Origin of the sequence: Pseudomonas putida (assembly GCF_028682635.1) — a bacterium.
Lineage (GTDB): Bacteria > Pseudomonadota > Gammaproteobacteria > Pseudomonadales > Pseudomonadaceae > Aquipseudomonas > Aquipseudomonas putida_AE.
In genome coordinates this window covers 1-57,055 of record NZ_JANHLK010000032.1, presented here as the reverse complement: position 1 = coordinate 57,055, position 57,055 = coordinate 1, and the positions used below count along the sequence as shown (strand labels likewise).

The following is a 57,055-nucleotide window of genomic DNA, read 5'->3' as shown; positions in this document are numbered from 1 at the left end:
GATGCAGCGCAATTCGCCGACGCCGATGTACAGGTTCAAGTCGTTCAGTGCCTTGAAACCATCGAAGCTGACGCTGATGTCTTCGAGGGTCAGGATGGTGCCGTGGCGGGTGTTCAGGCCCGGACCGGCGCGTTGGCCGAGGCCGATGACATCGCGGCTGGTGCCGGCGTCCTTGTTCGGCTCCACGGGGAAAAACGCCGGTTCGAGCATGAATTCAGCGGTCGCAGTGACTCTCATTGTTCACCTCTTTTCTTCAGCAAGCCGATCACGCCCTTGGGCAGGTACAGGGTCACGACGATGAACAGCGCACCGAGGAAGAACAGCCAGTATTCCGGGAAGGCCACGGTGAACCAGCTCTTCATGCCATTGACCACGCCGGCGCCGAGCAACGGACCAATCAAGGTGCCGCGACCGCCGAGGGCGACCCATACAGCTGCTTCAATAGAGTTGGTCGGCGACATTTCACTTGGGTTGATGATGCCCACCTGCGGCACGTACAACGCACCGGCCAGGCCGCACAGCACCGCGCTCAACACCCACACGAACAGCTTGAATCCACGCGGGTCGTAGCCGCAGAACATCAGGCGGTTCTCCGCGTCGCGCAGGGCGGTCAGCACTCGGCCGAACTTGCTCTGCGCCAGGCGCCAACCGATGTACAGGCTGGCCACCAGCAGCAGCACCGTGGCGAAAAACAGCACCGCGCGGGTGCCAGGTTCAGTGATGCCAAAGCCGAGGATGGTGCGGAAGTTGGTGAAGCCGTTGTTGCCGCCAAACCCGGTTTCGTTGCGGAAGAACAGGAGCATGCCGGCGAAGGTCAGGGCCTGGGTCATGATCGAGAAATACACGCCCTTGATCCGCGAGCGGAAGGCGAAGAAGCCGAACACCAGCGCGAGCAATCCTGGCGCCAATACCACCAGACACATGGCCCAGAGAAAGCTGCTGGTGCCGGTCCAATACCAGGGCAATTCGCTCCACGACAGGAACGTCATGAAGGCCGGCAAGCCATCGCCGGAGGCCTGGCGCATCAGGTACATGCCCATGGCATAACCGCCGAGGGCGAAAAACAGGCCGTGACCCAGGGACAGCAGGCCGGCGTAACCCCAGACCAGGTCCAGCGCCAGGGCCACGATGGCGTAGCACAGGATCTTGCCCACCAGGGTCAGCGTGTAGGCGGAGACGTGCAGCGCACTGTCGGCCGGCAACAGCGAGAGCAGCGGTAACGCCAGCAGTAGAACGAGGATTACCGCGCCAACGGCCATCGTGACTTTCGGGCCGGCTTTTTGTGTCGCGGTAACGAGCAGGGGCTGGTTCATCAGTCGATCACCCGTCCTTTCAGTGCGAAGAGGCCTTGCGGACGTTTCTGGATGAACAGAATGATCAGCGCGAGGATGAGGATCTTGCCGAGCACGGCACCGATTTGCGGTTCGAGAATCTTGTTGGCGATCCCAAGGCCGAACGCGGCCAGCACGCTACCGGCCAGTTGCCCGACACCGCCTAATACCACCACCAGGAACGAGTCGATGATGTAGCTCTGGCCGAGGTCCGGGCCGACGTTGCCGATCTGGCTGAGCGCCACGCCGCCGAGGCCGGCAATGCCCGAGCCGAGGCCGAAGGCGAGCATGTCGACGCGCCCGGTGGGCACGCCGCAGCAGGCCGCCATGTTGCGATTCTGGGTGACGGCGCGCACGTTCAGGCCCAGGCGCGTCCTGTTCAGCAGCAGCCAGGTCAGCACCACCACGAACAGCGCGAATGCGATGATCACGATGCGGTTGTACGGCAGCACCAGGTTGGGCAGCACCTGAATTCCGCCTGACAACCACGCCGGGTTGGCCACCTCGACGTTCTGCGCGCCGAACACCAGGCGCACCAGCTGGATCAGCATCAGGCTGATGCCCCAGGTGGCGAGCAGGGTTTCCAGCGGACGACCGTAGAGGTGGCGAATCACCGTGCGCTCCAACGCCATGCCGATCGCTGCGGTGACGAAAAACGCCACCGGCAACGCAATCAGCGGATAGAACTCGATGGCCTGCGGGGCGAAGCGCTGGAACATCAACTGCACCACGTAGGTCGAGTAGGCGCCGAGCATCAGCATCTCGCCATGGGCCATGTTGATCACGCCGAGCAGGCCGAAGGTGATCGCCAGCCCCAGGGCGGCGAGCAGCAGGATCGAGCCCAGGGACATGCCGCTGAAGGCCTGGCCAAGGAGTTCGCCAACGAGCAATTTGCGTTTGACCTGGGCGAGGCTGGTTTCGGCGGCGGTGCGCACATTCGCGTCGGTTTCAACGCCAGGCTCCAGCAGATTTTCCAGGCGGGTGCGGGCCAGCGGATCGCCGGTTTCGCCGAGTAAACGGATGGCGGCGAGTCGCACGGCCGGATCGGCGTCTACCAGTTGCAGATTGGCCAGGGCCAGGCTGAGGGCGGCGTGAACGCTCTCGTCCTTCTCGCCCGCCAATTGCTGGTCAAGGAATTTCAGCTGCGCGGGTTTGGCGCTTTTCTGCAATTGCTGCGCGGCGGCCAGACGGATTTTGGCGTCGGCGGCGAGCAATTGGTGGCTGGCCAATGCGGTGTCGATCAGACCTCGCAGGCGGTTGTTCAGGCGCAAGGTTCTCGGTTGGCCGTCGATGGCCAATTCGCCTTGTTGCAGGGCGTTGATCAGCTCGATTCGGGCCGGATCGGGCTGCGCAGCCCAGGTTTCCAGCAGTTTGGCTTGCTGCACGGGATTGGCGGCGACGAAGTCTTCGGCGTCATCGGCGTGGGAGGCCATCGGCAGCAAAAGTGCAATGGCAAGGATGAAGCGGTAAAGGGCGGTGGGCATATGTATGGCCTTGCGCGGACTAAATGTGGGAGCGGGCTTGCTCGCGAAAACGGTGTGTCAGTCACATTGATGTTGGATGTGCCGCCGTCTTCGCGAGCAAGCCCGCTCCCACAGGGATTTGTGCTGGCCTCAGGTACAGAAGCCAGCATCCAGCGATCAGTTGCTCTTCACCGCATACTCCGGCTTCTTGTCGTTGCCCGGAATGAACGGGCTCCACGGCTGGGCGCGGATCGGCCCTTCGGTCTGCCACACCACGTTGAACTGACCGTCGGCCTGGATCTCGCCGATCATCACCGGCTTGTGCAGGTGGTGGTTGGTCTTGTCCATGGTCAGGGTGTAGCCCGACGGCGCGGCAAAGGTCTGGCCGCCCAGGGCTTCGCGGACCTTGTCGACGTCGGTGGACTTGGCTTTTTCAGCGGCCTGCGCCCACATGTGGATGCCGACGTAAGTGGCTTCCATCGGGTCGTTGGTCACGGCTTTGTCGGCACCCGGCAGGTTGTGTTTCTTCGCGTAGGCTTTCCAGTCGGCGACGAATTTCTTGTTCGCCGGGTTCTCCACCGACTCGAAGTAGTTCCACGCCGCCAGGTTGCCCACCAGTGGCTTGGTGTCGATGCCGCGCAGTTCTTCTTCGCCCACCGAGAACGCCACGACCGGCACGTCGGTGGCTTTCAGGCCCTGGTTCGCCAGTTCCTTGTAGAACGGCACGTTGGAGTCGCCATTGACGGTCGAGATGACCGCCGTCTTGCCGCCGGCCGAGAACTTCTTGATGTTGGCGACGATGGTCTGGTAATCGCTGTGGCCGAACGGTGTGTAGACCTCTTCGATGTCCTTGTCGGCGACGCCTTTGGAGTGCAGGAACGAACGCAGGATCTTGTTGGTGGTGCGCGGGTAGACGTAGTCGGTGCCCAGCAGGAAGTAGCGCTTGGCGCCGCCACCTTCTTCGCTCATCAGGTATTCAACCGCCGGGATCGCCTGCTGGTTTGGCGCGGCACCGGTGTAGAACACGTTCGGCGACATCTCTTCGCCTTCGTACTGCACCGGGTAGAACAACAGGCCGTTGAGTTCTTCGAACACCGGCAACACCGATTTGCGCGAGACCGAAGTCCAGCATCCGAACACCACGGCGACCTTGTCCTGGGTCAGCAGCTGCCGGCCTTTCTCGGCGAACAATGGCCAGTTCGACGCCGGGTCCACCACCACCGCTTCGAGCATCTTGCCGTTCACACCACCCTTGGCGTTGATCTCGTCGATGGTCATCAGCGCCATGTCCTTGAGCGACGTCTCGGAGATCGCCATGGTGCCGGACAACGAATGCAGGATACCGACCTTGATGGTCTCGGCGGCCTGGACTGTCCAGGTCATGCCCATCGCGGCAATGCTTGCCGTGAGTGTGAAAGCCTTGATCAAGCTGCGACGCTTCATTGTGCGATCTCCATGAACTTATGAATTTTTTGATTGGCAGATGCGGACTACTGAAGAGGCTTTAGCAAAGGCTGTGCCCGGTCGGAAAAAGACAGGGAAATGTCGTGTTAGAGCGGTTGTGCGGATATTTTGCGCACCATCAAGGCACGCGGCGGACGTGCTGGTGCGTTGAGATGCGCCAGATTGGGGCGTGATGAGGAGGGAGGACGGGCAAGCACGGTTCGTTGCTTGCCCAGGTATCGCTCAGGCTGCCGAATCGGGTTCAGCTTGCCGGTTGAGGCGTCCCAACAGGAGCTTGTCCAGCACCCACACCACCACCAGTGAAGCTCCCACCAAGGGGAAAGCTACGGCCAAGGCGAACATGATCACCATCGCGGTTTTCCATTTCGGCAGGTCGTGACGCAGCGGCGGGACACCGAACTTGCCTTGCGGACGACGCTTCCACCAGATCACCACGCCGCTGACCGCACTGAGCAAGATCATCAGGCAGATCAGCAGGACGATGATCTGGTTGAGCGTGCCGAACATCTTGCCTTCGTGCAGCATCACGCCGATTTCCGTGGCGCGGGCGACGGCGCCGTAGTGCTCGTAACGTACGTCGGCGAGGACGTTGCCGGTGTATTGATCGACATGCAGGGTGGCGTCGTTGCGTGGGTCATCGGCGAACACGGCAATGGTGAACACGCCGGTGGCCGTGGTCGGGAACGTGATGCTGTAGCCGGGCTCGACCTTGCGTTGCACGGCGATGTTCTGCACGTCCTGCAGGCTGATGGTCGGCGCGGCCGGACCGGATGGCGCTGCACCGTGGGCCATGTGTTCGGCGTGATCGCCGGACATGGGCATCGGTGTATTTTCCATGGCCCACGGCACGGTCTGGCGGGTGGCGCTGTTTAGACTGCGCGCTTCGACGTCGGACTTGGGCACGTTATCCCACATCGCTGCCGGAAAGACGTTCCAGACGGCGGCGTACTGTTGGCCCCAGAAGCCGGTCCAGGTCATGCCGCTTAGCAGCATTACCAGCAGCAATGAGGCGCCCCAGAAACCGGTGACGGCGTGCAGGTCACGCCACAACACCCTGCCTCGACTGCTCAGGCGTGGCCAGAGAATGCCCGCGGCCTGACCACGTGGCCACCACAGGAATACCCCGGACACCACCAGTACCACCCCCCAACCCGCGGCCAGTTCCACCAGTCGGTCACCGACGGTGCCGATCATCAGCTCGCCATGAATCGCCCGCGCGACCGCCTGCAGGTTCTTCTTGGCGTCTTGTTCGCCGAGGATGTCGCCGTGGTAAGGGTCGACGAACACGTTCAGCTCGGTACCTTCGTTGAGCACGACAAACTGGGCACTGCGCTCGGCGTTGATCGGCGGCAGGTACTGTTTGATCGTGCCTTGTGGATACGCGTCTTTCACCCGCTTGAGCAGGTCGTCGGCTGGAACGGTGTGGTGGCCGGCCGGGACGTTGAGCAGGCTGCTGTACATCAATGAATCGAGCTGCGGCTTGAACAGGTAGATGGTGCCGGTCAGGGCCAGCATCACCATGAATGGCGCAACGAATAATCCGGCATAGAAATGCCAGCGCCAGGCCAGGTTGTAGAAATTCACTTTGGGCTGTTTCATCACGTGTGCTCCGCTTGGCTTGGATCTTTTAGTTGTTTGTTTGCGGTTGCTGCGCAACCGATCGCGAGCAAGCTCGCTCCTACAGGGGAGCGGGCTTGCCTGCGGGGCTCTTAAAAGCTCATATCCACCTTCGTCCAGAGCGTGCGCCCCGGTTCCTTGATGGCTTGCGGGTCATTGGCCGGGTAGCCGAACCCGGCGTTGCCGGCCAGGTTCAAGTGTTCGGCGTAGGCCTTGCCGAACAGGTTGTCGATGCCGCTGCTGACCTTCCAGTGCTGGTTGATCCGATAGGCACCGTTGAGCGAGAACACGCCAAAACCCGGGGTCTTGTCGAAGTCCTTGCCGACCACGTTGCCTTTGTTCTGGTCGATGCGGTTTTGCGCGGCAACCACTCTCCACAGTGCGCCGGCGCTCCAGTTGTCTTCGCTGTAGGTCAGGCCGAAACGGGCATCCAGCGGCGGCATTTGCGGCAATGCACTGCCATCGCTGCTGTTCTTGCCCCAGGCGTAGGCCAGGGTCGCGTCGGCTTTCCAGTGCTCGGTAAGTTTATAAGCGGCTCCCAGTTCGCCACCCATGATTCGCGCGTCGATGTTCTCGGCTTGCGAAGTCATCCCCATCATCCCGGGCGTGTAGTTGAACAGGATGTAATCGCGCACCTGGCCGACGTAAGCCGAGGCCCAGGCATCGAGGTCTTCGGTCTTGTACTGCAGGCCGAAGTCGAGCTGGGTGGTTTTCTCCGGCTTGATCGAATCGAAGGCATTCACCGATCCGGCGGGGCCTGAGTTGGGCGAAAACAGCTCCCAGTAATCCGGGAAGCGTTGGGTGTGACCGAGGCCCGCGTACAAAGTAGTCGGGCTGTCGGCGAGGTCGTGTTCGTAGCGAATGAAACCGCTGGGCAGCGTGTCGGCACGTGTGTCGTCAGCGGTTGGATTCGGGCGGGTCATCATCCCCGAACCGAGGGTTTGCCGATAATCCTTGGCCGAAGCGCGGTCCAGTCGTGCGCCGGTGATGAGTCGGTCGCGATCGGCGGCGTACCAGGTCAGTTCGCTGAACACCCCGTAGTTGTGGAAGTCGGCGTCCTTGGTGTACGGCTGGTCCTTGTAGGTGTCGATACCCATGGCGCTGCGTTGGCGGTGTTCGTTGGTCTGCGCATCGATGCCGCTGATCAACTGTCCATCGGCCCAGCGCCAGGTGGCCTTGATTCGCGCGCCGAGGGTACGACGGTCGACGTTGGACGCCATGGGGCCGGCCATCATCCCGGTGCCAGACGGCGTGCGCAGGGTGTAGTTGTCCATCACATGGTCGGCGTAGTTGTAATAGACCTGCGCCTCGAGCTTTTCCAGCACGTCGCTGATGTTGGACTTCTCGAAGCGCAGCCCGAGGCTCTCGCGCTTGAACTGCGAACCGTCCATGCCGCGTCCGGCGTAACGCGCCTCGCCATCACCCTTGCCGGCGGTCAGCTCCAGCAAGGTATCGGCGTCCGGGGTCCAGCCGAGCGCGACGTCGCCGTTCCATTTGTCATAACGCGATGCCACGGTGTCGTTGTTGCCGTCCTTGTAGTCGTCGGCCTGGGCGGTGTTGCCGATCACCCGCACGTAGCCCAATGGGCCGCCGGCAGCGGCGTCCACCAGTTTGTCGAATCGACCGTTGGAGCCGGCCAGCACACTGGCGTTCACCCGCGTGCCGAGTTCGCCGAAACTTTCCGGTTCGCGATCGAAGAGGATGGTACCGGCCGAAGCCCCCGGTCCCCAGAGCACGGTTTGCGGGCCTTTGATGACGGTCAGCTTGTCGTAGGTTTCCGGGGAGATATATGAAGTCGGTGCATCCATCCGCCCAGGACAGGCGCCGAGCATCATGCCGCCGTTGGTGAGGATGTTCAGGCGCGAGCCAAACATGCCGCGCAACACCGGGTCGCCGTTGGTGCCGCCATTGCGCACCTGGGCGAAGCCCGGAATGGTTTTCAGGTAATCGGAACCGTCGCTGGCCGGCACAGGCTGGCGCGGGTCCTTGGGGTTGGTGACGATGGTCAGAGGCGAGCTCGGGGCAATGGCGGTAATGACCGTCGGGCTCAGTTCTTCACTATGACCTGCGTGTTCATCGGCCAGCGCGGAGGGCGCCAGCAAGGCACCGCACAGGATGGCGGTGGCGTGCCTGAAGCGAATGCTGGATTCGTTCAGGACAAGGGAGGCCTGGGCAACGCTCAGGCATGGGACAGCAGAAAACCTGGACATGACAATTTCCATCGAACAGTCGTAAACGACACGGCCGACAACCTGAAGCTGTTCGCTAAACCGTGTGAAATCAGAGGTGATTGTTTACGCGACGACGGGCGGGGCGCGGGTGCGGGCGCCGGGGAAGAAGGTTTGCCGGGCATGGCCCAGGCGCGGGGATGGGGTGGTGAAAGTGTTGGCGGGCGGGGTGTCGAACGCGGTGAACGAGCCGCCACCGGTGAGCGCCGGGCAGTTGAACAGCAGGCTGCAATAGCCGCATTTTTCCCAGAGTGCATGGTGCCCCGACGCAGGCGGGCAATGCTCTGCAGCCGCTGGTGCGCCGTGATCGGCGTGCTCCATCGCCGACATGTCCATGCTCATGTCCATCGACATGTTCATGGAGGTCGAGGCGTGCTGATCCATCGGCATCGACTGAGAAATCAGCGGACCGATAAAGATCATCAACATGGCGAACAGGCTGATCCAGCTGCCGCGCGTCAGGCTCAATGGCTGACGACGGTGGGCGGATGTCCTGGTGCCTGGCGGGCGCATGGGCGGCCTGAGCTCAGTGGGTTACTGAACGTGTGCGTGCTTTTGCGTGGCCTCGGGCGCCTGCTTCTGCACCGCCACTTCGACAGTCACGTCACCGGACTTCTCGAAATGCAGGGTCAGAGGGAAGCGCTTGCCATCGCTGAGCAGGCTGCGGTCTTTCAACCCCAGCAACATGACGTGGTAGGCCATCGGTGCAAAGGTGACGTCGCCGCCGGCGGGGATCTCCACGCTGGGCACCTGCTGCATTTTCATCAGGTCGTTTTGCATCAAGTGCTCATGCAGTTGTGCTTCGCCCGAGATCGGTGAGTCGACACTGAGCAGGCGGTCGGCTGTGTTACCCGCGTTATGGATCACGAAATACGCGGCGACGTTGGGTGCATTGGGCGGCAGCTCCTGCGACCACGGGTGAGCGATTTCCAGTGCGCCGACCTTGTATTCGTGGGCATTGGCAAAGCAGGCAGGCAGCAGCAACGCGGCCAGGACGATGAGTCTGTTCAACATGGCAGTTCTCCAGGTGATTCAAAACGCAGGTCAATTGCGAGAAGTCATCACACCAGAGGGGAGGCGCGGGGGTTGAGGCTGGGCCATTGCTGGCGGGGTGTCGGGGTGTCGAGGGATGGGGGCGGCAGGCTTCGATTTGACTCGAAGTGCGCGAAATACAGCTGCGGCTCATGCCCGGGCAACGCCACCAGTGGCGCGGAGCCAGAGCAGCACCAGCAATGCTGCATGTTGGAATGGTCGTCGCTTTGCGGAGTTTTCTGCTCGATGTCGCCCAGGGAAATCGCCACCATCCTGGTGCCGCTGGACGAGCAGAAACTGCCCCACAACAATTGTTCGGCTGGCGACTTCGCCGTCTGCGCCATCGCTCCGGTCATCGGCATGGCGAGCATGTTGAACAGCACTGCAAAGCAGGCGATCCAGGCAATTGCAAGCCGTTGTCGGGACATGGGACAAATCCGGTGGGTGGGCGATCAGGCGCGGCTATTTAGCCTGATCAGGGCCGATAAGTAAAAAGACTGCGTGCGGTGTGGTGTCGCAGCCCAATCAGACAGCGATGGCATGCAAACGCAGGCCCAAGGCTTTCATAACCTTCATGATAGTCGCGAATTCGGGATTGCCACTGCTGCTCAGCGCTTTGTAAAGGCTCTCTCGTCCAAGGCCGGCATCACGGGCAATTTGTGTCATACCCTTCGCTCGGGCTATATCGTTCAGCGCTGCACGTATCAACACACCGTCGCCAGCATCCTCTTCAAAGCAGGCGTCCAGATAAGCCGCCATTTCTTCCGGTGTTTTGAGAAACTCGGCGGCGTCAAAACGGGTGAATCGTTCGGCCATGATTTACTCCTCACTACCGATATTTTGTGCCATTTGAATAGCACGTTTGATATCTCGTTTTTGAGTCGATTTGTCGCCCCCGATCAACAGTAAGTAAATCACTTCATCTTTGCGAGTGAAGTACAGCCTGTAGCCAGGGCCGTAATGAACGCGCATTTCATGAACGCCAGCGCCTACGGATTCACAATCACCAAAATTTCCATGCTCGGAGGCTCGAAGTCTGGCGATTATCCGAGCTTTGCCGATGGTGTCCCTCAGTGAGTTGAGCCAATCGGCAAATATTCGGGATCGTTCAAACTCGAACATAGTGGATCGTATTCCTTGGGATACATTGTGGCAAGCAACTCTTTTCTCGAGGCGAAGCCATTCATCCCTGTAAATGGTGGGTGCGCTTGATGGGATCAGGTGGAAAAGGACTATAGGGTTAGAGCCCTGATGTGGAAAGTCAGATCTGTCCGAGAGTTTTGCCGGCAAAATCGCAGGGTTCAGTAGCGCTCAGGAATTGTCTGACGTCGACAGGGCAACCAGCATATCTGGCACCGACCCAAACTCCCGCTCTACCACCGGCAACTCCGGCCGCTTCAATATCAGTACCGGCAAGCCACGCTCGCGCGCCACATCCAGTTTCGGTTCAGTAGCGCTACTGCCGCTGTTTTTGCTGATCAACACGTCGATGTTGCGACGTTCGAACAGCTCGCGTTCATCGTCGATCAGGAACGGTCCGCGTGCGCCGATCACTTCGCAGCGTTCATTGCCGGGATAAACGTCCAGCGCGCGCAGGGTCCAGAATTGCTCCGGTGGAATCTCGTCCAGATGTTGCAACGGCTCGCGGCCCAATGTGAACAGCGGTCGCCGGAAGGGCTTCAGCGCTTCGATCAGTCCGGCCCAATCGCTGACCTCACGCCAGTCATCACCGGCCTGTGGTTGCCAGGCCGGACGGCGTAGCGCCCAGCAGGCGATGCCGCTCAAACGGGCGGCCGTCGCGGCGTTTTGACTGATTTGGGCGGCGTAGGGATGAGTAGCATCGAGCAACAGATCAATCCGTTCATCGCGGACGAACTGAGCCAGGCCTTCGGCGCCGCCATAGCCACCCACGCGCACCTGGCAGTGCAAATCGGTCGGCACCCGACCGATACCGGCCAGGCTATAGATGTGTTGCGGCCCCAGGGTTCGGGCAATCGCCAGGGCCTCGGTCACGCCGCCGAGCAACAGAATGCGTTTCATTGAAAAGCTCCCGCATGGCCGACGATCCCGCCTTGGCGATCGATGGCAAACACTTCGACCTGAACCTGCGCCGGCACCACGCTGCGGGCAAAGTCCAGGGCGTGTTGGCACACGGCATCGCCGAGGGCGATACCTGCGGAGCTGGCCATGGCCAGGGCCTGTTGACTGGTGTTGGCTTCGCGGATGCCTTGCTGCAAGGCGGCATCGGCGCCGATTGCGGCGGCCCATTCGGCCAGTTGTGGCAGATCGATGCTCGAATGCCGACTGTGCAGGTCCATATGCCCCGCCGCCAGTTTGCTGATCTTGCCGAAGCCGCCGCAAATGCTCAGTTTATCCACGGGCACCTTGCGCAGATGCTTGAGCACTGCACCGACGAAATCGCCCATTTCGATCAGGGCGATTTCCGGCAGGTGGTAGACCCGGCGCATGGTGTCTTCGCTGGCGTTGCCGGTACAGGCGGCGATGTGCAGATAGCCGTTGGTCTTGGCGACATCGATGCCCTGGTGGATCGAGGCGATGTAGGCCGCGCAGGAAAACGGCCGGACGATGCCGCTGGTGCCGAGGATAGACAGGCCGCCGAGAATGCCCAGGCGCGGGTTCATGGTTTTCAACGCCAGGGCCTCGCCGTCCTCGACGTTCACCGTGACCTCGAAACCGCCGCTGTAGCCCAGCTCAACGGCGAGCAGCGTCAGGTGATCGCTGATCATCTTGCGCGGGACCGGATTGATTGCCGGCTCGCCGACGCCCAACACCAGTCCCGGGCGGGTGACCGTTCCGACACCTCGCCCGGCACTGAAGCGAACACCTGGCTCGTCCAGTAGACGCACCTGGCTATAGAGCAGTGCACCGTGGGTCACGTCTGGATCGTCCCCGGCATCCTTGATCGTCCCGGCCTCTGCGCCGTCATCGATCAAGCGGCAGAACTCCAGGCGCATCTGCACCTGCTTGCCTTTGGGCAGGACGATTTGCACGGCGTCCGAGCTTCCACCACCGAGCAACAGGCGAGCCGCCGCCAGGCTGGTCGCGGTGGCGCAGCTGCCGGTGGTCAGTCCGCTGCGCAGCGGGGCAGGTTGTTCGGCGGTTTCGTCACGCATCGAAAGGCTTCGTCACATCCAGCAAGGTAATGGGCAACGCCTGGCGCCAGGTATCGAAGTCTCCCAGTGGTTGCGCCTGGGCGATATGGATACGCGTCAGTTCGCCACCGTGTTGTTCGCGCCACGCCATCAGGGTCATTTCACTTTGCAGCGTGACCGCGTTGGCGATCAGCCGGCCGCCGGGTTTGAGCGCTGCCCAGCAAGTGTCGAGCACGCCTTCGCGGGTGACCCCGCCACCGATGAAAATCGCATCCGGGCTTTCGAGGCCCGCCAGTGCTTGCGGCGCACTGCCGCGAATCAGTTGCAGGCCGGGCACGCCCAGAGCGTCTCTGTTGTGCTCGATCAGTTGTTGGCGCCCGGCGTCGGCCTCGATCGCCAGCGCACGGCAACCCGGATGGGTGCGCATCCATTCGATGCCGATCGAACCGCTGCCGGCGCCGACATCCCACAACAATTCACCGGGGACCGGTGCCAGGCGGGCGAGAGTGATGGCGCGTACGTCGCGCTTGGTCAGCTGGCCGTCATGCTTGAATGCCGAGTCGGGCAAGCCGGCCAGGCGTGACAGGCGCGCAGTGGCGGGATCGGCAACGCAGTCGATGGCGATCAGGTTCAAGTCGGCGATCACCGGGTCGAGCCAGTCGTTGGCGACGCCGTCAATGCGGCGTTCGGCTTCGCCGCCCAGATGCTCGAGGACGGTGATACGACTCGCGCCGAAACCGCGTTCACACAGCAACCTGCAGATTTCGCCCGGGCTGCGGCCATCGTTGCTCAGTACCAGCAGGCGAACACCGCTAGCCCAGTGTGCGTTCAGCGCGGCGGCAGGGCGGGCGACGACAGAAAGCGTGACCACGTCCTGCAGGGCCCAGCCCATCCGCGCGGCGGCCAGCGAGCAAGACGAGGGGGCCGGCAGGATCAGCATCTCATCGACAGGCAGTTGTCGGGCGAGGCTGGCGCCGACGCCAAAGAACATCGGATCGCCACTGGCCAGAACGCAGGCGGGCTCGCCGCGTCTGGTCAGTACCGGGTCGAGGGAAAACGGGCTGGGCCATGACTGCCGTTCACCCCGGATGCAAGCCGGCAACAGATCCAGCTGCCGTTGACCGCCAATGATCCGCGAAGCGCCCAATAGAGCATGTCGGGCGTTTTTACCCAGGCCCTTGAAGCCGTCTTCACCGATACCTACCACTGTCAGCCAGGGGGTCATGCTGTTCCTCATTTGCAAAGCGAAGCTGTCATCACCGCGCTCAGGCCTGTGTCGACCTGCACGGGTGCGCATCATAGCGCGGTGTTGATTGCCGTGGCCTGCGGTCAGTCGGTGAAATCGCTGCGCGGGGCGTCATCCTCTATTCCTTCGCAAGTCGAACTTGCTCATGAGGATTTCGCGACGTTTCTTGTCGATGAGTGCTCTTTTAGCGTCGAGTTTGTTTCTGTCCAGTTTCAGGTAAGCCCGTTGTTGAATGATTTTTGAAGCCTGCCCCTCCCAATCGAAGAACAGAAAAGCGCTTTTTTTTGCATAACTCACCAACTCCAGATTGAACACGGCAATTTCCAGGAAACCCTTGGCGTCGTAACGTGCAGGCATGACCTGAAATCGCTTTCCCATCAGGCTTTCCGTATCCAGGGAGTAGAGTGCCGGTTTATCCGGTTTCAATGCGTCGAGCGTGTCGATCATGGCGTTGCCCTGGCGGCTGTCCGGCATGGCCTGGGCGCTTTGTACCAGGAAGTCCGCGACACTATTGGAGACGTCGTGACGAATGCGGGTGGAAATGCTGTCCTCGAAGATCCACCAGCCGAGGAAATTCAGCGTTTTGACATATTCATCGAGCCATTGTGTCGAGTCGGTAAAACGACTGCAGATCATATCGGCGGATCGAGTGGCGATCTGTGTGCAATGGGTCATGTCGTCAAAGTCTTGCAGCGAGAGTTCTCCAATGCACGAAATCAAATTGGGGCCGGTTAACAGGCCCGCTGGGGTTTTATTATCCATATGCAACTCCTGACAAACATCCTTGTTGGTCACTGCAAAGTACAAGAGCCCCCGGGCAGTTGAAAATTTCTCGGCGTGTTAATTTGATTCTTTCTGTAAGTACTTGCGTTTCGTCGTCAATCCACTCGGTCTTTTCATCCGGCTGGATAAAGCAGGCATAATGCCGCTCTTCGTCCCGTTACCGGTCATCCCGTGAATTCACCTCAAGCCTCCAGTCCTTTGCGCCCTTCGGCCTGTCCCGGGTTGTTGCGTGTCGTCCAGGCGCTGGATGGCGGAATTTGCCGGATCAAACTCGACGGTGGCTCCCTGCGCGCGGACCAGGCCGTGGCTGTCGCTGATGCTGCCCGGCGGTATGCCGGTGGCGTCATCGAAGCGACCAACCGGGCGAACCTGCAAATTCGCGGGATTGGTCAGCAGACGCCGGCGTTGATCGAGAGCCTGCTGGCCGCGGGACTTGGCCCCACCACTGCCCTTGGCGACGACGTGCGCAATCTGATGCTGAGCCCGAGTGCCGGCATCGATCAGGACATGCTGATCGACACTCGGCCGCTGGCCCGGCAAATTCTAAACAGCTTGCAAACCCATCCGCGCTTCCATGAGTTATCGGCCAAGTTCGCGGTGCAGCTTGATGGCGGTGAAAGCGTGGCGATGCTCGAGCATCCACATGACCTGTGGTTGAGCGCGATTGAGCGCAACGGCGAGGCACTGCTGGTCTTCGGTCTTGCCGGGTGTCCTGTAGACACACCCGTCGGCGCGGTATTGCTGGGCGATGGACATCGCCTGGTGGTGGCCGTGCTGGAGTTGTTTCTGGAACTCGCGCGGCCGGACCAGACCCGAATGCGCCATCTGCTGGCCGAACATTCGCGCCCTTCGTTGCTGCAAACGCTGGCCGGGCGCGTACCCTTGCTCGACATCGGACAATGGCAAGCCCCGGCTCGCCGTTCCGGTCTACCCATCGGCAGTTTTCCACAACGTCAGGAAGGCCTGATGTACGTCGGCGCCATGCCACCGCTGGGGCGGCTCGACCCGACGATGCTCAAGGGGGCGGCCGAGCTCTGCGCAACTCTGGGTGACGCCAGCCTGCGCCTGACGCCGTGGCAAAGCCTGTTGCTGCCCAATATCCGTCACCAGGATGCCGCGCTCGTCATCCAACAGTTGCAGGCGCTGGGTTTCCTGGTCGACCCCCGTCAGGCCCTGTGCTCTGTGGTGGCCTGCACCGGCTCGGCCGGTTGCGCCAAAGGGCTGGCGGATACCAAGGGCGATGCGCGGCAACTGGCGGCACGGCTGCACGATCTGACGGAGCGGCAGCAGGTGCACTTGTCGGGTTGCCCGCGCTCCTGTGCATGCGCCCATACGGCGCCCGTCACACTGCTGGCGACCGGTACCGGTCACTACGATCTTTATTTTCGCGATGCAGCGTTGCCGGGTTTCGGCGCGCTGCAAGCACGCAATCTCACAATTGAAGCGGCTGGCGCATGGCTTGATGCCCGCCCACGGAGTCCCCTTGATGCTTGATTACATCCGCGACGGTCAGGAGATCTATCGCAATTCTTTCGCGATCATTCGCGCCGAGGCCAACCTGGAGCGAATCCCGGCTGATCTGGAAAAACTCGCGGTCCGGGTGATCCACGCCTGCGGTATGGTCGAGGCGATCGATGGCCTGCAGTTTTCCGCAGGCGCGGGCAAGGCCGGGCGCGATGCGTTAGCCGCGGGGGCGCCGATTCTGTGCGATGCGCGAATGGTCTCCGAGGGCGTGACCCGCGCGCGCTTGCCAGCGAACAACGAAGTGATCTGCACCCTGCGCGATGACAGCGTGCCGGACCTGGCCCGTGAGCTGGGCAATACGCGCTCGGCCGTGGCGCTGGAGCTGTGGCGTCCCTACCTGGAAGGCAGCGTGGTAGTGATTGGCAATGCGCCGACCGCCTTGTTCTACCTGCTGGAAATGCTCGACGCCGGTGCCCCCAAGCCTGCCCTGATCCTCGGTTTCCCGGTGGGATTTGTCGGCGCCGCCGAGTCCAAGGCGATGCTCGCGGCGAACAGTCGCGGCGTGCCCTTTGTGATCATGCAAGGCCGCCTGGGTGGTAGCGCCATGGCTGCCGCCGCCGTCAATGCCCTCGCCACGGAGATTGAATGATGCAGCAACCAGGACGTTTGATCGGCCTTGGCGTCGGCCCCGGTGATCCGGAACTCATTACCGTCAAGGCCCTGCGCCTGCTGCGCGAATCGCCGGTGGTGGCGTATTTCGTTGCCAAAGGCAAAAAGGGCAATGCCTTCGGCATCATCGAAGCACACCTGCAGGACGCGCAGACGCTGCTGCCACTGGTCTACCCGGTCACCACCGAGGCCTTGCCGGCGCCGCTGTCCTACGAGCAGGTGATCAGCGATTTCTACGATACCGCTGGCGAACAACTGGCCGCGCATCTCGATGCCGGTCGTGACGTGGCCGTGATCTGCGAAGGCGATCCCTTCTTCTACGGCTCCTACATGTACCTGCACGACCGTCTGGCCGAGCGCTATGAGGCCGAAGTCGTGCCGGGTGTCTGCTCGATGCTGGGCGGCGCCTCGGTGCTCGGTGCGCCACTGGTGTACCGCAACCAGAGCCTGTCGGTGTTGTCCGGCGTGCTGCCGCACGAAGAGCTCAAGCGCCGGTTGGCCGATGCCGATGCCGCGGTGGTCATGAAGCTGGGGCGCAATTTCCCCAAGGTCCGCCAGGTGCTGGAAGAACTGGGCCTGGCCGGGCGAGCGCTGTACGTCGAGCGCGCGACCATGGCCAACCAGAAGATCGTGCCGCTGGATCAGGTCGATCCGCTGTCTTCGCCGTATTTTTCGCTGATCATCGTTCCCGGTGAAAGGTGGCAAGGCTGATGACTCGTCCCGTCCCGGCGATTGTCATTCTCGGCAATGGCAGCCTCGCTACCGCACGCAAGATCCAGCAGTTGTACCCGGGCGCCCTGATCCACGGCCTGGCCGAACGGGTCGACGGTGCTGACCGCCTCTACCAGGAGTTCGGCGCAACCCTGCGTGAGCTCTATCAACAGGACACGCCGATCATCGCACTGTGCGCGGCCGGCATCGTGATTCGCACCCTGGCGCCGCTGCTGCTGGAAAAGGGCGCGGAGCCGCCGGTCCTGGCGGTTGCCGAAGATGGCAGCGCGGTGGTGCCGCTGTTGGGCGGCCTGGGCGGCGTCAACCTGCTGGCCCGGGAAATTGCCCAAGGGCTGGGCGTGGCGGCGGCGATCACCACCAGTGGCGAGCTGCGCTTCGGCACCTGTTTGCTCAACCCGCCAAGCGGCTATGCATTGGCTGACCTGGAGCTCGGCAAACGTTTTGTGTCCGACCTGCTCGGCGGCGAACCTGTACGGATCGAAGGTGAGGCACCTTGGCTCGCGCAAGCACAGTTGCCCCAGGATCAGCAGGCGAATCTGTCGATTCATGTCAGCACCGCCGAGCGCGAACCTGCGGCCAATGAGTTGCTGATCTATCCAAAAAGCGTCGTAGCGCTAGTGAGCGACGACGTTGCAGACCTGCCCGAGGCCATTCGCCAGGCTTTGCGCCGGGCGAAAATTGCGCAGCAATCACTGGCGTGCCTGTTGGCCAGCGATCAGATGATGGGTAATCCGACGCTGCATGATGTGGCGCTGGAGTTGGGTGTCGCGCTGCGGTTTACGGCAGCGGGCAGCGTCGAGGAGGTGATCGGGCTCCCCGTGGTTCTGCACACCGATAACGGAATTACCCTGGCGGTCGCCGAACAGCCGCTGGACGTCACGCTGATCGGTCGTCCCCGCGGGCGCCTTGCCGTCATCGGTATCGGTCCGGGTGCTGTCGAGTTGATGGTGCCGGCGGTCAAGGCGGAACTGGCGCGGGCCAACGACGTCCTCGGCTATGAAACCTATGTGCGCATGGCGGGCCCTTATCGGCCAGACCAGGTGTTGCACTGCACCGACAACCGTGAAGAAATGCAGCGCGCCCGGCATGCCTTTGAGCTCGCTGTGCAAGGCCGCAGTGTGGTGGTTGTATCTTCCGGGGATCCCGGCGTATTTGCCATGGCGGCGGCGGTGCTCGAAGCACTGCATGAATCCGGCGACCCGGCCTGGCATCAGGTCGACCTGGAGATCCTGCCGGGTGTCTCGGCCTCACTGGCGACAGCCGCCCAGGCGGGAGCACCGCTGGGGCATGACTTCTGTGTGCTGTCGCTGTCGGACAACCTCAAGCCATGGGAGATCATCGAGAAACGCCTGGACCTGGCGGCGCAGGCTGATCTGGCGATGGCGTTCTATAACCCGATCTCACGGTCACGGCCGTGGCAGTTGGGGCGCGCACTGGAGGTCGTCGCCCGGCACCGTGCAGCCGATACACCGGTGGTGCTGGGGCGCGATATCGCCCGTCCGGGACAGACTTTGCGGGTAACGACCCTCGGTCAATTGACGCCGGATCAGGTCGACATGCGAACCATGGTGTTGATCGGTTCATCCACGACCCGGGTGTTTCCACGCTTGCATGGGTTGTCATGGGTGTACACGCCACGAAGTTATGGTGACAAGTTGATCGACATCAAATAGGCATTTCTGTTTTCAAATTGAATAACATTGGATCGCCCGAGTCGTTGGCTCGGGCGATTTTTTGTCTGGCTTCAAGTTATACACATATGGTCATTAGTGCAGTTTGTAGGCGGCGGTGCAGTGGGTTAGATTCGTTTTGCCCAGGAGGGCGCTAAACGAAACTAATAAGGATTGTTTGATATGTTAAATAATGAAGGTTCTCTGAGTGTAGAAGAAAGTAATGACTTGGTCGGCTGGCGTATTGCGCGGCGCCAGTCCCTGATGCCGAATGTTGCCCGAATGCAAAAGCTGGCCACCGTGGAAGTTTCGAGTCCTACCAAGGAGCTCGATGCCGTTGTCCTTGGGAATACACTTGTCGGTTACGGCGACAATGTGTCACTCGAGAACATGGAAATTATCGAAAACATCATCAAGTTTTCGAAGATGGAGGCGACCCTGGAAGTCCCGGGTGATAAAAAGCCTAAGGAGTGGCATCGTGCATTTCTAAATTGCATGGAAGATCTGGGCTGCTACGTTCCCGACAGCGGTTATGTCGAGCACAGTCGCAGTGCTGTGCAGCTGACGATGGCCAACATCGTCACAGACATTATCAAGTCGGGTATCGATGCGGCAAAAGCGGCCATTCCTGGGGCGACGGTATTGGGCGCGGTCGCGGATTCCACCCTGGATGCGCTGAAGAAGGAGCCCGAAACCATCAAGGTTTTCAACTATGAAGTCACGAAGACCAAAGGTGTCAAACTGGCGATATTGCCCTGCGAGCAACTGAAGAATGGTCTGGTCCTGATCATGTTGTCGTCCATCGACAGCAATGCCGACAAAGACGATGGCAAGGTGGTTTTTTTAGACTGGAAGACATCGGACCTGAATACTTTTCGCGCCGCCTCTTTTGTCACTTTCAACCCGCTTCGTTATTCTCACGTCAAACAAGAAATTGAAGCAGTGCTCGGTCTGCACCAGAGCACGCAGTTGGTAAAAAGGTTTCAACGCCGTAAACGCACACAATAATCAGCAGGCCCAGAGGTTACTGACCTCTGGGTGTGCTGGAGCATTCAGGGCACCAGGTAACCCTTCACGCCCGTGAATATAATCTGCGCCGCCAGCGCACACACAAACAGCCCCATCAATCGGCTGACTATCTGCAAGCCTTGGTCGCCGAGTATGCGTTCAATACGGTTGGACAGGTACAGCACCACCCCCACGGTAAAGCTGGCCAGGGCAATACTGACGATGGCCGTGAGTTTGTCGTCCCAGTGCGGCTGACTCACGCCCATCACCAGCAAGGCGCCAATGGTGCCGGGGCCGACGGTCAGCGGGATGGTCAGGGGGACTATGGTCACGTCCTGTTGCACGTTGTCGGTCTGCACCGCCGATTTGCCCTGGGCCATGCCCAGCGCCGAGATGAACAGCACACTGCCGGCACCGATGCGGAAGGCGTCCACGGTGATGCCGAACACGCTGAAAATTACCCGCCCGAACAGGTACAGCAAGACGCTGGAGACCAAGGTGGCAATGGCCACTTTCCAGGCCAGTCGACGTTGTTCCTTGCGCGAATAACCGCGGGTCAGGCTGATGAAGCAGGACAACACGAAGAACGGGCTGTAGAGCACCAGCATCTTCAGGTAAACGCTGAACAACACGTGGAGCATGGGGCAGGCTCACTGGCGAGGGAAGTCGAGGGGGAGTCTAACAGGCGCCGTGGAGTCTGTCGGCTCAGGACGTTGGCGTCGTCGTGCGGTTCTGATCGCGCTGGGCAACCCAGTGTTCGATCAATTCGCGCAACTGCGAGAGCTCGACCGGCTTGGCCATGTGTCCGTCCATTCCGGCCTGGCGTGCCCGCTCCTTATGCTCGGCGAGGATGTGTGCGGTCAACGCGACCACCGGGGTGCGGGTCCGCTGATTGCCGACTTCCCAGGCACGCAGCTGCTGGGTCGCCGAAAAGCCGTCGAGGATCGGCATTTCGCAGTCCATCAGCACCAGGTCGTAACGCTGCGCCTTCATCGCCACCAAGGCTTCTTCGCCATTGCTGGCGGTGTCCGGTTGCAGGTTGAGCTTGCCCAGCATGCCGCGGATGACCTTGGTCGAAATGCTGTTGTCTTCGGCCACCAGAATGCGGAAATCGCTGGGCACCTTGATCGGCAACGGCGGGCCGGATGGCGAGTGTTGCGGGACCGCGAGCCCTTTGTTGCGCTGGTTCAGTTCGTCGGCCAGGGTGGTCTTGAGGGTATAGCCGGCCACGGGTTTGGCCAGGATGCGTTTGATCCCCGAGTTGCGCGCGATGATCTTGCTCGGCGCATTGCTGATGCCGGTCAGCATGATGAGCAGGATGTCGTGGTTCAGGCTCGGATCTTCCTTGATCTTGGCAGCCAGTTGCATGCCGGTCATGCCGGGCATGTTCTGGTCCAGCAGGACCACATCGAAGTAGTCACGCAGGTGCGCCTTGGTGCGTAACAACGCCAACGCTTCCTTGCCCGAGGGTACGGCGCTCACGTTCAAGCCCCAGGCGGTGCACTGCTGCACCAGCACCTTGCGGCAGGTGTCGTTGTCATCCACCACCAGTACCCGTGCACCCTGCAGCGGGCCATCGAGGTCCGAGGTCGGATGCTCCAGGCGGTCAGGGTCCAGCGGCAAGGTCAGCCACAAGGTACTGCCCTGGTTGTTGCCACTCTTGATGCCGAATTCGCCTTGCATCAGGCGAATCAGTTGACGGGCGATCACCAGCCCCAGATTACCGCCCAGGTGGTTGGTCGAGAGGAAATGCTTGCTGTGCAGTTCGGCGTGCATCAGCGCGTCGCGCTCTTCGGCGTCCATCGGTTCGCCGCTGTCTTGTACGGCGATGCGCAGGCGTGGATGGCTGCTGCGTTCGTCGAGGGCGACGACGATCAGGATCTCGCCTTCGTCGGTTTTCTTCAGGGCGTTTTCCAAAAGGCTCAGCAACGTCTGGCGCAAGCGCGTCGGGTCGCCACTGATCACGCGCGGTACTTGTGGCTGGATGAAGCTGATCAGCTCGACGTTCTGCTGCTCGGCCTTGGCGCGGAAGATGCTCAGGCAGTCTTCGATCAGGGCGTTGAGATCGAACTGCACATCATCCAGTTCGATCTGTCCGGACTCGAGTTTGGAAATGTCGAGAATTTCGTTGATCAATGTCAGCAGTTCGTTGCCGGCACTGTGGATGGTCTGCACATAATCGCGCTGCTTGACCGACAGCGGCGTGCCCAGCAGTAACTCGGTCATGCCCAGCACGCCATTCATCGGCGTGCGGATCTCATGGCTGATCTTTGCCAGGAACTCGGCCTTGGCATTGACCTCGGCGTTGCTGGCCGCCAGGTCGCGACTGATACTGAAACGAGCTTCGGTAATACTGCGCTGGCGTTCGCTCAGGGCAATGCTCATCAACAGGCCACTGATGCAGATGAACACCAGCAGGGTGGTGATCAGGTCATGGGGTTCGATCAGGGTCAGCCCCAGCAAGGCGGGCAGGATGATCAGGGTGCCAAGGTTGAATACCACCATGGCCGCCACGAACAGCCGCGCCGGGCGATAGCCTTTTTGCCAGTGATAGGCGCTGACGAACAACATGCTCAGGCCGGCCAGTGCGACCAGTGCGTAGGTGATGATGTTCAGCGGCAGCGTGTTGACGAACAACAACAGCAGGCTGCAGATCATGATGAACAGGATGTCGCCCACCAGCAGCTTGTTCAGCGGATGCGGGCCGAGGGGCTTGAAGAAACGATAGGCAAATATCAGGCCGCTGGGGGCCGTCAGCAGCAAGGCGAGGTAGGCACCGGGGGTTTGCACGGCCTGCCAGTCCGGGATCCAGGGGCCCGCCAGGTTCAACAACAGCACCAGGCTGAGCATCAACAAGGCTTCGCACACCGCCAGCCAGACACTGCTGGTCGAGCGGGTATAGGCATAGCGGATGAGGTTGTGCAGGATCAGCATGGCAATGCAACCCAACAGCAGCCCGTAGACCAGCGTCTGGTTCTGATTGGCCGCGGTGATGACCGCCGATTGCAAGGTGATGTAGGGCCTCAACTGGTGTTCGGAAACCAGTCGCAGGTAAACGTCCAGGGTCTTTTCGCTTTGCGGCAACGGCAGCATGAAGTCGCTGCTGGGCAATGGGCGGTCTGCCAGCGGTTGCTCGTTGCCTGTATGGGATTGCTCGATCAGCTTGTCGCCGTCAAACACATACAGGTTGAAGTGCAGCAGATCGGGTGCGAACACCCGCAGCAATTGTTCATGCTTGCCCGGCGCAAGCTTGAAACGCAGCCATAGCGCACCCTCGGGCTCGGCCGCCGTGAGGTGGTCGAGTTCGATGGGGCTGAATTGATTGGTGTAGCGGGCGGAGCGGATATCGCTCAGCTGCAGGTCACCCTGTTCGTCGAGCAATACCGCCCAGCCACTGCCTTGCGCGGCTTGGGCCGGGAGCATGCAGAGCAAGGTCAGCATTGTGACGGTTAGAGTTATGGCAATCCTGAGCCAGCGCACGGCGAAATCCTTTCGTAGGTTAATGCCAGAATATAACTATGCGCGGCGCCGCAATAGCCAGGCAAGGGCTGCAAGCCCCTGCCTGTCGTTATGTTGCTTATTCCTGTTCGCCACGCTCGCGGGCAATGGCGCGGTAGCCAATGTCCTTGCGATAGAAACAGCCTTCCCAATCGATCTTGGCCGCCAGTTTGTAAGCCTGCTGCTGGGCGGCATCGACGCTGGCGCCCATGGCCGTGGCGCAAAGCACGCGGCCACCGGCGGTCACGACTTGACCGTCCTTGAGCGCGGTACCGGCGTGGAAGACTTTGCCTTCCAGTGCCGCGGCTGCATCCAGGCCATTGATGGCCACACCCTTGGCGTAGTCACCAGGATAGCCGCCTGCCGCCAGGACGATGCCGACGCTCGGACGTGGATCCCATTGCGCTTCGACCTTGTCCAGTGCCTGCGCCAGGGCGGCTTCGACCAGCAAAACCAGGCTCGACTGCAAACGCAGCATGACCGGCTGGGTCTCCGGGTCACCGAAACGGCAGTTGAACTCGATGACTTTCGGGTTGCCCGCCTTGTCGATCATCAGGCCGGCATACAGGAAACCGGTGTAGACATTGCCTTCCTCGGCCATGCCGCGCACGGTCGGCCAGATCACCAGGTCCATGACCCGCTGGTGCACTTCGCTGGTCACCACCGGGGCAGGGGAGTAGGCGCCCATGCCGCCAGTGTTCGGGCCGGTGTCGCCGTCGCCGACACGCTTGTGGTCCTGGCTGGTGGCCATCGGCAAGACGTTCTTGCCGTCGACCATGACGATGAAGCTGGCTTCTTCGCCGTCGAGGAACTCTTCGATCACTACGCGCGAACCGGCATCGCCGAACGCATTGCCCGCGAGCATGTCACGCACCGCGTCTTCGGCTTCGGCCAGGGTCATGGCAACGATCACGCCTTTACCGGCGGCCAGGCCGTCGGCCTTGATCACGATCGGCGCGCCTTTTTCACGCAGGTAAGCCAGGGCCGGCTCGATCTCGGTGAAGTTCTGGTAGTCGGCGGTCGGGATCTTGTGGCGAGCCAGGAAGTCCTTGGTGAAGGCTTTCGAGCCTTCAAGCTGGGCAGCACCGGCGGTCGGACCGAAGCAGTCCAGGCCACGGGAGCGGAACAGATCGACTACACCGGCGACCAGCGGCACTTCCGGGCCGACGATGGTCAGGGAAACGTTTTTCTCGGCAAAATCCGCCAGTTGCTCAAGGGCCAATACGTCGATGGCGACGTTCTCGCACTTGGCTTCGATGGCGGTGCCGGCGTTGCCCGGTGCCACGAACACTTTCTGCACCCGTGGATCCTGGGCTACTTTCCAGGCCAGGGCGTGTTCACGGCCACCGCTGCCAATGATCAAGACATTCATTTCAAAAACCTCGGATGACGCTAATTCTGTTGAGCGCCGCTGGGACGCTTTCCTGTGGGAGCTGGCCTGCCGGCGATGCAGACAACTCGGTCTATCCACTAAACCGAGGGGATGCTATCGCTGGCAGGCCAGCTCCCACAGTGGGTCGTGAGCTTAGTGACGGAAGTGGCGCATGCCAGTAAAGACCATGGCGATGCCGGCTTCGTCTGCTGCCGCAATCACTTCAGCATCACGCATCGAGCCACCTGGCTGGATCACCGCGGTGATGCCAACCTTGGCCGCATTGTCCAGGCCGTCGCGGAACGGGAAGAATGCATCGGAAGCCATCACCGAACCGGCTACCTGCAAACCAGCGTGTTCTGCCTTGATCGCAGCAATACGCGCGGAGTTCACGCGGCTCATCTGGCCTGCGCCGACACCGATGGTCTGACGGTTCTTGGCGTAGACGATGGCGTTGGACTTCACGTACTTGGCGACTTTCCAGGCGAAGATCAGGTCGTTGATTTCCTGCTCGGTCGGTGCGCGCTTGGTGACGACCTTGAGGTCATCGGCGCCAATCATGCCGATATCGCGGCTCTGTACCAGCAGGCCACCATTGACGCGCTTGTAGTCCCAGGCAGCGGCGCGATCGGCCGACCACTCGCCACAGGCCAGCAGGCGTACGTTGGCCTTGGCAGCGACAATGGCACGGGCTTCTTCGCTGACGCTCGGGGCGATGATCACTTCGACGAACTGACGCTCGACGATGGCCTTGGCGGTCTCGGCGTCCAGTTCGCGGTTGAAGGCAATGATGCCGCCGAACGCGGATTCGGTGTCAGTGGCATAGGCCAGGTCGTAGGCCTTGCGGATGCCGCCTTCGGCGTCCGGGCTGACGGCCACGCCGCACGGGTTGGCGTGCTTGACGATCACACACGCCGGCTTGACGAAGCTCTTCACGCATTCCAGCGCGGCATCGGTGTCGGCCACGTTGTTGTACGACAGTTCCTTGCCTTGCAGCTGGGTCGCGGTGGCAATGCCAACTTCGGCAGGCTTGGCTTCCACGTAGAACGCCGCGCTCTGGTGCGGGTTCTCGCCGTAGCGCATTTCCTGGGCCTTGATGAACTGGCTGTTGAAGGTGCGCGGGAACTCGCTGCGACCTTCCGTGCTGAGGGTGTCAGCGGCCTGGTTCACGGTGCCCATGTAGTTGGCGATCATGCCGTCGTAGGCGGCAGTGTGTTCGAAGGCCTTGAGCATCAGGTCGAAACGCTGGGCGTAGGTCAGGCCGCCGGCTTTCAGGTTTTCCAGGACGCTGGCGTAGTCGCTGGCGTTGACTACGATGGCCACGTCCTTGTGGTTCTTGGCTGCCGAACGAACCATGGTCGGGCCGCCGATGTCGATGTTCTCGATGGCGGTCGGCAGGTCGCAGCCAGGCTTGTTGATGGTGGCTTCAAACGGGTACAGGTTGACCGCTACCAGGTCGATCGGCTTGATGCCGTGTTCGTTCATGATGGCGTCGTCGATACCGCGACGACCGAGGATCCCGCCGTGGATTTTCGGGTGCAGGGTTTTCACCCGACCGTCCATCATTTCGGCGAAGCCGGTGTAATCCGCGACTTCCACTGCGGCAACGCCGTTGTCCTGCAGCAGCTTGAACGTCCCGCCGGTGGAGAGGATCTCGACACCCAGGGCTTCAAGCTCCTTGGCGAATTCGAGGATCCCGGTCTTGTCGGAAACGCTGATCAAGGCGCGGCGGATCGGCAGGCGGGTAGTCTGGTCGGTCATCTCAATTTCCATCAAAAGCAAAGGAAGTCAGCAAAAAAGGCGACCGGTCTTACGCGGGCGCCTTTCTGGTTTGATTGAATGCTTACAGCAAATCGTACTGCTTGAGTTTCTTGCGCAGCGTGCCCCGGTTCAGTCCGAGCATCTCGCTGGCCTTGGTCTGGTTGCCCTTGACGTAGTTCATCACGCACTCGAGCAGGGGAGCCTCGACTTCGGAGAGCACCAGGTTGTACACGTCCGTGACGGCAGCGCCCTCAAGGTGGGCGAAATAATTGTGCAGCGCCTTCTCGACACTCCCGCGAAGGGTCTGGCCTTCTTCGCTTGGCGTATTGAGGTGCTGTTTCAAATTCACGTTGTCGCTCACGGGTGCAGTTCCACTCACTAAAGTCTCGGTCATCATCGTCATGCGGCCACCCCTTTTGCGTCCCCTGTCAGGCTCTTGAACCGTCCGGCAAAGAAGCCCTGGACGTTGGCGCATTGTGCTTCCGTATCTTCCAAACGATTGAAGTGGGCGCGAAACTCCCTGGCGCCCGGCAAGGTTGCGAGATACCAGCCCACATGCTTTCGAGCAATGCGTACGCCCATCACGTCTCCATAGAAGGCGTGCAGCGCAGCCAGATGCTCTAGCAGAATGCGTTCCACCTCGATCAGGTCCAGCGCCGGGAGCTTCTCGCCGGTGCGCAGGAAATGGTCGATCTCGCGAAAAATCCATGGCCGCCCCTGGGCGGCCCGGCCCACCAGCAGGCCGTCGGCACCGGTCGCGTCGAGCACGTACCGGGCCTTCTCTGGCGAATCGATATCGCCGTTGGCGAAGACCGGCATCGACACCGCCTGCTTGATCGCGGCAATGGTGTCGTACTCGGCCTCGCCGGTGTACAGGTCGGCACGGGTGCGGCCATGCACCGCCAGCGCCGTAATACCGGCCTGCTCGGCGATCTTCGCCACCGTCAGGCCGTTCTTGTTGTCCCGGTCCCAGCCGGTACGGATCTTCAGGGTAACCGGCACATCGACCGCAGCCACGACGGCCTGCAGGATCTCGGTGACCAATGCTTCATCCTTCAACAGTGCGGACCCGGCGGCCTTGTTGCAGACCTTCTTGGCCGGGCAGCCCATGTTGATATCAATGATCTGCGCGCCCAGCTCGACGTTGGCCCGGGCCGCATCCGCCAGCATCTGTGCGTCACCACCGGCGATCTGTACCGAGCGTGGCTCGGGATCACCTTCGTGGAGCATGCGCATGCGAGACTTGCGGGTGTTCCACAGACTCATGTCGCTGGTGACCATTTCCGAGACTACTAGCCCCGCGCCCAATCGCTTGCACAGCTGACGAAAGGGTTGGTCGGTGACACCCGCCATCGGGGCGAGAATCAAGCCGTTGTGTAATGTGTATGGACCGATGCGTACCGCCGACATAGGACTTCCCTGTTGTGGGGCCGGATCATGAGAGTTCGAAAAAGGGTTGGCATGATACCCGCTCTCGATGACTGGATAAAGGCTGAATTGAACAAAATCTGAACAGTTATTCTGTTATCGCCAGCGGTTTGGTCCGCGCGGGCAAAGTCAGAAAGCCGTCGTCAATCGCCGGCCAGTGAATCGATTCACTCGGGCGAGTGGAAGCTCAGGCTGTAATTCACCGCCTTGGCGCCTGGGTCAAGGATGTCCAGAGCGATGTGAATGGGCGTTTGCGGAGGCATTTCCACCCGGCCTTCGAGGTCGCCATTGAGGTACTCGCCGGGTTTGAAGCGGCGGCTGGCGATCAGGTGGCCATTGAGGTCGGCAAAACGCAGCTCCAGCAACGGGAAGGGCTGCGAGAAGGTGGCACGGTTGTAGATGATCGCATCGACCACCAGGGCGCCACTGAACTCCGGGTGGCTTCGGACCACCAGGTTGCTGCTCTTGATTTTCGCGATGTCGACCTTGGAGGGCACCGTGCAGCCGATTTGCGGGCACAGTTGCTGGAACCAGGGGCGGTACTGGTCCTGGCGCGCCAGTTCGTCGAAATGATAGGCGACATACTGGCCGACGAGTGCGCCGGCGCCCAGCAGTACCAACAACAGCCAGAGCAGCCGGCGACCCCAGGGTGAGCGACGTTTTTGCCAGTCCAGTTGCAATGGGTCGTCGGTCAGGTCCTGCAGCACTTCTGCACGAACCCCGGGTTCGCTGCGCTCGCGGCGCTTGCGTGGCGGCTCGATCGACGGCAGGTCGTCGTCGATCGCTTCGGTTGCTGTCAGGCGTGGGTGATGCGCTGGGGTGTCGAGCGGATCGTTCAGGCGCAGTTGCGGGGGCTGCGGTTCATCGTCCAGATCCACTGGTTCCAGTGACAGCGACGGCTCGGTGCGCTCGGTTTTGCTCGGCTCGCTCGGTGGCTCCGGGGTATCCAGTGCGTCGAGCGTCTCGAGGGTATCAAGTGTGTCGGCCGCTTGGGCGCGATCGGCAGCCGATTCGCTGAACAGGCTGTCGGGCCAGGAGGCTTCGTCGTGCTCGGCGCTGTCGCGGCGAGCGCTGAGCGTGTCTTCGCGGTGCCGGCCGAACTCGGTGGTCGGCTGGATTTCCCGCTGTTCAAGCCGGGCGAGTTCCTCGTCCAGGTCGAGGCTGTCCAGGTCCAGCTCGGCGGCGCTCCATTGTTTTTGACTGATGGCGCGCGGCTGTGGCGGTTCGACAGTCTCCCGGGGTGCCGGCGTCGGCACGGGGGCTTCCTTGCCGGCCTGCTCCAGCAGTTGCTTGGCGGCGTTGAACACCTGCAGGCATGAGCCACAGCGAACAACCCCGCGCGCCACGCTCAATTGGGCATGGTTGACGCGGAAGCTGGTTTGGCAATGCGGACACTGGGTGACGAAGCTGTCGGTCATGCGGCAATCCGGTAGATGCAGACGCCCATTCTAGCGCCGACGGCCAGTGATGCGCACCCAGCCATCGCGATTGGCGATCGGGTCCAGATCGAAGTCCTTGGCGTAGGCGGCGGCCACTTCATCGCCTTGCTCGGCGAGGATGCCCGACAGCGCCAGTCGACCACCCGGCTTGACCAGTCCCGACAGCTGCGGCGCCAGGGAAACCAGCGGGCCGGCGAGAATGTTGGCCACCAGCACATCGGCCTGGACCTGCGGCAAATCTTGCGGCAGATACAGAGGGAACAATTCATCGGCGATGTTATTGCGCCCGGCGTTGTCGCGGGAGGCTTCCAGTGCCTGGACGTCGATGTCGGTACCCACGGCCTCTTTGGCACCCAGCAGCAGGGCGGCGATGGCCAGGATCCCCGAGCCGCAGCCGAAATCCAGCACGTTGCAGCCTTTGAGGTCCTGGCCGTCGAGCCATTCCAGGCAGAGTGCGGTGGTCGGGTGGGTGCCGGTGCCGAAGGCCAGGCCCGGATCCAGCAGCAGGTTTACCGCGTCTGGCTCGGGGGCGGCGTGCCAGCTCGGCACGATCCACAGGCGCTGACCGAAACGCATCGGCTGGAAACCGTCCATCCAGCTGCGTTCCCAGTCCTGGTCTTCGATCACTTCGCTGTGATGCTCGGGCAGCGGGCCGCCAGTCAGCAACTCAAGGTGGGCCAGTACCGGGCCAGGCTCGGTACCACCTTCGAACAGCGCCAGCAGGTGGGTGTGGGACCACAGCGGCGTGGTGTTGAGTTCAGGCTCGAAGATCGGCTGGTCTTCGGCGTCCATGAAGGTCACCGACACGGCGCCCACTTCAAGGAAAGCGTCTTCGTAGGTTTCGGCTTGTTCTGGGCTGATGGCGAGGCGTACTTGCAGCCAAGGCATGGCGGGCACCTTTGAAAAATATTGATTGCAGCCTAGCGGGCTGCGAGAAGCGCGCAAGTTTACGCGAGCGCGGGGCTTTTGTGGGAGTGGCTTGGTCCCAAGCATCAACACATACCCTGTGGGAGCGGGCTTGCTCGCGAAAGCGGTGGGTCAGTCGGCATCCATGTTGGATGTGCTACCGCATTCGCGAGCAAGCCCGCTCCCACAGGGGATGTGTGTTGCTTGATGAAACGTTCAGAAACAACAAAGCCGCCCGAAGGCGGCCTTGTCGATCGGGTCGAAGCTTAGTGCTTCTCGCCAGCCAGCTTGTGCTCGAGGTAGTGAATGTTCACGCCCCCTTTGCAGAAGCCTTCGTCGCGGGTCAGGTCGCGGTGCAGCGGGATGTTGGTCTTGATCCCGTCGACCACGATCTCGTCCAGCGCATTGCGCATGCGCGCCATGGCTTCGTCACGGGTTGCGCCGTAGGTGATCAGCTTGCCGATCAACGAGTCGTAGTTCGGCGGAACGGCATAACCACTGTACAGGTGCGAATCGACGCGAACGCCGTTGCCGCCTGGAGCGTGGAAGTGCTTGACCGTGCCTGGGCTCGGCATGAAGGTTTTCGGGTCTTCGGCGTTGATCCGGCATTCCAGCGCGTGACCGCGGATGACCACGTCATCCTGGGTGAACGACAGCTTGTTGCCGGCGGCGATGCTGAGCATCTCCTTGACGATGTCGATACCGGTGACCATTTCCGAAACCGGGTGCTCTACCTGGACACGAGTGTTCATCTCGATGAAGTAGAAGCGACCGTTCTCGTACAGGAACTCGAAAGTACCTGCGCCACGGTAACCGATGTCGATGCACGCCTTGACGCAGCGGGCGAAGACTTCCTGGCGAGCCTTCTCGTCGATGCCCGGTGCCGGCGCTTCTTCGAGAACTTTCTGGTGGCGGCGTTGCAACGAGCAGTCGCGGTCGCCCAGGTGGATGGCGTGGCCCTGGCCATCGGACAGGACCTGGACTTCCACGTGGCGCGGGTTGGTCAGGAACTTTTCCAGATAGACCATCGGGTTGCCGAACGCTGCGCCCGCTTCGGAGCGGGTCAGTTTCGCCGAGGAAATCAGGTCTTCTTCCTTGTGCACGACGCGCATGCCGCGACCACCACCGCCGCCAGCGGCCTTGATGATCACCGGATAACCCACTTCGCGACCGATGCGCAGAGCGGTTTCCTCGTCTTCCGGCAGCGGGCCGTCGGAACCCGGAACGGTTGGAACGCCAGCGGCGATCATCGCGTGCTTGGCCGAAACCTTGTCGCCCATCAGGCGGATGGTTTCAGCTTTCGGGCCGATGAAGGCGAAGCCGGAGTTCTCGACCTGTTCGGCGAAGTCGGCGTTTTCCGCGAGGAAACCGTAGCCTGGGTGAATGGCGGTAGCGCCAGTCACTTCCGCCGCGGCGATGATGGCCGGGATGTGCAGGTAGGAGTGGGCGGCCGATGCCGGACCGATGCAGACGGACTCGTCTGCCAGGCCCAGGTGCATCAGTTCCTTGTCAGCCTTGGAATAAACGGCGACGGTCTTGATGCCCATCTCTTTGCAGGCGCGCAGAATCCGCAGTGCGATCTCACCGCGGTTGGCGATCAGAACTTTTTCCAACTTCGCAGTCATCAAAGGCTCTCCGCGGTTCAAACGATGGTGAACAGCGGTTGGTCGTACTCAACCGGCTGGCCGTCTTCGACGAGGATGGATTCGATCACACCGCTGGTTTCAGCTTCGATGTGGTTCATCATCTTCATGGCTTCAACGATGCACAGGGTGTCGCCTTTCTTCACGGTCTGGCCGACTTCCACGAAGGACGGCGAGGTTGGCGAAGACTTGCGATAGAACGTACCGACCATTGGCGAACGGGCAACGGTGCCGTTCAGCACTGGCGCGGCCGGGGCAGCAGGGGCGGCAGCGGCAGCCGGAGCGGCGGCAGCGACAGGCGCGGCAGCTGGAGCAGGCATTGGAGCCGGTGCGTAGTACTGCTGAGCCGGAGTCTTGCTATGACGGCTGATGCGTACGGACTCTTCGCCTTCCTTGATCTCGAGCTCGTCGATGCCGGACTCTTCCAGCAATTCGATCAGTTTCTTAACTTTACGGATATCCATGAATCATCAACTCCCAAGGGTCGGTCAGGGGCGTTTAACGCTTGTAGTTCAAGCTGTAGCCTGTTTTTCAAGCTGCTCTAGTGCAGCCTCCAGGGCCAGTCGGTAACCGCTGGCGCCAAGGCCGCAGATCACTCCCACCGCTACGTCGGAGAAGTAGGAGTGATGGCGGAAAGGTTCGCGTTTGTGCACGTTAGACAAATGCACTTCGATGAATGGGATGCTCACCGCCAGCAGCGCGTCACGTAATGCGACACTTGTATGCGTAAAAGCTGCTGGGTTGATCAGAATGAAGTCCACGCCTTCGCTGCGGGCGGCATGGATGCGGTCGATCAATTCGTACTCGGCATTGCTTTGCAGGTGCAGCAAATGGTGGCCGGCTTCGCGGGCGCGGCGTTCCAGGTCCTGGTTGATCTGCGCCAGCGTCGTGGCGCCATAGGTGCCCGGTTCGCGGGTGCCGAGCAGGTTCAGGTTGGGTCCGTGCAATACGAGTAGCGTGGCCATCGGCTGTTCCTTGGTTATCCGTGTGCATTTGTCAGAACCCGGCGACTATGCCGCAAAGCCTTTGTGACTGTCCAGTTCTCTGCAATAGCCAGCACGATGACCGATGTTTGCGCGAAATATATGACCGCGTGATTAAATCCGGTCATTCGCCCTGGCGACACGTTCGGCGAAGTCCGCCGCATTGATTTCGCCGATCACTCGCACATCGGCGCGTTCGACACCGTCCTTGCCAAAAAACATCAACGCCGGAGGGCCGAACAGCTTGTAGCGATCTAGCAGGGCGCGTTGTTCGGTGTTGCTGGCGGTGATGTCGAAGCGCACCAGGCGATAGCCCTTGAGGCGTTCGACGACGATCGCGTCGTCAAGCACCTGGCGTTCGATGACTTTGCAGCTGATGCACCAGTCGGCGTACCAGTCGAGCAGCAGCGGGGTCCCGGACGCCTGGGCTTGTGCGAGCACGCGGTCGAGTTCTGCCGGGGTAGTGATGGTTTGCCAGGCGCTGGGCTGTTGCGTGGGCTCGTTGCCAACCACCATGGACGGCTGGGCGATCGGGTTGAACGGGTCGGTCTGACCGCTGAAGGCGCCGTACCAACAGGACAGCGCATAAAACAGCAGGAACATCCCGAGCAACTGCCCCAGGCGCTTTCGCGGCGGTTTATAGACGAACTCCAGTGCGCCCAGGAACAAGCCGACGCCAGCGGCCAGCAGGCCGATGAGCAGCAAGGTGATCTGCCCCGGCAGGACTCGGCTGAGCAAGCCGATCGCCAGCCCCAGCAACAGCACGCCTATCGCATTTTTCACGTAGATAAGCCAGGGCCCGCTTTTCGGCAGCCAGGCGGCGCCGCCGGTGGCTACCAGCAACAGCGGGGCGCCCATGCCCAGGCCGAGCATGAACAGCTTCAGGCCGCCCCCCAGCGCATCGCCACTGGCGCTGATGTAAAGCAGGGCACCGGCCAGCGGTGCCGAGACGCAAGGCGAAACCAGCAGGCTGGAGACCACGCCCAATACTGCGGCGCCCCACAGCGAACCGCCTTCGGTGCGGCCGGCAATGCGGTCCAGCCGACTGCTGATGGCGTGGGGCAATTTCAGTTCGAAGACGCCGAACATGGCCAGGGCGAACAGCGCAAAAAACATCGCGAACGGCACCAGCACCCAGGCCGATTGCAGGCGCGCCTGCAGGTTGAGCTGGGCGCCGAACAGGCCCATGAGCGCGCCCAGCAAGGCAAAACAGGCGGCCATCGGCAACACATAGGCCAACGACAGATTGAAACCACGCCAGCCGCCGACCTGGCCACGCAACACCACGCCGGAAAGGATCGGCAGCATGGGCAGCACGCAGGGGGTGAAGGTCAGGCCCAGGCCGGCCAGGAAAAACAGCGCCAGTTCGCGCCAGCTCCAGGCCTGGTAGGTGCTCGGGACGCTGCCGTCGATGCTCAGGCGTTCGGTTTCGGGGGGATAACACAGGCCTTTGTCGGCGCAGCCCTGGTAGGTCACTACCAGCGTGAAGGCGCGTTGGTCGGTGCGCGGCAGTTCCACATCGAGCACGCCGTGGTAGACCTCGACGTCACCGAAGTACTCATCGTGTTTCTGTTCGCCCTTGGGCAACTGTGCCGGTCCGAGGCTGACATCGGCCGGGTCGGCGCGGAACTGGAAGCGATGCCGGTAAAGGTAATAACCCTCGGTGGCGACGAAGCGCAATTTGATCGATTGCGGTGTGCTGTCCACCAGGCTCAACTGAAAGGCTTCGCGCACCGGCAGGAAGTCGGCGCTGTTGTTGATCGAGCCCAGGGTCGAACTGGGGCGGCTCTCCAGCAAACCGGCGGCGGTGGCCGGCAGGGCGAGCACTAGAAGCAGCAGGCAAAGCAAACGGCGCATGACGATCTCGCGTATCGGAATTGGGGGGATGATAGCGGACAGTGGACGGGTGTGCAGTGCGGGTAATCCTATGGTGCATGTTCCGACGCTATCGCCGGCAGGCCAGCTCCCACAAATATTGATAGTGCCCAAAAGATCTGTGGACGGCCCTTATCCTGTGGGAGCCAGCCTGCTGGCGATGGCGGCCTGTCAGACGCGGAAAGCCTGGACGGCTGTATGCAATCGCCCACCCAATACCAACAGATTCTCCCCTTGCTCGCGCCCCTGGCCGATACGCAGCAGGTTATCCCCACCCAGCTGGTGAATACGCTCACTGTGATCGCGAATCTCGCTGACGGCACCGCTCTGCTGGGCGGTGACATCGGCGATGCGCACCGCGGTGTCGGAGATGGTCTGGATCGCCCCGACGATCTTATCCAGTGCACCGTCCGCCGCCTGGGCCTGGTTGGCGGTGGCTTCGGCGTGTTCGACCTGGGCGCGCATGCCTTCGACCGATTGACGCGCTGCGCTCTGCAGGCCGGCGATCAGGGTCTGGATCTCGGCCGTGGCCCCGGCGGTGCGTTGTGCCAGCGAGCGCACCTCTTCGGCCACGACGGCAAAGCCGCGGCCCATTTCCCCGGCCCGGGCCGCCTCGATGGCGGCGTTCAGGGCCAGCAGGTTGGTCTGGTCGGCAATCGAGCGGATCACCGTCAGCACGCCACCGATGGTCGCGGACTCTTCGGCCAGGTGCTCGATCATCTGCGCATTGCCTTGCACCTCTCCCACCAGCGCATGCAGGCCGGTGAGGCTCAGGCCAATGACTCGCTGGCCGTGTTCGACCGCCTGGCCGGCATGGCGACTGGCATCGGCGGCCTGGCTGGCGTCGCCGGCCACTTGCTGGATGGTCGCTTCCAGTTCGCCCAGGGAGTCGCGGATCATCGCTGTGTCACCGGCCTGGTGTTCGGCGCCGCTGTGCAGGTCATTGCTCAGCTCGGCCAGGGTTCGGCTGCTGCCAGCGACCTGTTCGGCGTTGAGACGAATGGTCCCCACCAGGTCCACCAGATAGGCGCGCAGGCGATTGAGCGAGGCTTCGATGTCATGCAGTTCGCGGTTGGTATTGCCCAGCTGAATGTCGCGGCTGAAGTCGCCTTCGGCCCAGGTCGACAGGGCCGGGGAGAGTCTGGTCAGGGTTCGCGCCAGTTTGCGTTGCAGGGTGTCGATCAGCAGGGCGATCAGCAGAATCAGGCCGATCATCACCCCCTGCATCAGCCGCACCTCACTCTGGATCTGCCCGTGCTGGGCGCGCACCACCGGTTCCAGCCCGGCGATGGCCTGTTGCACGGCGGCGATTTTCAAGTGTGTCGCGGCGCTGAGTTCGGCACGTTTGTGGATTTGCTCGCGAGTGCGCGTCAGTTCCGCCGGGTAACGACTGAGCAGGCTGTTGAGCTCACGCTTGAAGCCGACGCCGGCATCTTCGGCCGCGGCTTTCTCGGTGTTTTCCAGGCCCATCATCGCAGCGAAATCATCGGTGTTCGATTCACCGCTGGCCGCCACGCCCAACAACGGCAGGGCGTCCAGTTGTTCGGCCTGGCTGCGGATGTTGGCGACTTCGCGCTCGACATCGGCGGCCAGTTCGCTGCGACCGCTGCTGACCAGTTTGTCCCGGGCCAGCGACAGCTTGCCCAGGTGCTGGGAAGCCATGAGCAGTGGGGTCAGGTAGCTCGCGTTGCCACTGGCGTACTGGCTGAGTTGATCAAGGCTGGCGCCCAGCTCTCGTTCAGCCTGCAGGAGCAGGGCCTGCGGATCGCCCGCGAGCTTGCCGGCGGCCAGCAGATCGGTTTTGCCGAATTCGTCCAGGTTGGTCAGGCTCGGGCGCAAGGTGTCCGCCAGGGCCGGTGGCAACTCGTCGAGTTCCTTGTGCAGTGTGTCGATGGCCTGGCTGGCGCTGCTCAAGCGCAGCGCATCGCCGCTGGCAAGGTAATCGACAATGTTGCGCGCCACGTCACTCTGGAACTGTTGGGACAACCCCAGGTAGCGCTCCATCAACAGATAGGGGCGTTCGAGGGCCTTTTGCGACCACCAGAGTGTCGCTCCAAGGGCCACGCACACGGCCACCAAAAGAAGGGTGTTGAGATTGGTCAACAGTTTCAGGCGCATCAAGGACTACCAAAGGCGGAATGGTAAGTGCCTGAAGTTATTGCGTTTCTGTTACAGGGTTGTGACCGTATCGGTCTCTTCCGATAAAAAAGTGGCACTTTGCCTTGAAGGCCGGGCGGCCTGCACCCGGTTGCGTCCCGCGCCTTTGGCACGGTACAGCGCCTCGTCCGCCTGGCTGGCCATCAGCAAGCTGTCAGAGTCTTCGCACAGATCCACCACCCCGGCGCTGAACGTGCACCAGAGATCCTGGGGTTGCGCGGGATAATGAATTTCGGCAAAACGCTGACGGATTTCGTCGAGCACTTTGCAGGCCGCTTCGAGGTCGGTGTCGGGCATGACAATAGCGAACTCTTCACCACCGTAGCGGCCGATGAAGTCGGTCTTGCGCAAGCGTTGCTTGAGGAACAGCGCCAGGCTCTTGATCACCCGGTCGCCCATGGGGTGGCCGTGGCTGTCGTTGACGCGCTTGAAGTGGTCGATGTCGAGCATCGCAAAGCTCAGCGGCTTGCCCTCGCGGCGCGCGCGAAAGCTGCAGTCTTCAAGCAATTGCAGGATATGCGTGTGGTTGTACAGGCCGGTGAGGCTGTCGCGTACCATTCGCGCCTTGAGGTTGCGAGCCCGTGCCGCCCGGTTGCGCACGGTGGTGATCAGGTGCCGTGGCTTGATCGGTTTGGTCAGGAAGTCGTCGCCGCCCTCGCTCATGGCGTCGAGTTGCTTGTCGAGATCGTCCTCGGCCGACAGGTAAATGATCGGCACGCTGACATAACGGTCGTTATGGCGAATCACCTTGGCCAGTTCGGTACCGGTGCAGGCCGGCATGTACATGTCGAGGATGATCAGGTCCGGTTGAAAGTCCGCCAGCTCGGCCATGGCCTGGATCGGCTCGATCAGGGTCCGGGTAATGATCCCTGCGCTGTTTAGCAGGCGTTCGGTGTGCAAGGCCTGGGCGCGTGAATCGTCGATGATCAGCACTTTATAGGGCTCGTACTGGGCGACGCAGGTCAGGACTTCGATTTTTTCCAGCAGGCTCGACGCCTCAAGGGTGCCGGTGAGGAACTCCTGGCCGCCGGCGCGCACGGCGGCGAGGCGGGTCGGGGTGTCGGTTTCATGCAGGCTGAAAAACAGCAGCGGCAAACGCTGGTCGAGACCTTCCTGGGCTTCGGCCGCCAGTTTCAGGCCGACGCCGGGGCCGCTGAAGTCGACGTCCATGACGATGGCCGCTGGCAGGCGCTCGACCATCGAGGAGCGGAAGGCCGCCACGCTCTCCAGGGACTGGGCGCTGAGCCCGAAAAACTCCAGCTGCTTGGCCAGTCGCTCGGCACGGTCATGATCCTGCAGCATCACGTAGATCGGTTTGCGCAACGGCGGCAGGAACGTCTGGTCGAGCTGGTCGCCATGACGCAGGCCGGTGCGCGACAGGCGTTGCATCAACCGGTTGAGGTCGCTGATCAGGCCGCTGCTGAGGCGTCCGCGATTGGCGTCGACAGCCTCCAGGGACTGGCCGATGTGGCGCGCCAGCTGTGAGTGTTCCGGTTGTTCGAAGCGTTCGGCGAAACGCAGCAGGCGCAGGTTGGCCTCGCTCAGTTCCGCCAGTTCCTGGGTCGACCATTCAGTGCGCTGCAGGCGCTGCCATATCTCAAGAACCTGACGTGCTTGATGAATTACCCGCTGGGCAAAGTGGTGCTTGAGGCGCTCGCGGCTGGGCTCTTCTGGCTCGGTCATATCCTGACTACTAGTTAGGGGGCAAGCTGAGGTCGACTGGTGGCTCTATGCTAGCATCTCTTTTCCGTTACATGAGTGTCGTACGTTAATAATCTTGGGCATCCATCTATTTAGTTTCTGACTGGTCGGTCGCCAATTGGCTGCTGATACTTGCAAAGGTCCCGTCAGCCATGGGCTTGGCCGGCTTCGAGTTGAGTCCTGAGGTTGTTGGCACCGGGCTGCGCGGGTCGCGTATCCGTTGCTGGAAGCCAGGCAGTTTTTCGTCTTTTATGGACTAAGGGATTCCCTTAGAAGGCATTGGATAAATTTCGCTGTAAAGCCATCCGCGGGTGCCGGGCAAAGGCACGTTGTTGTATGGTTGTGGTCGAAACGATGAACTCAAGTAATTGAAAGGATATCGCCATGCTGGACTGGAAAAACCGCGCCGGTAGCGCGCCTGAACGTGCCGCTGAACCGAAGTCGGCTACCCGCAGTTATCTGGGTGGCCTGTTTTTCAGCCGGGCGCTGGCCACACTGATTGGTATCTACCTGCTGGTGACGATTGCTCTGGGTTGGTACTGGAGCGCGGAACCTGACCTGTTTCCGGTACAGCAGAATGCGCAACTTGCTGCCGAACGGGACGGCAAGCAGATGGTGGTCGGCTACACCACGGTGGAAACCCTCAAGAGCGTCGCCGGTACCCTGCTGAACAAGCCAGGCGGCTACATTTCCAACGACCGCTTGCCGCCGGGCCTGTGGATGGACAACATGCCGAGCTGGGAATATGGCGTGCTGGTGCAGGTGCGCGACCTGAGCCGTGCGCTGCGTAAAGACTTCGCCCGCTCGCAGTCGCAGTCCACCGAGGACGCCGACCTGGCCAAGGCCGAGCCGCGTTTCAACTTCGACAATAAAAGCTGGGTGCTGCCCTCCAGCGAGTCCGAGTTCCAGGAAGGGATCAACTCCCTGACCCGCTATCAGACTCGCCTGTCCGATCCGAACCAGAAGAGCGCGCTGTTCTTTGCCCGCGCCGACAACCTGAACAACTGGCTGGGTGACGTCGGTACCCGCTTGGGTTCGCTATCGCAACGGCTGTCGGCCAGCGTTGGTCGGGTCAAGCTCAACACCGCGCTGAAAACCGAGGTCATTACGCCGGGGCAGGTGCCGCAGGTCGACGAAGAAATCGTCGAAACCCCATGGCTGCAGATCGACAACGTGTTCTACGAAGCCCGCGGCCAGGCCTGGGCCTTGTCCCACCTGCTGCGCGCCATCGAAGTCGACTTCGCCGATGTGCTGGCCAAGAAGAACGCCACGGTCAGCGTGCGCCAGATCATTCGTGAGCTGGAAGCGTCGCAGGAAGCGGTCTGGAGCCCGATGATCCTCAATGGCAGCGGCTTCGGCGTGCTGGCCAACCACTCGCTGGTAATGGCCAACTACATTTCCCGGGCCAACGCCGCCGTGATCGATTTGCGTCAATTGCTGAATCAGGGCTGAGCCATGGTCGATAGCTCCATCGATAACGCGCTCGAGGCCGCCCATCGGGCGGCCTCGGATGCCGAGCAGATCGCCTGGGTCGACGAGCAGGACAACCTGCTCGGCGCACTGGTGCGTTCCGACCTGCGCGAGCGCGGGCTGATCGGGCGCGGCACCTACATCATGTTGTTCAACTCCGCCGGTGAGCTCTGCGTGCACCGGCGCACCCTGAGCAAGGCGATCTACCCGGGTTACTGGGACGTGGCGGCGGGCGGCATGGTGCTCGCCAGCGAAACCTACGCGGAGTCGGCCGCTCGGGAGCTTGAAGAAGAGCTGGGCGTGAGCGGGGTGGAGTTGACCGTGCATGACCACTTTTTCTTCGAGGACACCGGCAATCGACTCTGGTGTTCGGCCTTTTCGGCAGTGTGGGACGGCCCGCTGGTCCTGCAACCGGAAGAGGTGCTGGAAGCGTGCTTCATGCCCGTTGAGCAAGTGCTGCGCGATATCGAGCAAAAGCCTTACTGCCCGGACTCTTTAGCCGCCTTGAAGCGCTATCTTCGTGCCCGTGGCGAAGACGTCGCAAAAGAGGCATAAATTGGCGCCGATTGGCTCTTAGCAATCGGCGTTTTTGCCGTTACACTGCGCGACCTTTTCAAACTGAACCGGTATTGCTGGTTGTTGTTGTTGTAGGAGCGAGCTTGCTCGCGAAGAACGCAAGGACGACGCGTATAACCCGATTACCCGCATTATCGTTGACGTCCATCGCGAGCAAGCTCGCTCCTACAGAAGGCGTCATCGTTCGTGAGCAATTGCGTTTCAGCAATGTTGTACCGTTTCAGTAGCGCTGCCCCTGCCTGAGTGGGGCTTCGCGGTCGATGGCACCTGCCCAGGTTGCCGCGACCAGTCTTTGTCCTCCCAAGAGGATTGCCGGTGGCCAAAAAAGCCGCATCCTTCGCCGCCCTTGGTGGCCTGGTATTTTCCACCGACGCAGGTCGTCATTGCCCGGAATGCAGTAAACCGGTGGACGCCTGCATCTGCAAACAGACCGTTATCCCGGCCGGCGACGGCATCGCTCGCGTGCGTCGCGAAAGCAAGGGCCGTGGCGGCAAGACGGTGACCACCATCACCGGCGTGCCGTTGGCGGAAGACGCGCTCAAGGAACTGGCCACGACGTTGAAAAAGCGCTGTGGTACCGGTGGAGCGTTGAAAGACGGGATCATTGAAATCCAGGGCGATCATGTCGAGCTACTCTTGGCTGAACTGATCAAGCACGGTTTCAAGGCGAAGAAGTCCGGCGGCTAGCAGCCTCTGTGAAAACCACCCGCGGCTTGATCCAGACCTGCCCACCTGCAGGCCTGGCGTCGTCACCATGGTTTTCACAGAGCCTGTTCATGACCGGTTTCTAAACTCACTGCGGTCGGCGAGGTCTATCCCTTCGTTGACGAACCGTCATTTTCATTCTTTAGACTGCGCCGGCCTGAATCCAGGCGACGCACTATGACTTCTTTATAGGGGACTTCAATGTCCGTACGACGCACACGCAAAGACGATGGCAGCCAATGGACAGTTGCGGACAGCCGCAGTGTTTACGGGATTCGCCATTGGGGGGCCGGGTATTTCGCGATCAATGACGCCGGTCGCGTCGAAGTTCGTCCCAACGGTCCGAGCAGTTCACCCATCGATCTGTTCGAGCAAGTCGACCAGTTGCGCAAGAGCGGCCTGTCCTTGCCATTGCTGGTCCGTTTCCCGGACATCCTGCAAGACCGCGTGCGTCAGCTGACCGGTGCGTTCGACGCCAACATCGAGCGCCTGGAATACCAGAGCAAGTACACCGCGCTGTACCCGATCAAGGTGAACCAGCAGGAAGCGGTGATCGAGAACATCATCGCCACCCAGAACGTCTCCATCGGCCTGGAAGCCGGCTCCAAGCCTGAGCTGCTGGCGGTGCTGGCGCTGGCGCCGAAGGGCGGCACCATCGTCTGCAACGGCTACAAGGACCGCGAGTTCATCCGTCTGGCACTGATGGGCCAGAAGCTTGGCCACAACGTGTTCATCGTGATCGAGAAAGAATCCGAAGTCGGCCTGGTGATCGAAGAAGCCGCCTCGCTCAAGGTCAAGCCACAGGTCGGCCTGCGGGTGCGCCTGTCGTCCCTGGCGTCGAGCAAGTGGGCCGACACCGGTGGCGAGAAATCCAAGTTCGGCCTGTCGGCGGCGCAACTGCTGTCGGTGGTCGAGCGCTTCCGCGCCGCCGGCCTGGACCAGGGCATTCGCCTGCTGCACTTCCACATGGGTTCGCAGATCGCCAACCTGGCCGACTACCAGCACGGTTTCAAGGAAGCGATCCGTTACTACGGCGAACTGCGCAACCTCGGCCTGCCGGTGGATCACATCGACGTCGGCGGTGGCCTGGGCGTGGACTACGACGGTACGCACTCGCGCAACGCCAGCTCGATCAACTACGACATGGACGATTACGCCGGTGTCGTGGTCGGGATGCTCAAGGAGTTCTGCGACGCTCAGAGCCTGCCGCACCCGAACATCTTCTCCGAAAGCGGCCGCTCCCTGACCGCCCACCACGCCATGCTGGTGATCCAGGTGACCGACGTCGAGAAGCACAACGACGACGTGCCGCAGATCGAGAACAAGGAAGCGCTGCCGGAAACCGTGCAGTGGCTGGTGGACCTGCTGGGCCCGACCGACATCGAGATGGTCACCGAAACCTACTGGCGCGCCACGCACTACATGAGCGACGTGGCTGCCCAGTACGCCGACGGCAAGCTGACCCTGGCCGAAAAAGCCCTGGCCGAGCAATGCTACTTCGCCGTGTGCCGTCGCCTGCACAACTCGTTGAAGGCGCGCCAGCGTTCCCACCGCCAGGTGCTGGACGAACTCAACGACAAGCTGGCCGACAAGTACATCTGCAACTTCTCGGTGTTCCAGAGCCTGCCGGACACCTGGGCCATCGACCAGGTATTGCCGATCATCCCGCTGCACCGCCTCGACGAAGAGCCACTGCGTCGCGCGGTGCTGCAGGACCTGACCTGCGACTCCGACGGCAAGATCAACCAGTACGTCGACGAGCAGAGCATCGAGACCAGCCTGCCGGTGCACTCGTTGAACGAGGGCGAGGACTACCTGCTGGGCGTGTTCCTGGTCGGCGCCTACCAGGAAATTCTCGGCGACATGCACAACCTGTTCGGTGACACCGACTCGGTGAACATCTACCAGAATGCCGACGGCAGCATCTATCACGCCGGTATCGAGACCCACGACACCATCGAAGACATGCTGCGTTACGTGCACTTGTCGCCGGAAGAACTGATGACCCACTACCGCGACAAGTGCGCCAGTGCCCGCATCAGTGCCAGCGAGCGCACCCAGTTCCTCGATGCGCTGCGCCTGGGCCTGACCCGTTCGTCTTACCTGTCTTCCTGAGGTAAGCACTGCTCTCATCAGGCTGTCTGAAAATTTACCGTTTGCGTCGGAAATTTCAGATGGCCTGGTGCGACATTTCTCTTTTTTCCAGCGAAATGGACCGCGTCTCGGCTATCCAAGCTATTTCGTCCTCTTTTCGCGTAGGCCTTTTCCTAAGTTGTATTTCGCCTCTCTACTCGGCCATGTCTCTCGGCGAGAATCCCCGGCTGTCCCTCCTGTAGAGAAACGCCCATGGTCGATCCAGTCAACGAGCCGTCATTTCGTCTGGACGTAGCAGGTCTGTCCAATGCCTTCGAAGTTCTGTCCTTTGCCGGTAGAGAATCCATCAGCGAACCTTTCGTGTTCGACGTGGACCTGCTGATCGAAGACCCGACGCTCGACCTCGCCGGCTTGCTGTACCGCCCGGCCTCCTTGCTTTTCGGTCCGGCGGGAAACGCCATCCATGGACAGTTGCATGAGCTGGTCCAGCGCGATCACGGCCCGGGGATCAGGCTCTGTCAGGTGCGGCTGGGGCCGAAACTCGCCTGCCTTGCCCAGCGCTTCAGCCAGCGTATTTTCAGCGACCGCTCGGTGCCGCAGATTCTTGATCAGGTACTCAGGGAGCACGGCATCGTCGATCAGGATCGGCGCTTTGAACTGGTTGGCGATTACCCGCCGCGGGATTTCTGCACGCAGTACCGGGAATCGGACCTGCAGTTTGTTCAGCGCTTGTGCGCCCAGGAGCGATTGCACTATCACTTCGAACACCGGGCTGACAGGCATTGCGTGGTGTTTGGCGAGGGTTCGGGGGATTTTCAGGTCGCTGAAGCGGCGCTTTTCAGTGTGGAGGGTGGGGAACCGGCAGTGCGTCGTTTTGAGCTCAAGCGCTGCACCGATGCCGCGGTGCAGCGCGTGGCGTGTGGCACTGACCTGTCAACGCTGCGCAGCGGCCAGTACATGCCGCTGTCCGGGCATCCGGTTGCCGAATGGAACCGGCCGTGGCTAGTGACCCATATCGAGCATCAAGGCGCCCAGGGCGCGAGCCAGACCTACAGCAACCAGGTACGGGCGCAGCATCGGATATTGCCCTTTGAATCGCCCCTCAGTGCGGTGAAGCCAGGGATGCACAGCCTCCAACGGGCATGGGTCGTGGAAGTCGACATGCCGCCCCCTGATCCATCCAGGCCAGTGGCGGTGCAGTTCGACTGGCTTTATCAAGGGGAGGGCGCGGCGCCCAGCCATTGCTGGTTGCCATTGGCTGCTGCGAGTGGCGCCCGGTTGGCGCAAGGCACGGAGGTGGTGGTGAGCTTCACGGAAGGTGATCCGGACCAACCGTTGATTACCGGGTTCCTGCAAGGTCCCGCCAGTGTCGAGGCAGTCGAGGAACAGGATACGGTAGCCGCCACCACGGTTGTCGAAGATTGTTCGCTCGACGGCGTGCAGCAGTGGCTGGGTTCGGGCGAGCCGCTGATGCTGCTGTGCCTGCTGCCCGGTGGTGGCAGTTTCAATCATTGCGCGCAGGCGCTGTGCATCTGCCGCACGGCGACACGCCTTGGCCAGAGCGGTGCGGCATGACGGTGGTCCAGGCGCCCGATGCGAGCCCGCAATGGCTATTGCTGGACATGCCCGGCGCGCCGCAGGCCGGTGTGGCCCTGCAAGCGACGTTTGCCGATGCCAGGCGATTGCGCTTGTTCGAAGACACGGAGTGGCAGGCATTGCAGGAGCAGGGGCCGCTACTCATCGATCTGCGGACCTGCCCGGCCCTGGCCGACCTGGACCGCGTCGACGGGCAGCGCTGGCGCGGCTTGCTGATATCCAGCGAAGCGCCGGCGTCGACATTGCTGGCGCATTTAAGGCGCATGCTCACGGTCTCGTTCGACCTGCATCACCGGGCCTTGCTGAGTTATTACAACCCGAACACCGCCAGTTATTTTTTTGATGCCTGCGATGCCGAGGAACTCAGTCGCTGGTTGGGGCCGATCAGCCAATTGCGCTGGTTCGGCGGCACCTGGGCGGATCGCGCGCTTGGCTGTCAGGGCTGGCAGCAGTTGCTCAACCCGGGGCTGGCCGTGCGCCCTCTGGCGGTCGAGGAGGATCTGAGCCCATGGCAGCGGGAAAAACTGCAGACCTGCCTGCTGGAGCAGCATGCCTGGCGCTGGAGTCAATCCACGGGGACTGATTTCATGCGGTTGTGGGGCTATCTGGAAGAGGGCCTGGCATTGGGTTTCAGCGAACGTCCGGTGCTCGATGGCTGGATGTGGCTGCGCTTGCAGTACCCCGATGCCTTGCCGGTGCAGCCATTATCGGGGGCTACCCAGCAAGAGCGCCTCGAAAGCCTGCGTAAGCGATGGCAGAACGATTCACCCTGAGTTGGCACGGTTGACGACTCCGCTTCAGTGAGCGCGGGCGAACCAGCCATCGTTCTCGCGCAGGCGCCAGGCAATCAAGCCGAGCGTCAGGCTGCGCAGCAACATGAACAGCAAAAAGGTTATCCACAAGCCGTGGTTGCCATAGCCCTGCAGCGCCCAGGCGAACGGCACCAGCAATGCCACCGTCAACAGCATGCCGTTGCGCATTTCCCTGGCGCGGGTGGCGCCGATGAACAGCCCGTCGAGCAGGTAGCTCCAGACCGCGATCAGCGGCAGCACGGCAAGGTAGGGCAGGTACAGGAACGCGGTGTCGCGCACGCTGGTGATGTCGGTCTGCATTTCGATGAACAGGTGTCCGGCAAACATGAACAAGCCGGCAAAGCCCAGGCTTGCCAACAACGACCAGCCACAGGCAACCACCAGGGAGCGGCGCAGGGCATCGCGGTCGCGCGCGCCGATGGCGTGTCCGCACAGGGCTTCCACGGCATGGGCCAGGCCGTCGAGCGCGTGGGCGGTCAGCAGCAGGCCGTTGAGCAGCAGGGCATTGGCGGCAACGGTTGCATCACCCAGCCGGGCGCCTTGCACGGTGATCAGGAAAAACACCGATTGCAGCGCCAGGCTGCGGATGAAAATGTCCCGATTGACCGCCAGCAGCGGTCGCCAACTCTGCCAAAGCGCCAAGGCGGCCCAGACGATATGCCCGGGATAGGCGCGCAGGGCGTGGCGGGTCAGCAACAGGCCGATCAGCGCACCGGTCCACTCGGCGATCACCGAAGCCCGGGCCGCACCCACCACCCCCCATTCCAGGCCAAGGACAAACCACAGGTTCAGGGCAATGTTGACCAGGTTGGTCGTCAGCAGAATCACCAGCGGCGCGCGGGCGTTCTGCGTGCCGAGAAACCAGCCGACCAGCGCATAACTGGCCAGTGCCGCCGGCAGGCCGAACAGCCGCGTGTGGAAAAACTCGCGGGTCATCTGGTCCAGTTCCGCCGACGGTTGCATGAAGTGCAGCGCCACCCCGCTCAATGGCACGCCCAGCGCGCCCAAAACCACTGCCAGCCCCATGGCCAGCAACAGACCCTGCAACAGAATCTGCCGTAGCGCCGCGCCATCCCCGCGCCCTGCGGCCTGGGCGGCAAAACCGGTGGAGCCCATGCGCAGAAAACCCATGGCCCAGGCGAGGAAGGTATAGAGGCTGGCCCCGACCGCCACGGCTCCGAGCTGATGGGCATGGGGCAGGTGGCCAATAACGGTGCTGTCGACCAGTGCCACCAGCGGTACGGAAATGTTCGAGAGAATCATCGGCGCAGCCAGCGCCCAGACCCTACGATGGGTTGGGCGGTCGCGCCAGTCGGCGATCAGGTTGGACATGCAGGCTCCTTGGGGAGCGGGCATTGTAGCGACCCCTGCAGAATCTGCAGCGATCCGTTGCCGGGGTCAGTGCATGATCCAGCTAAGCAACCACAACCCCAGCATCAACCAGATGATCCCCATGATGATCGAGGCGTTCATGAACGCGCGGATCGCCGACCACAACAGCACCAACCCGAGGATCAGGGTGACGATGCTGATGATCGAGGTGTCCATGCCCAGCGCCTCGGACAAGCCTTCGACAAAATGGCTGCTGGCGCGACTCACCAGTTGGAACAGACCGCTGAGGGCGTCAACGATGAAACGGATGGCTGTGCCCAGGATCTGGCCAAGCCACTCAAAGAAACCTTCTACCTGCATGGAATGAACGTCCTGTCTTCTGTAGGAGCTGGCTTGCCAGCGAATTTTTACAGGCGCCGCTGAAACACGCCATCGACTGATTATGGTGCAAAGACTGTCACCGCTGCCAGGCACTTGCCTTCCCCCGTCATCCCCTTGAAGCTATACGCCTTCAGGAGAGCCCGATGAACCTTGTTGAACTGACCGAACGCCTGCACGCCATCCGTGATCGCAATGACTGGCGGCAATTTCACAGCCCGAAAAACCTGGCCATGGCCGCGAGTGTCGAAATGTCCGAGCTGGTGGAGATTTTCCAGTGGCTGAGCGAAGACCAGTCACGGCAGCTGCCGGCCGACAAGCTGGCCCATGCCGGGCAGGAAATCGGCGATATCGTGCTCTATCTGTTGTTGCTGTGCAGCGAATTGGGCCTGGACATGAATGACGTCGTGCGCAGCAAGCTGGCGGACAGCGAGCGGAGGTTCAGCTGATGAGCGACCGTCATTTCGATCAACTGGCGACGCGCTTCGCCGAAAAAATCTACGGCGGCGCCAAAGGCGCGATTCGCCTGGCGGTGCTGCAGGCCGACTTGGCCGAGGCCCTGCCGGATCGGCCGCTGCGGGTGCTGGATATCGGCGCCGGCCTTGGCCACATGTCGTTGTGGCTGGCCGAGCGTGGCCACCAGGTGACCCTGGCCGAACCCGCCGAACCCATGCTCGAAGGCGCCCGCCAGCGCTTTGCCGACGCGGGACAGACTGCCACCTTCATCCAGGCGCCCTGGCAGGAACTGCTCGGTCAGCTCACCGAACCCTACGACCTGGTGCTGTGTCATGCCGTGCTGGAATGGCTGGCCGAACCGCACGCCATCCTGCCGGTGCTGCATCAGCTGACCAAGGCCGACGGCTGGCTGTCCCTGGCCTTCTACAACCGCGACGCGCTGATTTACCGCAACTTGCTCAAGGGCCATTTCCGCAAGATGCGAAAAAACGACATGGCCGGTGAAAAGCAGAGCCTGACCCCGCAACAGCCGCTGGACCCACGGGAGTTGGCGGCGCAACTTGACGGCCTGTGGCAGGTCGAAAGCCAGAGTGGCGTGCGGGTTTTTCACGATTACATGCCGGTGGAGTTCCAGGCCCGCGCCGAACTGGTGGATCTGCTCGAAATGGAGTTGGCCCACCGTCGCCATCCAAGCTTTGCCGGGCTTGGGCGATATTTGCACTGGATCTGTCGGCCGGTCTGATCGGAGCTCGAAATGAAAAGTCGTTCAGGGTTGCTGTTGATCTGCCTGGGCCTGGCTGCCTGCCAGGGCAGCAATCCGTACGTGGCAAGTTCCAGGCCCTTGCCGCCTGCCCCGCCTCAAGCGGCCACTACCTTCGATCGCAGCGCCTACCCGGCGCCACCGCGAGACTACGGGCGGTATCGCAGCTGGGCCTGGCTCAACGGGCAGCTGCCGCCGGGCACTACCTGGGCGGATTCGGCGCAGGTCGCCGAAGCGGTCAGCAACGCCCTGGACCAACGCGGCCTGCGGCCCCTGCATGACAATCGGCCGGCGGACCTGTTCGTCAGCGCTGACCTGCGCCTGGAAACCCGCTTGCGTCAGGTCCAGGACGATTACGGCTACTACGGCGGTTACGGCGGCTACAATCGATATGGTTATGGGCCGGGTTACGGCATGTACGGCAGCATGCCAATTGTGCGCACTTACGAGGAACAGGTCGTGGTGGTTCATGTCGACCTGTTCGACGCGCAAGACGGTCAATCGGTCTGGAGTTCCAGTGCGGAAACCAGCAACCGGGGGAGCCAGGGCGAGCGGGTCGACGCCATACGGGAGGCTGTAGAAAAGGCAATGTCGGCGTATCCTCCCAGTTAGCTTCCTGTGGTCAAGAAGCATTTCGCAGGTTCATGTCTTCTACCGGAGAATCATCATGTTCCGCCGTCTCGCTTTACTGGCAGTGGCCTTGCTGCTCAGTGCCTGCGCTGCCAATCAGGTCAATCATGACTTCGACGCCAGCCGCGATTTTGCCGCGTATCACAGCTGGAGCTGGAAAGAACCCGCGCTGCAATACCGTCCCGATGACCCCAGGATCAAGAGCGACCTGACCGAACAGCGCGTGCGCGAATCGGTAGTCGACCAGCTCGACCAACGTGGCCTGCGCCAGGCAGGCGCTGGCGCCAAGGGCGACTTGAGTGTGCAGACCTACCTGGTAGTCGAGGAACGCCAGCAACAGGTGACGACCAACTACGGCGGCGGTTGGGGTAACCCCTGGTACGGCTACTATGGCGCGCCGATGTACAACGAAACCCGCCTGGTGTCCTACAAGGTCGCGACCATCCAGATCGACCTGCTCGACGGCAAGGACGGCAAGCTGGTGTGGCGCGGCAGTGACGAGCAAATCCTCAGCCGCACCCCCAACCCGACGGACCGCAGCACTGCGATACACGAAACGGTCACGCGGATCCTGGCGAACTATCCCCCGCACCGATAAAAACCCCCTGCGGTCGCAAAATTATCAAGGAGCTGGCGTGTGTAGGAGCTGGCTTGCCAGCGAAGGCGGTTTGTCAGGCGAGGAAGATGTTGGCTGTGCCGGCCTCTTCGCTGGCAAGCCAGCTCCTACAGGTTCGTTGGGTGTTGCCGGGAATTGCGTCTGGCGGTGATCACCTTGTAGGAGCTGGCTTGCCAGCGAAGGCGGTTTGTCAGGCGAGGAAGATGTCGGCTGTGCGGGCCTCTTCGCGGGCAAGCCAGCTCCTACAGGGGATTTGTTGTTGCTGGGGGTGGCGAGTTGCCAGCAGTCGCGCCATCCCTTGTCTACACTGCCTTACACCCACGGAGGTCACGTTCGGCAGTACGCCGGCAAAGGAGTGCGTGATGTCGCCCCGCATGCAGTTTCGCGGCCCGGCCCGGCAAAGGGGGGCGATTGGCTTGATGGCGGCGGTGACGCTGGCGCTGGCGCTGGCATTCACGCTGCTGGTCATCGACAGCGGGCGGCTGTACCTGGAAAAACGCAACCTGCAGCGCATCGCCGACATGGCCGCCCTCGAAGCCGCCACACGGGGCGGTGATTGTTCCACCGGCGCAACCGCCACCAGCTACGCCACTGCCAGCGCCCAGCGCAACGGCTTCACCCTGCCCGGCGACGGGCGTGCACTGGCGGTCAGCTGCGGCGCGCTGTCCCTGGATGCCGACAGCCTTCGGGTGTTTGCCGTCGACCCTGCTAAAAGCGAAGCGATCCAGGTCATCGCCAGCCATGTCGTGCCGCAAAGTCTTGTCGGCGGCATCGGCGCACTGTTTGGCGGTGCAGCTGCGGGCTCGACCCTGACCCTGAAGGCCACAGCTGTCGCCGCGCTGCCGCCGCCTTTGGCCGCATTGACCATCCGCAGCACCGCCCTGGCATTCGATACCAGCAAGGCAGCCATCACCAGCTTGCTGTTCGGTGGCTTGCTGGGTGGCAACGTGACGATCAATGCCGCCGGCTGGAATGGCCTGGTCAATAGCAACATCAGCCTGCTCGGCTACCTCAATCGCCTGAAAATCGACCTCGGCCTGACCGCCGCAGGTTATGACCAGGTGCTGGCCAACAGCATCAACGTCAGCCAGTTGATCCAGGCCGCCATCAATGTCCTGGACCCCAACGGAACTCTGGCGGCGAGTGCCACGATCGTCAGCCTGAAGGCGCTGAAGGTGGCGGCCGGTACCACCAGCGTGGTGCTGGGCGATTTGCTGCACGTCGAAAGCGGCAGTGACATCTCGGCCCTGGCAGTGAACCTCAAAGCCTTCGACCTGATTGAAGGCGTCGTGCAGTTGGCCAACAAGCAAAACGGCCTGGTGGCGACCCTGCCGATCAACCTCGCGGGCCTGGCGCAGATCACCGCGCGGGTGCAGGTCATGCAGCCGCCGCAACTGTCGGCCGTGGGCAATCCGAAAAACGCCGCGCTGGCGCCGTTGGGGCCCAACCGCATCCATGTTCGAACGGCCCAGGTGAAGACATTGTTGTCGATCAACCTGCCGGTGCTGGACGCCATCACGCCCCTGGCCAATGCCGTACTGGACCTTGCGACGTCGCTGACCAGCTTCCTCCAGGACCTGTTGGGACTGCGTGTGGACAAGTTGCTGACCTGCGGCTTGGGCGCGCCGTGTGACACGCCGGAAACCAAGCTCCTGCCACCGCCGATACGGCTCGATGTCGCCCTGGAGGCGGGCGGTGCCTGGAGTTATGTCACGGCCTACAGCTGCATCAGCGCGACCAACAAAAGCCTGACGACCAACACCACGACCACGCTGATCGGATTGAAAGTCGGGCAGATCGACCCGGCCGATGTGTTTGGCTCCGCTTTGGTCCCGCCGACCAATGACGTGAACCCCTTACAGCTCATCTATGTCGGCGTGCAGACCTGCCAGCGGCTGCTGTTTTTACCAGCGGTCTGCTACAACCACCGGCCCACCGGCGGCATCGGCATCCGGGTCAACACCTCGGTGGCGCAAAACCCCAACATGCTCCACGTGTATTCCGCGCCAGCCGCCGCCAACCTGCCGGAAATCAACCAGCCGCCGTTTTTCTTCGCCTATACCACCAACAACATCGTCAACAGCCTGAGCACCACCGTCAGCGACCTCGGGGTGAACATGTATGGGCCGTCGGGCAGCATCATCGGTGGCCTGGGCAGCCTTTTGAACGAGGTCACCACCGCGCTGGGCAATGCGATCAACAGCGTGCTCAGCCCGCTGCTCGATACCCTCATCAACACCTTGCTGGCGAGCCTGGGCATCGACTTGAACAAGGTCGAAGTTGGCGCCAACCTCAGCTGTCACGCCGGTCGCGCATCGCTGGTGATCTGATCGTCGGGCACGATCGGCAGCTCGATACAAAACCGCGCGCCCTCGGTCGAGTTGCTGACGCTTAGCGTTCCGCCCATGTTCTGCACGATGCCGTAGCTCACCGACAACCCCAGGCCGGTGCCAACGCCCACCGGCTTGGTGGTGAAGAAGGGTTCGAAGATCCGCTCCAGCAGACGCGGATCGATGCCGCCGCCGTTGTCTTCAACCCACAGGCGCACCGCGTGTTGATCGCGCTCGGCGTACAGCGCGATCCACGGCTTGAACTGCTGGTCGCTCTCACACTTGCCGAGCAGCGCGTCGCGGGCGTTGACCATCAGGTTGATCAACACCTGTTCAAGTTGATCGACATGCCCGCGCACCTGCACCGAAAAACCGCTTTCGCTGACCCGCAGTTCCACCCCTTTACCGCGCATTCCTTCGGCCAATAACGACAACGTGCCTTCGATGGCCTGGGCCGGGTTGAACGGGTGCTGCTCGATCTCCGAGCGCCGGCCGAACACGCGCATATGGTCCACCACCCGCGCCGCGCGCTGGACCTGAGTGTCGATGCGGTTGAGTTTGTCGGTCAGGTAATCGATCTGCAGATTGCCATTGTCCAGGCGCTTGAGCACATTGACGATCGCCATGCGCATCACGTTCAGCGGCTGGTTGATTTCATGGGCCAGGCCGGTGGCCATCTCGCCCAGCGTGGCCATCTTCGCGCTTTGGGTCAGTTGTTGCTGGGCGCGTCGAACCTCGGTGTTGTCGCGGCCCACGGCCTGGATTTCCAGCAGGCGACCTTCCTCGTCGAACACCCCGCGATCCGACCAGACCCACCAGGCGTGTTCGCGGCCGGGCAACTGCAGGTTGATTTCCGCCGTGCTCACCGGGAACTCCGGGCTCAATTGGCTCAGGCGCTGGAGGAAGGACTCGCGCTGCTGCGCCGACATCCAGCTGCCCAGGTTCACTCCCGGCAAGCCCTCGGGCGAACATTCCAGATAGGTCGCCAGCGGCCGGTTGCCGAAGGTCAGGGTCAGGTCCGGGCGGTAGCGGCAGATCATCGCCGGCGAGTCCTCTACCAACATCCGGTAACGCTCCTCGCTCTGTTTGACGTGCTCGGCTGCCAGCGTCGCTTCGGTGACGTCCAGCCACAGGCCGACGGCCTCCACCGGCAGACCCAGGTCATCGCGCAGCAACCGGGCTTCGTCGAGCAACCAGTGGTAATCGCCACGACTGTCGCGCAGGCGATAGCGTGCCCGTGCCGAACCTTCGCGCAGCAGCAGGCGGGTGCGTTCGAAATAGCGCTCACGATCCTCGGGGTGCACGCGCTCGATCAACGCCGCACCGGCACACTCGGCGAGCGTCCAGCCCAGCAACGGTTGCAGGCTGTCGCTGAAGAAGGTCGGTTGCAGCGCGCCTTCGACATAACGCTGCACATAAATTACCGCGGGCGAACTGGCGATCAGATTGTCCAGTCGCGCATGGGCGGCGGCGGCCAGTTGCTCCTGGTTCTTGATGTCGCTGATGTCGAGCATGAATCCTACCAGGCGCTGCTGGCTGCCCACGCCCACGCCCAGGGCCTGGCCCTGCAAGCGGTACCAGGTCGCCGGGGCGTTGCCGTCGGCGCGGTACAGGCGTACGCACAACAGCAGTGGCGTGCTTTCGTGCTGCAAATCCTGCAGGCGGCTGCGCAACTCTTCGCGGTCGGCGGGGTGCACTTGCGCGAGCCAGTCCTGCAGCGGCAAACGCTCTTGCTGAAGATTCAGGGCGCGGGTCAGCGAGGGAGCCAATTGCACCTCGGCGCTGTCGCTGAAGACTTCCCACCAGCCGGTGCCGAGCAAGGCCTGCAACGCCTCCAGGCGCTCCAACTGCAGATGGTGGCGATGTTCGCGCAAACGTTCCAGCAAGGGGCCGGCGAGGGCGGCGGCGAACTGCAACCAGTCACGCTCGCTGACATCCGGGGCCTGCTGCTGGACCGGGTAACAGCCGCAAAGCAACCAGGCCACCACGCCTTGGGCATCGTAATAGGGCACGGCGAACCCCTCCGTGCTGGCAAAGATGCCTTGCAGGCGCGGATGTTCGCCCAGGTTCAGGTGATGCGGCGTGGAGCCGTTCAAGCTATCGAGACCGGTGCCCAGGCGCTGACCGGTGCGCCACAGGCTGGGCGTATCGAAGCCGGCGTAGTGCCGGTGAATCTGCCAGCCCTGCTCTTGCTCATCGAGCAACGCCAGGGCGATACAGGGAATGTGAAAGCGTTGGGCCAGTGCCTGTAATTGGTCGATCAATACCTCGGGCAGGCGCATCAGGCTACACAGGCGCAACTGCTCGCCGATCTGTGCCGCGAGCAACTGGCACTGCTCGCGCAGGCGCGCTTGCCGGCGTTCCAGCAGCAAGTCGCCGATGTCCAGCAACTGCAGCAGCCAGGCGTCCGCCATCGGCTGCACCCAGCCACGCAGGTGCAGGGGTGGCCCGTTGAGGCTGTAGAAATCCAGGTCCAGGAGCTGGCCCTGCCAATCGGCGGGAGCGCCCTCGATGGCGAGGCTGCAATGGGGCAAGAGAAAATCCAGCAGGTGCGGCAGCTGTGCCGTGGGGACCTGCTGGGCTAGCTGATGCCGCAACGGGCCGGTCAGGAGCAGCACGCGTCCTTGGGCATTGAGCTGCATCTGCAGGCCGACGCCGAGCACACTCGAGGGCTCCGGGATTTCCTGGGGCGCGGGCGGATGGCGATTGAGCAGACGCCCGAAGAGTTTGTCCCCGGCACTCAAAACTGCAGACTCGAACTGGCGGTGAGCGTCACCGGTAAACTCGGCACGGAGCCAATCCCCGGCAGGCTCAGAAACGGAATCACCGCGTTCAACTTTTGCGAGGGATAGTGGATGACGACCTTCAACACGCCACCTGTGTAAGTGGTGGTCGTGTCAGTGGCGACATCGAAATTCAGCCCGGCGGGAATCCAGGCCAACTGACGGGTCAGTTCCAGCTTGACGACGTTTTTCAGCGCGGCCTCGTAACCGGGCGTGTTCGGGTCCAGCGCCACGCTACGACGCACGGCTTCGGCCGTCGACTGGTTGAACGACTGCATCAGCAGCAGCGGCAGGCTGTAAGCGACGATGGCGTAGAACACCGCGAAAAAAATCACGAACACCAAGGCAAATTCAATCGCGACGGCACCTTTTTGCTTACGTGGGAGGCTGCTTTTCATGAGTGCGTCTACCCTGACAACTCGAGGTAATGTCAGCATAGAATCATTCAGCCAAAACGGACGTTTTTTACCGGATGCAGAGCTTTGTACTACTGATCTGGCTGACGCTATGCGCAGCGCAGGATGCCCGGGAACGGCACATCGCCAATCGCCTGACCCTGGGCGTCGGGGCGCTGGCTTTGGCGTATCTGTTATGGAGCGGCACCACCTGGATCGGCGCGCCGGCCGAGCAGGGCGGCTGGGCTGCGCTGCTGGCATTGGCGTTTACCTTGCCCGGCTATGGGATGCGCCGACTGGGCGCCGGGGACGTCAAACTCATGACCGCCCTGGGGCTGGCGACCGATGGTCGGCATGTGTCGGGGGTATTGATCGGCGCGGGTCTCGCCAGTGTGTGTTGGTGGCTGCTGGCGCCAAGAGTCTGGCTTCATATCGGTCAAGGGCTTAGAGGTCACCTGGTTTACCTGGAGCCTGGTCTGTCAAAGAAACAACCCTTTGCCCCCTTCCTCCTGGTGGGTCTGATGCTGACATTGGCCTGGTTCGGCTAGACATCCGTTTTTGTACAGCGGCCAAAGAGCGACTACTTTCATTCAGAGGTTGTACAGCCTCAGGCTGTCGATAAAGGGACGGTCAGTCCTTGGCCTTGCAGGGAGTTGCACGTGAACAAGCGTACTTCGGCAGTAAAAGTCCTTGTGGTCGACGATCAGCCCCAGATCGTTGCAGAACTTTGCGAATTTCTTGAGAACAGCGGCTACCGTTGCGTTGCCTGCGAATCCAGCCATCAGGCGATCGAACGTTTCAACCAGGACACGGAAATCGGCCTGGTGCTCTGCGATTTGCATATGCCTGGCCTGGACGGCATCCAGATGGTCCAGGAGCTGCAACAGCTGTCCGGCAAACACCGGGCTTTCGAGGCGATCATGCTCACCGGGCAGGCGGGCAAGCAGGATGTGATCAAGGCACTGCGCGCCGGCTTTGCCGATTACTACCAGAAACCGATTGATCTGAATGAATTGCTCGAAGGCGTGCAACGCCAGGAAGTGATACTGCAGGAGCGGCACAAGGCGTTGCAGTTGGGGCATCTGAATCAGAAGCTTCAATACCTGTCCGAGTCGCTGGATGATTTGTACCAGGACCTCGACCGGGTCAGGCGCACACCGTCTGCACCGGGTGCGGATGACGGCGCTGTCAGCGATGCCGGACGGGCCGAGATTCCGGCGATTTTCAATCAACTGTCGCCACGTCAGTTGGATGTGGCGCGCCTGGTGGGCAAGGGGCAGACCAACTACCAGATTGCCTGCGAGTTGGGCATTACCGAGAACACGGTGAAGTTGTACGTGTCGCAGGTGCTGCGGTTGACCCATATGCACAACCGCACGCAACTGGCGTTGGCGTTGACGCCGAGTAACTCGGGCGGGCGCCATCGGTTGACTGCGAACTGATCACCGCACCTGAATCTGTCGGATGTACTCGCCCTACTTGTATGAGCCGGCTTGCTGGCGATGGCGTCGGTGAGTTTGGCGCTCGGCTTGAGGGCCG

Annotated in this window: 51 protein-coding genes (1 of these 51 cut by a window edge); 18 read left to right on the top strand and 33 right to left on the bottom strand. The window is 61.8% G+C overall.

Going from position 1 to position 57,055, the window contains the following annotated elements; genetic code table 11:
* The 15 genes from urtD to NPS56_RS27150 form a co-directional block, all read right to left on the bottom strand.
* Positions 1–237, bottom strand: the beginning of a protein-coding gene (gene urtD, locus NPS56_RS27220; RefSeq protein WP_274077508.1) for an urea ABC transporter ATP-binding protein UrtD. The gene continues 633 nt to the left of window position 1, outside the view; the window shows 237 of its 870 coding nt (coding positions 1–237); its start codon is at positions 235–237; its stop codon lies off the left edge, out of view.
* Positions 234–1,313, bottom strand: coding sequence for an urea ABC transporter permease subunit UrtC (gene urtC, locus NPS56_RS27215; protein WP_274077507.1), 1,080 nt, complete (start codon positions 1,311–1,313; stop codon positions 234–236). Before urtC ends, urtD begins: the two co-directional genes overlap by 4 nt.
* Entirely contained in the window at positions 1,313–2,815 is a 1,503-nt protein-coding gene (gene urtB, locus NPS56_RS27210) for an urea ABC transporter permease subunit UrtB (RefSeq protein WP_274077506.1), read from the bottom strand. Before urtB ends, urtC begins: the two co-directional genes overlap by 1 nt.
* A gap of 156 nt (positions 2,816–2,971) precedes the next feature.
* Positions 2,972–4,237, bottom strand: a complete 1,266-nt coding sequence (urtA, locus tag NPS56_RS27205) for an urea ABC transporter substrate-binding protein (RefSeq protein ID WP_046819717.1) — start codon at positions 4,235–4,237, stop codon at positions 2,972–2,974.
* Between the two features lie 243 nt (positions 4,238–4,480).
* On the bottom strand, positions 4,481–5,857 hold the full coding sequence (locus NPS56_RS27200) for a PepSY-associated TM helix domain-containing protein (RefSeq protein WP_274077505.1): 1,377 nt from the start codon (positions 5,855–5,857) through the stop codon (positions 4,481–4,483).
* A 110-nt stretch (positions 5,858–5,967) separates the two neighbouring features.
* Positions 5,968–8,085 (bottom strand): TonB-dependent copper receptor, encoded by a 2,118-nt coding sequence (locus NPS56_RS27195; RefSeq protein WP_274077504.1) that lies wholly within the window; start codon positions 8,083–8,085, stop codon positions 5,968–5,970.
* An 84-nt stretch (positions 8,086–8,169) separates the two neighbouring features.
* Positions 8,170–8,616: a DUF2946 domain-containing protein gene (locus NPS56_RS27190; RefSeq protein WP_274077503.1), complete on the bottom strand. Its 447-nt coding sequence runs from the start codon at positions 8,614–8,616 to the stop codon at positions 8,170–8,172.
* A 21-nt stretch (positions 8,617–8,637) separates the two neighbouring features.
* On the bottom strand, positions 8,638–9,117 hold the full coding sequence (locus NPS56_RS27185; protein WP_274077502.1) for a copper chaperone PCu(A)C: 480 nt from the start codon (positions 9,115–9,117) through the stop codon (positions 8,638–8,640).
* Positions 9,118–9,164: 47 nt separating this feature from the next.
* On the bottom strand, positions 9,165–9,563 hold the full coding sequence (locus tag NPS56_RS27180) for a DUF2946 domain-containing protein (RefSeq protein WP_274077501.1): 399 nt from the start codon (positions 9,561–9,563) through the stop codon (positions 9,165–9,167).
* Between the two features lie 97 nt (positions 9,564–9,660).
* On the bottom strand, positions 9,661–9,951 hold the full coding sequence (locus NPS56_RS27175) for an addiction module antidote protein (protein ID WP_274077500.1): 291 nt from the start codon (positions 9,949–9,951) through the stop codon (positions 9,661–9,663).
* Positions 9,952–9,954: 3 nt separating this feature from the next.
* Positions 9,955–10,257: a type II toxin-antitoxin system RelE/ParE family toxin gene (locus NPS56_RS27170; RefSeq protein ID WP_274077499.1), complete on the bottom strand. Its 303-nt coding sequence runs from the start codon at positions 10,255–10,257 to the stop codon at positions 9,955–9,957.
* Positions 10,258–10,446: 189 nt separating this feature from the next.
* Positions 10,447–11,175, bottom strand: a complete 729-nt coding sequence (locus NPS56_RS27165; protein WP_274077498.1) for a cobalt-precorrin-6A reductase — start codon at positions 11,173–11,175, stop codon at positions 10,447–10,449.
* A complete protein-coding gene (locus NPS56_RS27160) occupies positions 11,172–12,269 on the bottom strand; it encodes a cobalt-precorrin-5B (C(1))-methyltransferase (protein WP_274077497.1) in 1,098 nt (365 codons plus the stop codon). Before NPS56_RS27160 ends, NPS56_RS27165 begins: the two co-directional genes overlap by 4 nt.
* Positions 12,262–13,473, bottom strand: coding sequence for a precorrin-6y C5,15-methyltransferase (decarboxylating) subunit CbiE (cbiE, locus tag NPS56_RS27155; protein WP_274077496.1), 1,212 nt, complete (start codon positions 13,471–13,473; stop codon positions 12,262–12,264). Before cbiE ends, NPS56_RS27160 begins: the two co-directional genes overlap by 8 nt.
* Before the next feature lie 132 nt (positions 13,474–13,605).
* A complete protein-coding gene (locus NPS56_RS27150) occupies positions 13,606–14,256 on the bottom strand; it encodes a hypothetical protein (RefSeq protein ID WP_274077495.1) in 651 nt (216 codons plus the stop codon).
* A gap of 192 nt (positions 14,257–14,448) precedes the next feature.
* On the opposite strand from NPS56_RS27150, the gene cobG reads away from it, so the two are divergent.
* The 5 genes from cobG (at position 14,449) to NPS56_RS27125 (ending at position 19,820) form a co-directional block, all read left to right on the top strand.
* Positions 14,449–15,771 carry a precorrin-3B synthase gene (cobG, locus tag NPS56_RS27145; RefSeq protein ID WP_274077494.1) on the top strand — a complete coding sequence of 441 codons (1,323 nt, stop codon included), beginning with the start codon at positions 14,449–14,451 and terminating at the stop codon, positions 15,769–15,771.
* Entirely contained in the window at positions 15,764–16,390 is a 627-nt protein-coding gene (locus NPS56_RS27140; protein ID WP_274077493.1) for a precorrin-8X methylmutase, read from the top strand. The genes cobG and NPS56_RS27140 overlap by 8 nt, the downstream gene beginning before the upstream one ends.
* Positions 16,390–17,121 carry a precorrin-2 C(20)-methyltransferase gene (locus tag NPS56_RS27135; RefSeq protein ID WP_274077514.1) on the top strand — a complete coding sequence of 244 codons (732 nt, stop codon included), beginning with the start codon at positions 16,390–16,392 and terminating at the stop codon, positions 17,119–17,121. The genes NPS56_RS27140 and NPS56_RS27135 overlap by 1 nt, the downstream gene beginning before the upstream one ends.
* Positions 17,121–18,815, top strand: a complete 1,695-nt coding sequence (cobJ, locus tag NPS56_RS27130; protein WP_274077492.1) for a precorrin-3B C(17)-methyltransferase — start codon at positions 17,121–17,123, stop codon at positions 18,813–18,815. Before NPS56_RS27135 ends, cobJ begins: the two co-directional genes overlap by 1 nt.
* A 180-nt stretch (positions 18,816–18,995) precedes the next feature.
* Entirely contained in the window at positions 18,996–19,820 is an 825-nt protein-coding gene (locus NPS56_RS27125; RefSeq protein ID WP_274077491.1) for a hypothetical protein, read from the top strand.
* Positions 19,821–19,864: 44 nt separating this feature from the next.
* Here the strand turns inward: NPS56_RS27125 and NPS56_RS27120 are convergent, their stop codons facing one another.
* The 14 genes from NPS56_RS27120 to NPS56_RS27055 form a co-directional block, all read right to left on the bottom strand.
* Positions 19,865–20,461, bottom strand: a complete 597-nt coding sequence (locus NPS56_RS27120; RefSeq protein ID WP_008058841.1) for a MarC family protein — start codon at positions 20,459–20,461, stop codon at positions 19,865–19,867.
* Between the two features lie 64 nt (positions 20,462–20,525).
* The gene (locus NPS56_RS27115; protein ID WP_274077490.1) at positions 20,526–23,300 is read right to left on the bottom strand and encodes a hybrid sensor histidine kinase/response regulator; all 2,775 of its coding nucleotides are present in this window, start codon (positions 23,298–23,300) and stop codon (positions 20,526–20,528) included.
* Positions 23,301–23,397: 97 nt separating this feature from the next.
* Positions 23,398–24,690 carry a phosphoribosylamine--glycine ligase gene (gene purD / locus NPS56_RS27110; RefSeq protein WP_274077489.1) on the bottom strand — a complete coding sequence of 431 codons (1,293 nt, stop codon included), beginning with the start codon at positions 24,688–24,690 and terminating at the stop codon, positions 23,398–23,400.
* A gap of 153 nt (positions 24,691–24,843) precedes the next feature.
* Positions 24,844–26,451 (bottom strand): bifunctional phosphoribosylaminoimidazolecarboxamide formyltransferase/IMP cyclohydrolase, encoded by a 1,608-nt coding sequence (gene purH / locus NPS56_RS27105; RefSeq protein WP_034149712.1) that lies wholly within the window; start codon positions 26,449–26,451, stop codon positions 24,844–24,846.
* An 82-nt stretch (positions 26,452–26,533) separates the two neighbouring features.
* Positions 26,534–26,854: a DNA-binding transcriptional regulator Fis gene (gene fis / locus NPS56_RS27100; RefSeq protein ID WP_046819701.1), complete on the bottom strand. Its 321-nt coding sequence runs from the start codon at positions 26,852–26,854 to the stop codon at positions 26,534–26,536.
* Entirely contained in the window at positions 26,851–27,861 is a 1,011-nt protein-coding gene (gene dusB / locus NPS56_RS27095) for a tRNA dihydrouridine synthase DusB (RefSeq protein ID WP_274077488.1), read from the bottom strand. Before dusB ends, fis begins: the two co-directional genes overlap by 4 nt.
* Positions 27,862–28,046: 185 nt before the next feature.
* A complete protein-coding gene (locus tag NPS56_RS27090) occupies positions 28,047–29,297 on the bottom strand; it encodes a DUF3426 domain-containing protein (protein WP_274077487.1) in 1,251 nt (416 codons plus the stop codon).
* Between the two features lie 30 nt (positions 29,298–29,327).
* Positions 29,328–30,206, bottom strand: a complete 879-nt coding sequence (prmA, locus tag NPS56_RS27085) for a 50S ribosomal protein L11 methyltransferase (protein WP_274077486.1) — start codon at positions 30,204–30,206, stop codon at positions 29,328–29,330.
* A gap of 284 nt (positions 30,207–30,490) precedes the next feature.
* The gene (accC, locus tag NPS56_RS27080; protein WP_034149716.1) at positions 30,491–31,849 is read right to left on the bottom strand and encodes an acetyl-CoA carboxylase biotin carboxylase subunit; all 1,359 of its coding nucleotides are present in this window, start codon (positions 31,847–31,849) and stop codon (positions 30,491–30,493) included.
* 17 nt (positions 31,850–31,866) lie between these two features.
* The gene (gene accB, locus NPS56_RS27075) at positions 31,867–32,331 is read right to left on the bottom strand and encodes an acetyl-CoA carboxylase biotin carboxyl carrier protein (RefSeq protein ID WP_034149717.1); all 465 of its coding nucleotides are present in this window, start codon (positions 32,329–32,331) and stop codon (positions 31,867–31,869) included.
* Between the two features lie 48 nt (positions 32,332–32,379).
* Positions 32,380–32,832 carry a type II 3-dehydroquinate dehydratase gene (gene aroQ / locus NPS56_RS27070; protein ID WP_274077485.1) on the bottom strand — a complete coding sequence of 151 codons (453 nt, stop codon included), beginning with the start codon at positions 32,830–32,832 and terminating at the stop codon, positions 32,380–32,382.
* Between the two features lie 132 nt (positions 32,833–32,964).
* Positions 32,965–34,707, bottom strand: a complete 1,743-nt coding sequence (locus NPS56_RS27065; RefSeq protein WP_274077484.1) for a protein-disulfide reductase DsbD — start codon at positions 34,705–34,707, stop codon at positions 32,965–32,967.
* A 189-nt stretch (positions 34,708–34,896) separates the two neighbouring features.
* Positions 34,897–35,625 carry a methyl-accepting chemotaxis protein gene (locus NPS56_RS31445; protein WP_406591829.1) on the bottom strand — a complete coding sequence of 243 codons (729 nt, stop codon included), beginning with the start codon at positions 35,623–35,625 and terminating at the stop codon, positions 34,897–34,899.
* Between the two features lie 1,269 nt (positions 35,626–36,894).
* On the bottom strand, positions 36,895–38,565 hold the full coding sequence (locus NPS56_RS27055) for a response regulator (RefSeq protein ID WP_274077482.1): 1,671 nt from the start codon (positions 38,563–38,565) through the stop codon (positions 36,895–36,897).
* A gap of 402 nt (positions 38,566–38,967) precedes the next feature.
* Here NPS56_RS27055 and NPS56_RS27050 point away from each other — a divergent pair, with 402 nt between their 5' ends.
* From NPS56_RS27050 to NPS56_RS27025, 6 genes are all read left to right on the top strand, one after another.
* On the top strand, positions 38,968–40,035 hold the full coding sequence (locus tag NPS56_RS27050) for a DUF2333 family protein (protein ID WP_274077481.1): 1,068 nt from the start codon (positions 38,968–38,970) through the stop codon (positions 40,033–40,035).
* A gap of 3 nt (positions 40,036–40,038) precedes the next feature.
* Positions 40,039–40,608 carry an NUDIX hydrolase gene (locus NPS56_RS27045; RefSeq protein ID WP_274077480.1) on the top strand — a complete coding sequence of 190 codons (570 nt, stop codon included), beginning with the start codon at positions 40,039–40,041 and terminating at the stop codon, positions 40,606–40,608.
* 336 nt (positions 40,609–40,944) lie between these two features.
* On the top strand, positions 40,945–41,316 hold the full coding sequence (locus NPS56_RS27040) for a translation initiation factor Sui1 (RefSeq protein WP_007914613.1): 372 nt from the start codon (positions 40,945–40,947) through the stop codon (positions 41,314–41,316).
* Between the two features lie 219 nt (positions 41,317–41,535).
* Positions 41,536–43,449 (top strand): arginine decarboxylase, encoded by a 1,914-nt coding sequence (gene speA, locus NPS56_RS27035; RefSeq protein ID WP_274077479.1) that lies wholly within the window; start codon positions 41,536–41,538, stop codon positions 43,447–43,449.
* 231 nt (positions 43,450–43,680) lie between these two features.
* Positions 43,681–45,003 (top strand): contractile injection system protein, VgrG/Pvc8 family, encoded by a 1,323-nt coding sequence (locus NPS56_RS27030; RefSeq protein ID WP_274077478.1) that lies wholly within the window; start codon positions 43,681–43,683, stop codon positions 45,001–45,003.
* Positions 45,000–45,797: a DUF4123 domain-containing protein gene (locus tag NPS56_RS27025; protein ID WP_274077477.1), complete on the top strand. Its 798-nt coding sequence runs from the start codon at positions 45,000–45,002 to the stop codon at positions 45,795–45,797. Before NPS56_RS27030 ends, NPS56_RS27025 begins: the two co-directional genes overlap by 4 nt.
* Positions 45,798–45,821: 24 nt before the next feature.
* Here NPS56_RS27025 and NPS56_RS27020 read toward each other — a convergent pair whose 3' ends face one another.
* Positions 45,822–47,168: an MATE family efflux transporter gene (locus tag NPS56_RS27020; RefSeq protein ID WP_274077476.1), complete on the bottom strand. Its 1,347-nt coding sequence runs from the start codon at positions 47,166–47,168 to the stop codon at positions 45,822–45,824.
* 66 nt (positions 47,169–47,234) lie between these two features.
* A complete protein-coding gene (locus NPS56_RS27015) occupies positions 47,235–47,528 on the bottom strand; it encodes a hypothetical protein (RefSeq protein WP_274077475.1) in 294 nt (97 codons plus the stop codon).
* A 164-nt stretch (positions 47,529–47,692) separates the two neighbouring features.
* Here NPS56_RS27015 and NPS56_RS27010 point away from each other — a divergent pair, with 164 nt between their 5' ends.
* The 5 genes from NPS56_RS27010 (at position 47,693) to NPS56_RS26990 (ending at position 52,338) form a co-directional block, all read left to right on the top strand.
* Complete coding sequence (locus NPS56_RS27010) at positions 47,693–47,995, top strand: MazG-like family protein (RefSeq protein WP_030128233.1); 303 nt, start codon at positions 47,693–47,695, stop codon at positions 47,993–47,995.
* The gene (locus NPS56_RS27005; RefSeq protein WP_274077474.1) at positions 47,995–48,744 is read left to right on the top strand and encodes a methyltransferase domain-containing protein; all 750 of its coding nucleotides are present in this window, start codon (positions 47,995–47,997) and stop codon (positions 48,742–48,744) included. Before NPS56_RS27010 ends, NPS56_RS27005 begins: the two co-directional genes overlap by 1 nt.
* A 12-nt stretch (positions 48,745–48,756) precedes the next feature.
* Complete coding sequence (locus tag NPS56_RS27000; RefSeq protein ID WP_274077473.1) at positions 48,757–49,374, top strand: DUF4136 domain-containing protein; 618 nt, start codon at positions 48,757–48,759, stop codon at positions 49,372–49,374.
* A gap of 55 nt (positions 49,375–49,429) precedes the next feature.
* Positions 49,430–49,990: a DUF4136 domain-containing protein gene (locus tag NPS56_RS26995; RefSeq protein WP_274077472.1), complete on the top strand. Its 561-nt coding sequence runs from the start codon at positions 49,430–49,432 to the stop codon at positions 49,988–49,990.
* A 380-nt stretch (positions 49,991–50,370) separates the two neighbouring features.
* Positions 50,371–52,338, top strand: coding sequence for a pilus assembly protein TadG-related protein (locus NPS56_RS26990; RefSeq protein WP_274077471.1), 1,968 nt, complete (start codon positions 50,371–50,373; stop codon positions 52,336–52,338).
* Here NPS56_RS26990 and NPS56_RS26985 read toward each other — a convergent pair.
* Together NPS56_RS26985 and NPS56_RS26980 are read right to left on the bottom strand one after the other, a co-directional pair.
* Complete coding sequence (locus tag NPS56_RS26985) at positions 52,308–55,082, bottom strand: ATP-binding protein (RefSeq protein ID WP_274077470.1); 2,775 nt, start codon at positions 55,080–55,082, stop codon at positions 52,308–52,310. The two genes, NPS56_RS26990 and NPS56_RS26985, sit on opposite strands and share 31 nt — an antisense overlap.
* A complete protein-coding gene (locus NPS56_RS26980; protein WP_274077469.1) occupies positions 55,079–55,519 on the bottom strand; it encodes a TadE/TadG family type IV pilus assembly protein in 441 nt (146 codons plus the stop codon). The genes NPS56_RS26985 and NPS56_RS26980 overlap by 4 nt, the downstream gene beginning before the upstream one ends.
* 74 nt (positions 55,520–55,593) lie before the next feature.
* Here NPS56_RS26980 and NPS56_RS26975 point away from each other — a divergent pair, with 74 nt between their 5' ends.
* Positions 55,594–56,064 carry a prepilin peptidase gene (locus NPS56_RS26975; RefSeq protein ID WP_274077468.1) on the top strand — a complete coding sequence of 157 codons (471 nt, stop codon included), beginning with the start codon at positions 55,594–55,596 and terminating at the stop codon, positions 56,062–56,064.
* A gap of 111 nt (positions 56,065–56,175) precedes the next feature.
* Positions 56,176–56,958, top strand: coding sequence for a response regulator transcription factor (locus NPS56_RS26970; protein WP_274077467.1), 783 nt, complete (start codon positions 56,176–56,178; stop codon positions 56,956–56,958).
* The last annotated feature ends 97 nt before the right edge of the window (positions 56,959–57,055 follow it).

Excerpts from the sequence above, each read along its gene's own strand:
- urtC (WP_274077507.1), bottom strand. The coding sequence starts at position 1,313 with ATGAACCAGCCCCTGCTCGTTACCGCGACACAAAAAGCCGGCCCGAAA.
- urtB (WP_274077506.1), bottom strand. The coding sequence starts at position 2,815 with ATGCCCACCGCCCTTTACCGCTTCATCCTTGCCATTGCACTTTTGCTG.
- urtA (WP_046819717.1), bottom strand. The coding sequence starts at position 4,237 with ATGAAGCGTCGCAGCTTGATCAAGGCTTTCACACTCACGGCAAGCATT.
- NPS56_RS27200 (WP_274077505.1), bottom strand. The coding sequence starts at position 5,857 with ATGAAACAGCCCAAAGTGAATTTCTACAACCTGGCCTGGCGCTGGCAT.
- NPS56_RS27195 (WP_274077504.1), bottom strand. The coding sequence starts at position 8,085 with ATGTCCAGGTTTTCTGCTGTCCCATGCCTGAGCGTTGCCCAGGCCTCC.
- NPS56_RS27190 (WP_274077503.1), bottom strand. The coding sequence starts at position 8,616 with ATGCGCCCGCCAGGCACCAGGACATCCGCCCACCGTCGTCAGCCATTG.
- NPS56_RS27185 (WP_274077502.1), bottom strand. The coding sequence starts at position 9,117 with ATGTTGAACAGACTCATCGTCCTGGCCGCGTTGCTGCTGCCTGCCTGC.
- NPS56_RS27180 (WP_274077501.1), bottom strand. The coding sequence starts at position 9,563 with ATGTCCCGACAACGGCTTGCAATTGCCTGGATCGCCTGCTTTGCAGTG.
- NPS56_RS27175 (WP_274077500.1), bottom strand. The coding sequence starts at position 9,951 with ATGGCCGAACGATTCACCCGTTTTGACGCCGCCGAGTTTCTCAAAACA.
- NPS56_RS27170 (WP_274077499.1), bottom strand. The coding sequence starts at position 10,257 with ATGTTCGAGTTTGAACGATCCCGAATATTTGCCGATTGGCTCAACTCA.
- NPS56_RS27165 (WP_274077498.1), bottom strand. The coding sequence starts at position 11,175 with ATGAAACGCATTCTGTTGCTCGGCGGCGTGACCGAGGCCCTGGCGATT.
- NPS56_RS27160 (WP_274077497.1), bottom strand. The coding sequence starts at position 12,269 with ATGCGTGACGAAACCGCCGAACAACCTGCCCCGCTGCGCAGCGGACTG.
- cbiE (WP_274077496.1), bottom strand. The coding sequence starts at position 13,473 with ATGACCCCCTGGCTGACAGTGGTAGGTATCGGTGAAGACGGCTTCAAG.
- NPS56_RS27150 (WP_274077495.1), bottom strand. The coding sequence starts at position 14,256 with ATGGATAATAAAACCCCAGCGGGCCTGTTAACCGGCCCCAATTTGATT.
- NPS56_RS27140 (WP_274077493.1), top strand. The coding sequence starts at position 15,764 with ATGCTTGATTACATCCGCGACGGTCAGGAGATCTATCGCAATTCTTTC.
- NPS56_RS27135 (WP_274077514.1), top strand. The coding sequence starts at position 16,390 with ATGCAGCAACCAGGACGTTTGATCGGCCTTGGCGTCGGCCCCGGTGAT.
- cobJ (WP_274077492.1), top strand. The coding sequence starts at position 17,121 with ATGACTCGTCCCGTCCCGGCGATTGTCATTCTCGGCAATGGCAGCCTC.
- NPS56_RS27125 (WP_274077491.1), top strand. The coding sequence starts at position 18,996 with ATGTTAAATAATGAAGGTTCTCTGAGTGTAGAAGAAAGTAATGACTTG.
- NPS56_RS27120 (WP_008058841.1), bottom strand. The coding sequence starts at position 20,461 with ATGCTCCACGTGTTGTTCAGCGTTTACCTGAAGATGCTGGTGCTCTAC.
- purD (WP_274077489.1), bottom strand. The coding sequence starts at position 24,690 with ATGAATGTCTTGATCATTGGCAGCGGTGGCCGTGAACACGCCCTGGCC.
- purH (WP_034149712.1), bottom strand. The coding sequence starts at position 26,451 with ATGACCGACCAGACTACCCGCCTGCCGATCCGCCGCGCCTTGATCAGC.
- fis (WP_046819701.1), bottom strand. The coding sequence starts at position 26,854 with ATGACGATGATGACCGAGACTTTAGTGAGTGGAACTGCACCCGTGAGC.
- dusB (WP_274077488.1), bottom strand. The coding sequence starts at position 27,861 with ATGTCGGCGGTACGCATCGGTCCATACACATTACACAACGGCTTGATT.
- NPS56_RS27090 (WP_274077487.1), bottom strand. The coding sequence starts at position 29,297 with ATGACCGACAGCTTCGTCACCCAGTGTCCGCATTGCCAAACCAGCTTC.
- prmA (WP_274077486.1), bottom strand. The coding sequence starts at position 30,206 with ATGCCTTGGCTGCAAGTACGCCTCGCCATCAGCCCAGAACAAGCCGAA.
- accC (WP_034149716.1), bottom strand. The coding sequence starts at position 31,849 with ATGACTGCGAAGTTGGAAAAAGTTCTGATCGCCAACCGCGGTGAGATC.
- accB (WP_034149717.1), bottom strand. The coding sequence starts at position 32,331 with ATGGATATCCGTAAAGTTAAGAAACTGATCGAATTGCTGGAAGAGTCC.
- aroQ (WP_274077485.1), bottom strand. The coding sequence starts at position 32,832 with ATGGCCACGCTACTCGTATTGCACGGACCCAACCTGAACCTGCTCGGC.
- NPS56_RS27065 (WP_274077484.1), bottom strand. The coding sequence starts at position 34,707 with ATGCGCCGTTTGCTTTGCCTGCTGCTTCTAGTGCTCGCCCTGCCGGCC.
- NPS56_RS31445 (WP_406591829.1), bottom strand. The coding sequence starts at position 35,625 with ATGATCCGCGACTCCCTGGGCGAACTGGAAGCGACCATCCAGCAAGTG.
- NPS56_RS27055 (WP_274077482.1), bottom strand. The coding sequence starts at position 38,565 with ATGACCGAGCCAGAAGAGCCCAGCCGCGAGCGCCTCAAGCACCACTTT.
- NPS56_RS27050 (WP_274077481.1), top strand. The coding sequence starts at position 38,968 with ATGCTGGACTGGAAAAACCGCGCCGGTAGCGCGCCTGAACGTGCCGCT.
- NPS56_RS27045 (WP_274077480.1), top strand. The coding sequence starts at position 40,039 with ATGGTCGATAGCTCCATCGATAACGCGCTCGAGGCCGCCCATCGGGCG.
- speA (WP_274077479.1), top strand. The coding sequence starts at position 41,536 with ATGTCCGTACGACGCACACGCAAAGACGATGGCAGCCAATGGACAGTT.
- NPS56_RS27030 (WP_274077478.1), top strand. The coding sequence starts at position 43,681 with ATGGTCGATCCAGTCAACGAGCCGTCATTTCGTCTGGACGTAGCAGGT.
- NPS56_RS27025 (WP_274077477.1), top strand. The coding sequence starts at position 45,000 with ATGACGGTGGTCCAGGCGCCCGATGCGAGCCCGCAATGGCTATTGCTG.
- NPS56_RS27020 (WP_274077476.1), bottom strand. The coding sequence starts at position 47,168 with ATGTCCAACCTGATCGCCGACTGGCGCGACCGCCCAACCCATCGTAGG.
- NPS56_RS27015 (WP_274077475.1), bottom strand. The coding sequence starts at position 47,528 with ATGCAGGTAGAAGGTTTCTTTGAGTGGCTTGGCCAGATCCTGGGCACA.
- NPS56_RS27010 (WP_030128233.1), top strand. The coding sequence starts at position 47,693 with ATGAACCTTGTTGAACTGACCGAACGCCTGCACGCCATCCGTGATCGC.
- NPS56_RS27005 (WP_274077474.1), top strand. The coding sequence starts at position 47,995 with ATGAGCGACCGTCATTTCGATCAACTGGCGACGCGCTTCGCCGAAAAA.
- NPS56_RS27000 (WP_274077473.1), top strand. The coding sequence starts at position 48,757 with ATGAAAAGTCGTTCAGGGTTGCTGTTGATCTGCCTGGGCCTGGCTGCC.
- NPS56_RS26995 (WP_274077472.1), top strand. The coding sequence starts at position 49,430 with ATGTTCCGCCGTCTCGCTTTACTGGCAGTGGCCTTGCTGCTCAGTGCC.
- NPS56_RS26990 (WP_274077471.1), top strand. The coding sequence starts at position 50,371 with ATGTCGCCCCGCATGCAGTTTCGCGGCCCGGCCCGGCAAAGGGGGGCG.
- NPS56_RS26980 (WP_274077469.1), bottom strand. The coding sequence starts at position 55,519 with ATGAAAAGCAGCCTCCCACGTAAGCAAAAAGGTGCCGTCGCGATTGAA.
- NPS56_RS26975 (WP_274077468.1), top strand. The coding sequence starts at position 55,594 with ATGCAGAGCTTTGTACTACTGATCTGGCTGACGCTATGCGCAGCGCAG.